The organism is Streptomyces synnematoformans (assembly GCF_039531005.1).
GTDB lineage: Bacteria > Actinomycetota > Actinomycetes > Streptomycetales > Streptomycetaceae > Streptomyces > Streptomyces synnematoformans.
This window is the reverse complement of the sequence record NZ_BAAAPF010000020.1, coordinates 1-47,028: the sequence shown is the minus strand read 5'-3', so window position 1 is coordinate 47,028 and position 47,028 is coordinate 1. Positions and strand designations below refer to the sequence as shown.

Genomic DNA, 47,028 nt, shown 5'->3' with positions numbered 1-47,028 from the left:
GCACCGCCGGTGTGCGCCATGGTCCCGCCGTCGCCGCCGCGGCCGCCGTCGGACGGACCCGGGCCCGCGGAGCCGCCGCCGTTCCCGTTCCCGTCCCCGGCTCCGCCGGAGCCGGAGCCACCGCCCGGCCCGCCGGTGCCGGCCCCGTCGCCGCCGTCACCGCCGGGCGTGACCGTGTCCGGGTCGACGTCCCCGACGGCGAAGGTGTACGTGCGGGTGTCCGAGGTCGTCCGGCCGTTCGGCTTCTCACCGCTCAGCCGGACGGTGACCTTGTAGACGCCCTCCTTGCTGAAGCCCCAGTTGGCGTGGGCGTGCACCCCGAGGGCGACCTTGCGGGAGTCGGGCAGCCCGTCGCGCGAGTTGTACAGCACCTCCGCGCCGCCCAGTCCCGCCGCCGACCAGATCGCCAGCTCGCCGGGGCCGCTGACCTTGGTCAGCGCCAGGTCCACGGGGCCGTTGAGGTCGCCGCCGGCCAGCGACTCGGTGTTCCATCCCGCCCAGATCACACCCTTCTTCTGCGCCTGCGGGACGAGCCAGAAGTCGCTGCCCGCCGCGCCCAGGAAGTCGTAGGCACCGCCGGCCGGCACCTTCTCCTTCGCCTCCGGCACCACGTGCATGACGACCGAGGACGGCTCGCGCCAGACGATGTCCCCGGGGTTGCGGCTGTCCTTGAACAGGGTGCGCAGCCTGCCGTTCACCATGCGGCCGGCGATCGCGTCGACGTGGCCGTCGTCGATCACCACCTTCCCCGTCGCGATGTCCGCGCCGCGCGCCGCGGGAGAGCCGGCGGTACGGGAGCTGCCGGAGTTGGGGGCGGCCCCCGTCCCGCCGGTGGCCGCGCCCGGGCGTGCTCCGTCATCCGCGGGCGGGGCCGGATCGGGGGAGGCGGGCGGAGGGGCGGAGGAGCCGGCGTCCCGCGGTGCGACCCGTACGGTCCACTCCGTGCTCGCCGTCGCGGTCGTTCCCGAGGCGAGGTCGGCGCCGGCCTCCGAGGTGATGCGGTACTCCCCCGGCTTGTCGAACGCCCAGGCCAGCTCCCCGGAGCCGGCGGCGGGCAGCGCCTGGCCGTCCGGCAGCCCGTCACTGCTGTCGAACAGCACCCGCGGGCGCTCGACGGTACCGGCCGGGCCGTCCGCCTCGGTGCCGTCGCCGGCCCGGCCGCCGGCGGGCGGCTCGAACACGGCCACGTCCCCCGGCCCCTCCACCCCGGTCAACGCCCACTCCACGGCGCCGTCGGCACCGTCCGCGAGCGCGTCCGCCGGTATGCCGGAGGTGTCCCACCGCGGCGCGGCGTCCCCGGCCGCGGCGCCGCCCAGGACCCACACCGGGGTGCCGGGCCCGCCCAGGAAGCCGTAGCCGCCGCCCTCGGGCACGCGGGTACGGGTCTCGGGCCCGACGCCGAGGTCCGCCGTCCCGCCGTCGTCGGCGTCCGGCGCCCCCGGGCCGAGGTCCAGGGCCAGCGTGCCGTCGTCGAGGGACAGCACGACATCGGCGGCGCCGGAGCCGTCACCGCCGGGCGCGGAGGGGCCCGCGACCGCCGCGGGAGTACCCGCCGCGGCCAGGGCCACGGAACCGACGATCCCGGCGGCGGTCCAGCAGGCGTTCCTTCTTGCTCCCATGAGGGTGACTACTCCTTCGAGTTCAGGGGCCCGGGTCAGGCGCCGGCCGTGTCCGTGTCCGCGTGACCGCCGAGTGCCTGTGCCCTTCTGCGGCCGGCGTAGACGAGACCTCCGGCTCCCACGGCGACCAGCGCGGCGCTGCCCACCGCCAGCGGAAGCACTCCGGCCGATCCGGTGCTGGCAAGCCCGCCGCCCTTGGCGGCCCCGTCCGCACCGCCGCCGACCACCCCGGCGCCGCCCGTGTCGCCTCCGGAGGAGCCGCCGCCGGCCGTACCGCCGCCGGTGGCGCCGCCGTCCGCGGTGTCACCGCCCGAACTCCCGCTCGCGCCACCGTCGTCGGAAGAGCCGCCGGCGCCGCTCCCGGCATCCGTCGTACCGCCCGAGCCGCCGTCCGCGGTGCCGCCGTCGCCGCCGGACCCGCCGTCGGAGGTGCCGCCGTCCGCGGTGCCGCCGTCCGCGGTGCCGCCGTCGGCCGTGCCGCCGTCCGACGTGCCGCCATCCGAAGCGCCCCCGTCCGACGTGCCGCCGTCCGACGTGCCGCCGTCGGAAGACCCGCCGTCGTCGCCCGGCAGGGGCACGTCGTCCGGGTCGATGTCACCGACCGCCATGGTGAAGACCCCGCTGTCGGAGACCTCCTCGCCCGAGGCGAGCGTGGCCGAGAAGGTGAACGTCATCCGGTACACGCCCTCTTCGGTGAAGGCCCAGTTCGCGTGCTCGTGCGTACCGGCGCCCACCTCGTAGCCGTCCGGCAGGCCGTCCCGGGTGTCGAACCTGGGCAGCGGCTGGCCGAACGGCGACCACGCCCATACGGCCAGTGCCCCCGGCCCCTCCACCTCGTCCAGGGACAGCCGCAGCCGGCCGTCCAGGTCGGCGGCGGCGAACGCCTCGGTGTTCCAGCCCGCCCACACCACCTCCGGGTTCTGCACCTGCGGGATCAGGTGGAAGACGTCGCCCGGCTCGCCGACGTACGCAAGTCCCCCGGCCGGATCGGGGATCGTCTGCCTGCCCGCCGGAGTGAGGTGCATGACCACCGAGGACGGCTCCCGCCAGACGACGTCGGCCGGATCCCGGCTGTCCCGCAGCAGGGTGCGGAACCCGCCCTCCACCAGGCGCGGCGCAATCGCGTCCACGTGCCCCTTGTCGATGACGGTGCGCTCGTCCACCACGTCACCGGACGCCGGTGCGGCGACGGACACCGCCGGCGGTGTGCCGGCGGCGGCGTCCCCGCCACCGCCGCCCGCGGCGCCGGCCGATGCCAGCCCGGCCGCCGTCAGACCCAGCGCCGCCAGCACCCGGGCCGTCCGATTGGTTGCTCCCATCGCCCCTCATCTGCGGTTGCGGCCACCCGCGCGTTCGGGCAGCAGACGTCAAACCCCCTGGCGTCGCACACAGTTGCGAGCACCACCCGGCACACCCTAACCGTGATGGTAATCATTTTCAATAACTTCCCACGTCCACCTCACGCACGAGGGGGACGGCGAGGCGGTCTCGTACGGCCCTGGCAACGCGACATCGAGGTCACCTCCCGCCCGTACGAGGGGGTGCTCAGGGGCGGCGCCTCAGCGGCGTCTCCTGACCCGGGGGCCCTCTTCAGCCGCCGGCCGCGGAACGCGGGTGGGGCGGTGCCGTCGACGCGCGCACCACCAGCTCCGTGGCGAGTTCGATGTGGTGGGACTCCACCTTCTCGCCGTTGGCCAGACGGAGCGCGGTGCGCAGGGCGACACCGCCCATCTCCCGCAGCGGCTGGCGAACGGTGGTCAGCGGCGGCGAGGCCATCTGCGCGAGGAACGTGTCGTCGAAGCCGACCACGCTCAGGTCCTCGGGGATGCGCAGGCCGCGGACGCGGGCCGCCTCGATGGCGCCGAGGGCGATCTCGTCGTTGCCCGCGAACACCGCCGTCGGCGGCTCCGGGAGTGCCAGCAGCGCCGCCGCGCCGGCCAGGCCCGCCTGGTACGTGAACTCTCCGGCCCGGACGTATGCCGAGGGCACCGCCGCTCCCGCCGCCTCCATGGCGGCGCGGTAGCCGTGCGCCCGTGCCTGGTGGCTCGCGGCCAGGGTCGGTCCGCCCAGATACGCGATGCCGCGGTGGCCGAGCGAGAGCAGGTGCTGGGTCGCGGCCAGGCCGCCGGCGAAGTTGGTCGCGCCGACGCTGTTCACCCCGCTGTGCGGCAGGTGCAGCGGGTCGAGCACGACCAGCGGAAGTCCGGCCCGCGCCAGCGCGTTGACGTACGCGGTGGTGTAGACGCTGGTGACCCCGATGAGGGCGCGGCGCCCGGCCGCGACCAGGTCCCGGGCCCAGTGCGGGGCGGGGGACGACTTGCTGATCACGACGGCGGCCCCCAGCTCGGCGGCGGCGTCGGCGACGCCTTCCAGCGCCTCGGCCACGTACGACCTGAGGCCCTCCGCGAACTGCACCTCGATGGTCGGGCTCTCCGGAGCCTCGCTGTGGCGGAAGACGGGTGCGAGGTAGTCGTGCTGGTACAGCAGTTCCAGTACCCGGGCGCGGGTCCGGGGCGCCACGTCGCTGCGGCCGTTGACCACCTTGGACACCGTCGCCACCGAGACCCCCGCCGCCCGGGCGATGGTCGCCAGCGTGGTGCGCCTAGCGTCTGCCGGCATCGGCTGCCCCCTGCCTCGCGTCCCTTTCAGCACTCAACTCCGCCGCCTCGAAACTTTTTCGAACCCTGCCGGGCCGTCCGGAGAGCCGTCCCTGCCCGAGAGTACGCAGACGATCGTTGAGCGACAACGGTGTTGCACATGCCTTGACAGCCATCAGCCCGAAATCTAACTTGCCTCCACAAGGGTAGTTTACGGCATAGTTTCGAAAAGTTTTCGTAGCGGCTCGCTGGAAGTCGACGGCTCTCGAGTGCGGAGAACACCCATGGACATCCCCCTTTCTCGTCGTACCCTCCTCAGCTTTGCGGCCAGCGTGCCCGCCTCTGCGGCGCTCGCGGCCTGCGGCTCGTCCGGTCCCGGCAACGGCGGCGGCGACGGCGCCACGGCCACGTACTGGCACCTAAGCGGCCAGCCCCAGGAAGGCGTCAGGACCGGTGCGGTCGAGCGCTTCAACGAGGCCAGCAACAAGGGCCGGATCGACGTCACCACCTTCGAGAACGACGCCTACAAGACGAAGATCAAGACCGCCATCGGCGCCGGGCAGGCGCCCACCATCATCTGGGGGTGGGGCGGCGGCGGCCTGCGCAGCTTCGTGGAGGCCGGGCAGGTCGACGACCTCACCCCGTGGTTCGACGAGAACCCCGAGGTCAAGGACCGGCTCTTCCCGTCCTCGTTCGGCGCGGCGACCGTCGACGGCAGGATCTACGCGATGCCGTTCGAAAGCGTGGAGCCGATCGTCCTGTTCTACAACAAGAGGGTCTTCGACGACGTCGGCGTGCAGCCGCCGGAGTCCTGGGACGACATGATGGCCCTGGTGCCCGAGTTCAACGCGGAGGGCATAGCGCCGTTCGCCCTCGGCGGCCAGTCCCGGTGGACGAACATGATGTGGCTGGAGTTCCTCTTCGACCGCATCGGCGGCCCCGAAGTGTTCCAGGCCGTCTTCGACGGCGAGAAGAACGCCTGGTCCCACCCGGCGGCCATCGAGGCGCTGACCCTGGTGCAGGACCTGATCAAGGCGGACGGGTTCGTCAAGGGCTTCTCCTCGATCACCGCGGACTCCAACGCCGACCAGGCGCTGCTGTACACCGACAAGGCCGCGATGATGCTGCACGGCTCCTGGTCGTACGGCATCCAGCAGGCCGAGGGCGGGGACTTCGTCTCCAGCGGCGGCCTCGGTTTCATGAACTTCCCGCCCGTCGAGGGCGGCAAGGGCGATCCGGGCAACTCCGTCGGCAACCCCGCCCAGTACCTGTCCATCTCCTCGAAGGCCAGCGCCGAGCAGAAGAAGATCGCGAAGGACTTCTTCGCCAAGGGCGTCCTCACGGACAAGGAGGTGAAGGAGTGGATCGACACCGGGGCGGTGCCGATCCGGAAGGGTTCGGAGAAGCTGCTGGCCGAGTCCGAGAGCGCTGAGTTCCTGCAGTTCGTCTACGGGATCGCCAGCAACGCGAAGACGTTCGGCCAGTCCTGGGACCAGGCGCTCAGCCCGACGGCCGCCGAGGTGCTGCTGGACAACATCGCCAGGCTGTTCCAGCTGTCCGTCTCGCCGAAGCAGTTCACCGACAACCTCAACGAGGTCATCGGCAAGTGAGCGCCCTCACCGGCTCCGCGCGGCGCACGGGCGGGCGCAACATCCTGCCCTGGCTGGCCGTGCCGGCCCTGCTGTTCTTCGTCGGCTTCGCCGTCGTCCCGCTCGTCGGCGTCTTCCTGCTGAGCTTCACGACGTGGGACGGGATCGGCGACATCGACCCGTCCGGGCTGACCAGTTGGCGTGCGGTGCTCACCGACCCCGGGCTGCCGCACGCCCTCTGGGTGACGTTCCTGGTGATGGCCGTGTCCTGGGCGGTGCAGACACCGGCGAGCATTCTGCTCGGCACGTTCCTGGCCGGCCGCCAGCGCTACCGCGCGGTGCTGAGCGTGGTCTACTTCATCCCGCTCCTGCTCAGCTCCGCGGCGATCGCGGTCGCGTACAAGGCGCTGCTGGATCCCAACTTCGGGCTGGGCGCCGGGCTGGGGGTCGAATGGCTCAGCAAGGACTGGCTCGGGCGCCCCTGGCTCGCCTTCGGCGTCGTCGTGTTCGTCGTCTCCTGGCAGTTCGTCCCGTTCCACGCGCTGATCTACCAGGGAGGCGTCCAGCAGATCCCCCACACCCTCTACGAGGCCGCTCAGCTGGACGGCGCCGGGCGGGTCCGCCAGTTCTTCAGCATCACGCTGCCCCAGCTCAAGTACACCGTCATCACCTCGTCGACGCTGATGGTGATCGGGTCGCTCACCTTCTTCGACCTCATCTTCGTCCTGACCGAGGGCGGGCCGGGAGACGCCACCCGGGTCCTCGCGCTGGACATGTACAAACGGGGCTTCCAGGCCAACCTGATGGGGCCGGCCAGCGCCATCGCGGTCATCCTCGTCCTGATCGGCCTCGCCCTCGCCCTGCTGCTGCGCCGGCTCGGCGGGCGGGACGCCGGCGAGAGCCAGCTCGAAGGGGTCTGACATGACGACCACGCTGACCAAGCCGCAACCGCGGAAGACCGTTCCGCACGAGCGGCGGCAGGGCCCCGGTCCGAACGCCCGCCGGCGCAACTGGCTCGGCGGGCTGGCCGGATGGCTCTGGCTCGCCGTCGTCGTCGTGCCCCTCTACTGGATTCTCATCACCAGCCTCAAGGCCCAGAGCAACTACTACGCGAGCAACCCGCTGGCGCCGCCGAGCGAACCCACGCTGGCCAACTACGAACTGGTCATCGAGTCCGACTTCCTCCGCTACCTGCTGAACAGCGTCGTGGTCACCGCCGGCGCCGTGGTGCCGGCGGTGACGGTCTCGTTCATGGCCGCCTACGCCATCGTGCGCGGCTGGCGCCTGCGGTTCCTGCGCGTGGTGAACGGCATGTTCCTCATGGGCCTCGCCATCCCGCTCCAGGCGACGGCCATCCCCGTCTATCTGATCATCATCAAGCTGCAGCTGTACGACAGCCTGCTGGCACTGATCCTCCCGTCGATCGCCTTCGCCATCCCGCTGTCCGTACTGATCCTCGCCAACTTCATCCGGGACGTACCCAAGGAGCTGTTCGACTCGATGCGGGTCGACGGGGCCACCGAGTGGGGGACGCTGTGGCGCCTGGCGGCGCCGCTCACCCGGCCGGCCATCCTCACCGTGACCATCTTCAACGCGCTGACCATCTGGAACGGATTCCTGCTGCCGCTGATCCTCACCCAGAGCCCGTCCCAGCGGACGCTGCCGCTCGCGCTGTGGACCTTCCAGGGCGAGTACGGGATCAACATCCCCGCCCTCCTGGCCGCCGTCGTCCTCACCACGCTGCCCCTGCTGGTGCTGTACGCCTTCGGCCGCCGCCAGCTGCTCAGCGGTCTGACCGCCGGCTTCAGCCGGTGACCGGGGGAACCCCGGCCGGGGTACGGCCGGGGTTCCCCGTCGCGGCAGGGTGCCGGGTGGCGGTCAGCGTTGCAGGGTGAGGACGCCGGGCCGCCAGGGCAGCTGGTCGTACGGGCCGCCCGCGCCGGGATCCTTGCCCTGGTAGAGGAACTGCAGGTTGCACGGGTCGATGGTCATGGTCTGGTCGGGGTTGCTGCGGACCAGGTCACCGTGGCTGATGTCGTTGGTCCAGTTGGCGCCGCTGTTGGCCCTGCCCGCGAAGGGGTTGCTCTCGCTGGTGGCCTGCGGGGTCCACGAACCGTTCAGGCTGGAGGACGTGAACGAGCGGTAGTAGCGCCCGTTCGCGCCGATCGCCTCCACGATCATGAGGTACTGGTTCTGGCCCTGCACCTTGTAGACCTGCACCCCCTCGAACAGGTTGTTCCGCGAGTCACTCATGATCGTCGTGTACGACGAGCCGAAGTTGCCCGGGAAGTTCCCGAGCGGCATGCTCGCCCGGTAGATCCTGCCGTTGTCACCGGCGAAGAACAGGTACATGTTCTGCCCGTCGGCGATCAGGGTCTGGTCGATCGGGCCGGTGTCGGAGCCGGAGATGCTACCGGTGAACAGCGGCTGCGGCGCGGACCAGCCGTTGGGGTTGGTGGGGTCGCTGGACGTGCGGTAGATGAAGGGCCACTGACCCCACTGGTACGCCAGCACCCAGATGTTCTTGGGCGCGAAGTAGAACAGCGTGGGTGCCACGGTGCCCTGGTTCATCCGGTTCTGGCCGGCCGACGCCATGTCCGACCAGTCGTTGAAGGGGCTGAACGCCATCGATCCGTAGGAGTCACCCGCGGTCGTGGCGTAGACCAGGTGCTGGCCGTTGTGCTTGACGGTGGTGAAGTCCTTGAGCGCGGCCCACCCCTGCGACGGCTGCGCCAGGACGCCCGTCGACGACCACCGGTACGTCGACGGCAGGGCGCACTCGCCGCCCGTCGGCGGGGTCAGGCCGGTCCACTTCTGGCTGCTGCCGCCGTTGCACGTCCCGAGCTGCACCGCCGTGCCGTTGGCCGTACCGCCGTCCCGGAGGTCCAGACACAGGCCGGACTCCACGCCGACGACCGTGTCGTCGGAGTTCACCCGCCACCGCTGGTTCGCGTCGCCGTGACAGTCCCAGATCTGCACCCGGGTACCGGGCTCCGTGGCGTGGCCCGGAACGTCCAGGCACTTGTCGCCGTACACGGTCAGCCGGCCGTCGTCCGTCAGCGTCCACTGCTGGTTGTCCCCGCCCCAGCAGTCCCAGATCTGCAGATACGTACCGTTGGTCTGGCTTGCGTTCGGCACGTCGAGACACCGGTCGTTGGCGACGCTGCGCAGGGAGCCGCTGGTGGCCGCCTGCGCCGGATTGGCGACGAGCGCCGGCGACACCGACCCGACCAGCATCGCGAGCACGGCGCCGAGCACCACGGACCGGCGTCTGCGGCGGAGGCTTCCGCCGAGTAAGCGCCGCACCGGGGTTCGGCGGGGGCCGAAGCGTTCGAGCAGTTTCATGCCGCTCCTCCTTGTTCGAAATAACGAACATAGGTCGAAGTATCGGTCAGCTGCATGCTAGAGCTTGACTGAACGGCGTCAACTCTTCTCGCATGAATCGGCCATAGATCCGAAACTTTCGGCACGGAGTGTCACCGGCCCACCGGCTGCGGTGGCAGCGGCACGCTCTCGACGTCGCCCTCACCTGATCAGGTGAGAAGGGCGGGGCTTGGGCCGATCGGCGGGCCGGGGTGTGCTGGGGTGTCGTGCATACCGACAGCGACGTGGCACGCCGCGCGGCCTGGGCCAAGGGGGCGGCGGTGCAGGTCGCGGACACCAACGGGCAGGTCGATGAGCACCATGAGGATGCAACCGGGCGACTTCATGCTGGTCACCCGGGGGCGGGGCTACGCGCCGCACCAGGTCGACCGGGTCGTCGGCGAGCTGGTGGCGGTACAGCAGGCCGCCGCCCGGCGAACCGTCGAGCTGGAACAGGAACTGGAGGGCCGGCAGCGGCAGCTGGCGGCCCTGCGTGAGCAGGCCCACGTGCTGCCGGCACCGGCTTACGACGTGCTCGGCGAGGGCGCGCGGAACCTCTATCGGGACGCCGAGCGGGAGGTGCGGCGCCTGCGGGACCAGGCGGCCGGAGACGGCCGGCTGGAGACGGAGGCCGCCCGCGTCACCGGAGAGGAGCGGCTGGCTGCGGCGCGTCAGGCCGCGGAGGAGCTGCGCGACGCGGCCGAGGAGGACGCCCGGCAGCGTGTCCGGCAGGCACGGCAGACGGCCTTGCGGCTCGTCGAGGAGGCGCGGCGGCAGGCGGCGGCCCTGCGGGAGGAAGGACGGCGGCGGGCCCAGAACACCACGTGGGAGACCGCGGCGTTCATCGCCGCCCGGCAGCTCGCGCTGGGCGAGCGGGAGAAGCAGGAGGACAGGCGGGCCCGGGAGCGGCTGCGGGAGGTGACGGAGTCACTGGCCGCCGCCGAGGCCCGTGCCGAGGCCGCGCGCTCCACGGCGCTGCGGCGGCGGAACGAGGCGGCCGCCCAGGCGGCCGTGCTCCTGGAGCAGGCCGGACAGGAAGCGGCCGACCTGCGTGACCGGGCCTGGCAGGCGGCGCAGCGCATCGAACAGGAGGCCGCACGGGAGCAGGAGCGTGACGCGGCCCGTATCGCCACGGCCCGCGCCCGCCTCACCGCGGCCCAGAACGCCGTCGCCTCGATCGCCGCCGGCCACGAGAAGCCGGCACGCAGGACCCCGGCGACCACCCGGTGACGCCGGGTCGTCGCGGGTCGCCCGCGCCCGCCGGACACCGGTGCTACCGGGGCAGCACCGCTCTTTGACCAGGTCAGACCCCGCAAGTATGTTCATCGGACTCTATCGCCGCCCGAACGACGCCGATGACAGCGGAGAGACCTCCCATGCCCGCACCCGCCGCACACCCGCCCGGCAGCACACACCACCTGGCCCTCGAAGCGCCGGACTGGCTCCGGGACAACGCCGAAGCGATCATCGGCTCGTCCGCCAGCATCCTCCTGGTCCTCGTGGGTGCGATCCTCGTGCGCGTCCTCGCCAAGCGGGCCATCGCCCGCGTCGTGCAGCGCATCCTGCACCCCGACACGGCGGACGAGAGGGGTGCCGCGCGTCCCACCGGCCGTCGCCCCGCCGTCCTGCAGCGCGACGGCAGCCGCGCCCGGGAACGGCGTGAGCAGCGGGCCAGGACCATCGGGGCCGTGCTGAGCAGCATCGTCAGCGTGGTCATCGGGATCACGGCGCTGGCGATGGTCCTCGGCGAGATAGGCATCTCCCTCGGCCCGCTGCTGGCCAGCGCGGGCGTGGTGGGCCTGGCCATCGGTTTCGGCGCCCAGAGCCTGGTCGCCGACTACCTGGCCGGCCTGCTGATCATGGTCGAGGACCAGTACGGCGTCGGGGACTACGTCGACCTCGGCGAGGCGGTCGGCGAGGTCGAGCACGTCGGCCTGCGCCTGACGCAGGTCCGCGACCTGACCGGCGGCCTCTGGTACATCCGCAACGGGGAGATCCTGCGGGTGCGCAACGACAGCCAGGACTGGGCCCGCGCCGTTCTCGACGTGGGTGTCGCCTACGACTCCCCTCTGGACACCGTCTACGCGGTCATGGAGCGCACCGGCCGGGAACTGCACCGGGACCCGGAGCAGGGCCCGCTGCTGCTCGAAGAGCCCTCGATCTGGGGGGTGCAGTCACTCGACGCGGACGCGGTCGTGGTGCGCATGGTCGTCAAGACACAGCCGCTGCAGCAGTGGGGCGTCACCCGGGAGCTGCGCCGCCGGATAAAGGAGAACCTGGACGCGGCGGGCATCGAGATCCCGTTCCAGCAGCGCACCGTGTGGATGCGGAACGAGGAGAGCTGACCGCCGGCCCCGCCGGGCCGCCGCCGGCCGCGGGCCGGCCCGTCAGGCGGGCAGGGCGTGCAGCTTCCTGCCGTGCAGGGCGAAGACGTGCGTGCCGTCGGTGGTCACGAGCCAGGCGTGGTAGTCGCCGGTCCCGTCGTTGAACGTCCAGCGCAAGGCGCCGGTCCCGGCGTCGAAGGCGTGCACACCGCCCTGCTCGTCCAGGTCCGTGGCCCCGTAGAGGGTGTCGCCCGCGATGACGAACTGCCGGGGCGGCTTGGCCTTCGCGTCCGCGAGGTCCTCGGACCGCCAGACCTTCCTGCCGGTCTGCGGCTCTATGTGCCGCAGCGTCCTGGCGCTGTCGGCGACGAAGAGGCTGTCCCCCACGACGGCGGGCTCCTTGAAGGTGGCGAAGTCGTCGTCGGTCCGCACGGACCACTTCCGGGACCCGTCGGAGAGGGCGAAGGCCTGGAGCCTGCTGCCCTGCGGGACGATCACCAGATCCCGGTGGACGGCGAAGGCACCGTAGTTCGTCTTCGTGGTCTTCTGCGTCCACACCTGGCCGCCGGTGGCGGTGTCGCGGACGGTGAGGTTCTTCTTGACGTCGGTGTAAACGAGATAGCGGCCCGAGACGGCGGCGTGGATGCCGTTCTGCTCGGTGCCCAGGTCGCGCTGTCTCTTCCACGCCGGCCTGCCCGAGCCGCCGTCCAGCGCGGCGATCACATTGGTGTGGGACGAGCCGTCCGCCTCAAGGATCTCGGCGATGACGTACACCTGGCCGTCGTCCACCGCGATCGGCCGGGGCTGCCGGTAGCCCGTGCCCAGGCGGCTGCGCCAGGTCTCCTTGCCCGACACCGGTTCGTATCCGTGGACCGTGCCGTCGTACGTGCCGCTGGCCAGGTACAGGGTGCCGTTGCCGAGCAGCAGCGGCGCTCCGGGCACGGCGCCGCCGGGCGGAGACCACGTCGGCTTGCCGGTCTGCGCGTCGCGGGCGGTGACCGGGTCTCCGGTGGCGATCACCACGCCGTCCACGGCCACCAGTTCGTCGTTGTCCCCGTAGGTCCGCGCCGAGGTCGTCTTCGTCCACAGCGGCTCGGGAGCCTGCCCGCCCCCGCCGGGCGCGCCCTCGGCCGGCCCGTCCGTGGCCGCCGGCGAGTCGGAGCCGCCCCCGGCATCCCCGCCTCCGCCGCCGGCCGTGTCCTCGCGGCAACCGCTCGCCCCGGCCCCCAGCGCGGACAGCGCAAGGCCGCCGCCGGCCAGCCGGAGCATCCGCCGCCGGGAGGGTGTCCCACCCGGCGCACCCTGGTTCTTGCCCATGTCGATGTCCCCCGTGGAGTCGCGTGATCTGCAGGTTGAGCGGGCCGCACACCCGTACGGGTGCATGATCCCGGTGGGACACTAGCCACCGCCGGGCCGTGCGGGTCACGCCGGAACCGGGCTGGGACGACGCCGTGAAGCAATCGATACGTTGATCGCCGCAAAGCACCGCGGATCAGCGCAGCGCGTGCAGCCGCCGGGCCGCCCACACCGCCGCCGCCGCGGGCAGCGCTCCGGCCAGGAGCAGGGCGAACGGGATCCGGGTCCCGGCCAGCGACAGCAACCGGGCCGCGTCCGCGGCGTCCTGGACGCGCTCGTCCACAGGTGACGAGCCTCGCCGGAGTGAAGTGCCGGTACCGGCCGACAACGGCGTGAGCCGGGGCGGCGGTGTGCTGGCGGGGGCCGCCCGCACCGGGGCCTGTCAGAAGTATTGACGAACCCTGCGGGCACTCCTACGGTCGCGTCGTACTCCATACCTCATATATGAGACGCGATACGCGAGATTCGAGGCCGGTAGATGACGTTCGCATCGACTCCGATCCCTTCCCGGACGGAGTACGTCCTGGAGTCGATCAAGCACGCGATCCTCACCGGCGGGCTCACGCCGGGTCAGGCCCTGGTGGAGACGGAGTTGGCCGGTCAGCTCGGGGTGTCCAAGACCCCCGTGCGTGAGGCGCTGAAGACGCTGGCCGGCTCCGGCCTGGTGGTGATGAGCCGGTACAAGGGCGCCACCGTGCGCATGGTGGACGCCACCATGGCGCACGAGGTGTGCGACGTGCGCCTGCTGCTTGAGCCGGAGGCCCTGCGCCGGAGCGTCGCAGGCGGGGTCTCGTTCGAGGCCGCGCAGGACGCCCTCGACCGCGCCGACGAGGCCGCCGACGCCGCCGAACGCAGCCTGGAGAACCGGGCGTTCCACCGGGCGCTCTACCTGCCGTGCGGCAATCCGCTGCTCTCCCGGATGCTCGACGAGCTCCGCGACCAGGCCGCGCTGGTCTCCACCGCCGCCTGGGCCACCCACCCCTCGTGGGAGCGGGAGGCGGGCGAGCACCGGGAGATCCTGCAGCTGGCGGTCGCGGGGAAGGCGGACGCGGCGGCGAAGGCGCTGCACTCCCACATCGCGTCGTTCGTCAGCCGGGCGTTCCCGGAGAGCACGTCGGACACCCCGTGAGCGAAGAGGCCGCCGAGACGCCGCAGACCGTCGAGAAGGGGACGCACCGCATGGATCACACACCGCTGCGAGCGGCGCTCGCCGACGTCGTGGCCGTCCTGGTGACGCCCTTCGACGCCGACGGGGAAGTCGCGCAGGACGCCTTCCGGGCCCTGCTGCGCAGGCTGCTCGACGCCGGCCTGCGCACGCTGACCCCGAACGGCAACACCGGGGAGTTCTACACCCTCGCGCCCGAGGAGCGGCGCCTGATCACCACGCTGACCGCGGCGGAGGCGGCGGGCCGGGCCGAGGTCGTGGCGGGTGTGGGGTACGACGTGGCGACCGCCGTGGCGGACGCGCGGCACGCCGCGGCCGTCGGCGCCCGCATGGTCATGGTGCATCAGCCGCCGCACCCCTACGCCTCGGCCGACGGCTGGGTCGCCTACCACCGGGCCGTCGCGGACGCCGTTCCGGAACTCGGCGTCGTCCCGTACGTGCGCGATCCCCGGCTGGACGGCGCGTACCTCGCCCAACTCGGGGACCTCTGCCCCAACGTCGTCGGCGTCAAGTACGCGGTGCGCGACATCGGCCGCTTCGCGGCGGTGGCGCGTGACGCCGGTCTCGACCGGTTCGTGTGGGTCGCCGGCCTGGCCGAGCTGTACGCGCCCGCCTACTGGGCCATGGGCGCCACCGGCTTCACCTCCGGCCTGGTCAACGTGGCCCCCGAGGTCTCGCTCGGCATGCTCCGGGCGCTGCGGTCGGGGGACTATCCGGCCGCGATGAAGGCCTGGGAGCAGATACGCCCCTTCGAGGACATGCGCGCGGCGGACCAGTCGGCCGACAACGTCGCCGTCGTCAAGGAGGCGCTGGCGGCTCTGGGCCTGGGCCGTCGCGACGTGCGGCCGCCGAGCCGGCTGCTGCCCGGGCCGCTGCGCCAGGAGATCGCCGGCATCGTCGGCGGGTGGTCGTCGTGACCGACGCGACCGACGTGACCGCCACCGGCCGCGACTCCACCCTCCGGTCCCGCGCCGGGAGGGTGCCGGAGCCCGAAGCGGGCTGAGCCGTCACCGGCGGCACACACCTCAACAGCAGATGACGCGGGAGCCCCGCAACCTCGCGCCGCAAGCGCTTGCACGAGTGTGGGAGCGCTCCCTCGACCAGTCAGCAAAGGAGCAGCGATGGCCCAAGTAACGGCGCCGGCGGAGCGGACGAGCCCGCCCGCGCCCGTCCTCCCCGCCGGGGGCCGGGTGTTCGGCCACCGGTGTCTGCTCCGCATGCGCGAGCCCGGCGCGGAGCGGGTACGCCGCCACGGCGGGGTGAGGTCCGCATGACCGCGCCCACGGCCCCCGAGGAGACCCTCGCCCTGCGCTGCTCGGGGCGGGTCGTCGGCCGCTACGTCCACCGCCCCGCGCTGGCGCCGCGCCTCTCGCCGCGCCCCTACCTGCACCCGGTCCGCACGCTCGGCGGCGTGGCGGTGACCGAGCTGATGCCCGCCGACCACCTCCACCACCTCGGTGCGGGACTGGCCGTCCCGGACGTGGACGGCCGCAACTTCTGGGGCGGCCGGACCTTCGTGGCCGGCCGCGGACCCACCGAGCTGGACAACCACGGCGAGCAGCGGCACACACGCTTCGTCGAGCGTGACGACGACGGCTTCGTGGCGGAACTCGCCTGGTCGGCGGGCGGGCGCGAACTCCTCCGGGAGCGCCGCACCGTCACCGCCGCGCCGCTCGGCCCCGCCGCCTGGGCGCTGAGCTTCGCGTTCACGCTCACCAACACCTCCGGTGCGGACCTGTCCCTGGGCAGCCCGGCCACCAACGGCCGCGCGGGCGCCGGCTACGGCGGCTTCTTCTGGCGTGCGCCCAAGGAGGCCGAGCCGCCCGCGGTCCGCACCGGAGACGGCGAGGGCACCGAGGCCGTGCACGGGCGCCGGGCGGACTGGCTCGCGCTTGCCGGCCGCGACTTCACGCTCGTCTTCGCCGGGGCCACGGACGCCACCCGCGGCGACCCCTGGTTCGTACGCACCCGGGAGTACCCCGGCGTCGGCTCCGCCCTGGCCTGGTCGGGGCGGCTGCCGCTGCCGCCCGGTGCGGACCTGACCCGCCAGGTCGTCACCGCCGTCGTGGACGGCAGCGCCGCCATGCGGTCCGCCGCGGAACTGGCACAGCTCGCGCACGCGGCGGTGGCCGCCGCCCCCGCCGGGGGCCACCGCTCCGCAGACCCATCGGGAGACCCTCATGACTGACACCCAGGTGCGCGCACCACGGGACGTGCCGCACCCGGCGCCGGGGCAGCTGCCCGAGGCCGTCGCGCACAAGAAGGCGCGCAGAAGGCGGCGGCGCAAGGAGGCACTCACCGGCTACCTCTTCCTGGCCCCCTGGTTCGTCGGCCTGATAGCCGTCACCGCGGGCCCCCTGCTGGCGTCCCTGTACCTGTCGTTCACGGACTACAGCCTCCTCGGGGACTACGAGTGGGTCGGCTTCGCGAACTACGCCGAGATGTTCACGGACGACCCGCGGTTCATCAAGGCGCTGACGAACACCGCGATCTACGTCTTCGTGTCGGTGCCCCTGCAGCTGGCGTTCGCGCTCGCGCTGGCACTGGTCCTGGACCGGGGAATCCAAGGGCTGCCCATCTACCGCTCGGTCTACTACCTGCCCTCCCTCCTCGGCAGCAGCGTGGCCATCGCCGTGCTCTGGCGGAAGGTGTTCGGCGCCGACGGCCTGTTCAACTCGTTCCTCGACCTGTTCGGCATCGAAGGGCGGAGCTGGATCGGGGACCCGTCCACGGCGCTCGGCACGCTCATCGTGCTCAACGTGTGGACCTTCGGCTCCCCCATGGTGATCTTCCTGGCCGGGCTGCGGCAGATCCCGGCCAGCTACTACGAGGCCGCGAGCATCGACGGGGCGGGCTGGGTGCGGCGGTTCCGGTCCATCACGCTGCCGCTGCTCACCCCGATCATCTTCTTCAACCTGGTCCTGCAGCTGATCAACGCCTTCCAGTCCTTCACCCAGGCGTTCGTGGTCAGCGGCGGGAACGGCCAGCCGGCGGACTCGACGCTCTTCTACACGATGTACGTCTACATCAAGGGATTCAATTCCTTCGAGATGGGCTATGCGTCGGCAATGGCCTGGTTCCTCGTCGTCATCGTCGGGAGCCTCACCGCTTTGAACTTCATCATGTCGAGGTATTGGGTCTTCTACGGTGACAAGTGACTTGAAAACGCGGCCGCAACCGAATCCCACGCTCTTCGCCAAGGCGCTGTTCGCGCTGCGCGGCAGAAAGCTGCTCACGCATGTCTTCCTGATTCTCTTCGGTCTTGTCATGCTGTACCCGCTGCTGTGGATGGTCTCCAGCGCGGTCAAGCCGGAAGGGCTCATCTTCCGCGAGCAGGGCCTGATCCCCAGCAGCGTCACCTGGGACAACTTCGCCGACGGCTGGAACGCTCTGCGGCACCCGTTCAGCCACTACTACATCAACTCCGCCGTCATCACGGCCGGCGCGGTGGTGGGCAACCTGGTGGCCTGCTCGCTCGCCGCCTACGCCTTCGCCAGGATCGAGTTCCCGCTGAAGCGGCTCTGGTTCGCCCTCATGCTGGGCTCGATCATGCTCCCCCTCCACGTCGTGATCGTGCCGCAGTACATCCTGTTCTCGGAGCTGAACTGGATCAACACGTACCTGCCGCTCATCGTCCCGAAGTTCCTCGCCACCGACGCCTTCTTCATCTTCCTGATGGTGCAGTTCATCAGGACGCTGCCCCGGGACCTGGACGAGGCGGCACGCATCGACGGCGCCGGGCACTGGCGCATCTACAGCAGGATCATCATGCCGCTGTCGATGCCCGCGCTCGCCACCACCGCCATCTTCACCTTCATCTGGACGTGGAACGACTTCCTCAGCCAGCTGATCTTCCTGACGGACCCCGACATGCACACCGTCCCGGTGGCACTGCGCACCTTCCTCGACTCCAGTGGCGAATCCTCCTGGGGACCGATGTTCGCCATGTCGGCACTGTCCCTCGCCCCCATTTTCGGATTCTTCCTCGCGGGCCAGAAGTACCTGGTACGCGGCATCGCCACCACGGGTCTGAAGTAACCACAGAAGAAACTGGAGAGCCGACGTGTCGTACCGAAAGAGTAAAGTCTGGCCGGCGCTTTTCGTCACCGGCGCCCTCTCCTTCACCGCCGCCTGCGGAGGCGACGACGGAGGCTCGGGGGACGGGAAGGTCACCCTCCGGGTGAGCTGGTGGGGAGAGACGGAACGCCATGAGATGACGGAAGAAGCCATCAAGGTCTTCGAGAAGCAGAACAAGGACATCACCATCGAGTCGGAGTACTCCGACTGGGACGCGTACTACGACCAGCTCACCACCAAGACCGCCGCCGGCGACGCCCCCGACGTCTTCGCTATCGAGATCCGGGCCCTCGGCGAGTACGCCCGCAACGGCCAGCTCGCGGACCTGGCCGGCCTGGTGCCCACCGACGACCTCGACGAGAAGCTGCTCACCTCGGGCGAAGTCGACGGCACGCAGTACGCCATCCCCACCGGGGCCAACGCCTTCACCGTGATGGCCAACACCGCCGTCTTCGAGGACGCCGGGGTCGGGCTTCCCGACGACAGCTCCTGGACGTGGGAGGACTACCAGTCGCTGAGCGCCGAGGTCACCGGGTCGGGGGGCGACATCTACGGCACCCAGCTCAACTTCAACGACGCCTACCTGAGAATGTTCGCCGCCCAGCGCGGCGAGTCCTTCTACGAGGGCGACGGGCTGGGCGTCTCGGCCGAGACCGTCGCCGCCTGGTTCCAGACGCACCTGGACATGATCGACGCCAAGGGCTCCCCGAGCGCGGACCGGAGCAACGAGCTGGGCGCGACCGACATCGAGCAGTCCCTGATCGCCACCAACAAGGGCGCCATGGGCATGTGGTGGAGCAACCAGCTCAGCGCGGCGAGCGTCGGCTCCGGCGAGGAGATCAAGCTGCTGCAGATACCCAGGGACCCGTCGGCGGACAGCAGCGAGATGTTCCTGCAGCCGGCGATGTTCTGGGCCGCCAGCAGCAAGGGCGGGAACCAGGAGGCCGCGGGCAAGCTGATCGACTTCCTGGTGAACGACCCGCGGGCCGGCGAGATCCTGGGCAGCGACCGCGGCCTGCCGATGAACGACACGGTGCTCAAGGAGATCGAGGGCGGCCTGCCCGCGGCGGACAAGGCCTCCCTCGACTTCATCAACGGGATCCGCGACGAGCTGGCCGATCCGCCGTCGGCCTACCCCGACGGCGCCGTGGAGATCCCCGACATGCTCGAACGCTACGGCCAGGAGGTCATCTCCGGCCAGCAGAGCCCCGAGGAGGCCGCGCAGGCATTCCTGGACGAAGCCGACGGCGCCCTCGGCTGACGGGACGCCGCCGCCCCACGGCCCGGCCGGTCACGGGCCGGGGGCGGCACCCCGGGCCCGGCCCGCCCGGTCAGCCCACCGGAAACGAGAACCCAGGATCCGCCGAACACGGAGGAATCGCGCATGACACGCCGCTACGCCGTCGTCGGACTCGGCCACCGGGCGCAGATGTACGTCGACGCCCTGCTCGGCGACTTCAGCGACACCGGAGAGATCGTCGCGCTGTGCGACCCCAACCGGACGCGGATGGACTACTACAACGAGCGCATCACGGCGTCCGGACGCCCGCCCGCCGCGTGTTTCGCGCCCCACGAGTTCGCCACGGTGCTGGAGCGGGTCGACGCCGTCGTGGTCACCTCCGTGGACGCCACGCACGCCCGCTACGTCTGCGCGGCCCTCGACGCGTCCCGCGACGTCGTGGTGGAGAAGCCGCTGACCACCGACGCCGCCGGGTGCGCGGCGATCGCCGCGGCGGCCGAGCGCAGCACCGCGGACCTCGTCGTGACCTTCAACTACCGCTACGCGCCGCGCAACTCCGCGGTGCGCCGGCTGCTCGCCGACGGCCGCATCGGCACCCCGACCTCGGTGCACTTCGAGTGGGTCCTCGACACCATCCACGGCGCCGACTACTTCCGCCGCTGGCACCGGGACCGCGCCAGCTCCGGCGGACTGCTCGTCCACAAGGCCACCCACCACTTCGACCTCGTCAACTGGTGGCTGGACGCGCACCCCGAGCTGGTCTTCGCCCAGACCTCGCTGGCCTTCTACGGCAGCGACAACGCGCGCGGGCGCGGCGCAGGGCCGCGGCCGACGCGCAGCCGGGGCGCGCCCGGCCTGGGCTCCGACCCCTTCCTGCTCGACATCGCGGCCGACGAGCGGCTCAAGCGGCTCTACCTGGACGCCGAGCACGAGGACGGCTACCTCCGCGACCAGGACGTCTTCGGCGACGGCGTGACCATCGACGACAACATGTCGGTGCTCGTCCGCTACGACGACCGCACCCTGCTGACCTACTCGCTCAACGCCCACGCCCCCTACGAGGGCTACCGGGTGGCCGTCAACGGCACCGAGGGCCGGCTCGAACTGGACGTCTGCGAACGCGCCTGGACCCCGCCGGCCGCCGCCGTCGACCCCTCCGCCGGACACAAGGAGCACGCCGAGGGCGCCTGGCAGCGGCTGACCGTGCAGCGCCACTGGTCCCGAGCGGAGGAGGTGGCCGTCGACGAGGACGGCGGCGCCCACGGCGGCGGCGACGCGCTGCTGCTCCACGACGTCTTCCGCGGATCCGGCCACGACCCGCTGCACCGCCGGGCGGGCTACGCCGACGGGATCCGCAGCGTGCTGATCGGCAGCGCCGCCAACGAGTCGGCCCGCACCGGCCGGCCCGTCGCCCTCACGGACGTGCGCGTCCCGGCCGCGGAGAGGGGGGACTCCCCCTGACCGGCCGGCAGCCAGGGATACCCGCTCAGCATCCCTGGCTGCCGGCCACGGTCCCAAAATTGTCATGATCACCTCAAAAACCCGAGGAGAACGCGATGAAACGACATCTGAAGCTCTCGGCCGCGCCCGTCCTGGCGACGGTGCTCGCCGCCGCCGGTGCGGTGTTCGCGCTGGACACGGCGCACGGCGCGACGGTCAGGCACGAGGCGGAGAACGCGGTCGTCTGCGACGGGCAGGTCGAGTCCGAGCACGCCGGGTTCTCCGGCAGCGGCTACTGCAACACCGACAACAGCTCGGGCACGGCGGTGCAGTTCACGCTGCAGGCCGCCGAGGCCGGCACGGCGACGGTCGAGGTCCGGTACGCCAACGGCACGTCCGCGGCGCGGCCCGCCGACGTGGCGGTGAACGGGTCGACGGCGCAGTCCACCTCGTTCGAGGCGACGGGGGCGTGGACGAACTGGGCCACGAAGACCCTCACCGTGCCGGTGAACGCGGGGAGCAACTCCCTCCGGCTCACCGCCACCGCCTCCGCCGGCCTGCCGAACGTCGACTACGCCGACATCACCACGGAGGGCGACGACACCCCGCCGCCGTCGGACGACGCGCTGTTCGTGGCCCCGCACGGCAGCGACGGCGCCTCCGGCACCGAGTCGGATCCCACGACGCTCACCTCCGCGATCGACCGCATCACGCCCGGCGGGACGATCCACATGCGCGGCGGGACCTACGACTTCTCGCAGACCGTCCGCATCGCGCCGGGCAACGACGGCCTCTCAGGCGACCGCACCGAGCTGTTCGCGTACGCCGGCGAGACGCCGGTGCTGAACTTCTCGGCGCAGAGCGAGGACTCGGCCAACCGCGGACTGGCCATCGGCGGCGACTGGTGGCACGTCCGGGGCATCGTCGTCGAGCGCGCCGGCGACAACGGGATTCTCCTCGGCGGGAACAACAACGTCATCGAGCGAGTGGTGACGCGCCACAACCGTGACACCGGTCTGCAGCTGTCGCGGTACACCGCCGGGGCGCCGCGGGACCAGTGGCCGTCGAACAACCTCATCGTGAGCGCGGAGTCGCACGACAACGTCGACTCCGACGGCGAGGACGCCGACGGCTTCGCCCCCAAGCTGACCGTCGGCCCCGGGAACGTCTTCCGCCACACCGTGTCCCACCACAACATCGACGACGGCTACGACCTCTACACCAAGGACGACACGGGCCCCATCGGCGCGGTGACCATCGAGAACTCCCTCGCCTACGGCAACGGCACCCTCTCCAACGGCGGTCAGGCCGGCAACGGCGACCGCAACGGCTACAAGCTCGGCGGCGAGGACATCGCGGTCAACCACGTCGTCCGCGGCAACATCGCATACGAGAACGGCAAGCACGGGTTCACGTACAACCGGAACCTCGGCTCGATGACGGTGTCGGACAACGTCAGCATCGGCAACGAGGAGCGCAACTTCAACTTCGACGGCGGCTCCTCGGTGTTCCGGAACAACACCTCGTGCGACAGCGGGTCGAACGACCGGATCATCGGCAACGCCGACGGCTCGAACCAGTTCTGGTCCGGCCAGAACGGGTCCCGGTGCTCCTCGTACAGCGGCTCCCTGAACTGGTCCTTCGCCCAGGACGGCCGCCTCGTCGTGACCTTCGGCGGCAGCCGGGTCATGGGCTGACGGGAACCGCCCGCCGGCCCACCACCGCACGCAGCAGCACCATCCCACCTTCGAAGAAGCAGGAGGAGACGAAATGAAACGAACACCCGCATGGCGCATCCCCGCGGTCGTGGCCGCGCTGGCCGTCGTGAGTACGACCGGAGTCGTCCTGACGACGTCCCAGGCGTCGGCGGCCGGCACCGCGACCGGCTACGCGACCCAGAACGGCGGGACCACCGGCGGCGCGGGCGGCCGGACGGTGCACGCCAGCACGGGCACCCAGATCCACCAGGCCCTGTGCGCCCGGCCGAACACCAGCACCCCGATCACCATCGAGGTCGAGGGGACCGTCAACCACGGAAACACCAGCAAGGTGTCGGGCGACGGCTGCGACACCTCCGACGACGTGATCGAGCTGAAGCGCGTCAGCAACATCACGATCATCGGGGTCGGCCGCGGAGCCGTCTTCGACCAGCTGGGCATCCACATCCGCGAGTCGAGCAACATCATCATCCAGAACGTGACGGTCCGGAACGTCAAGAAGTCCGGCTCGCCCACCTCCAACGGCGGTGACGCCATCGGCATGGAGAAGGACGTCCGCAACGTCTGGGTCGACCACGCCACCCTGGAGGCCTCGGGCGGGGAGGACGAGGGGCACGACGGGCTCTTCGACATGAAGAACAACACCCGGTACGTGACCCTGTCCTACAGCATCCTGCGCAACTCCGGCCGAGGCGGACTCATCGGGTCCAGCGAGAGCGACACCTCGAACGGCTACGTCACGTTCCACCACAACCTGTACCAGAACATCGACTCCCGCACGCCCCTGCTGCGCGGCGGCGACGCCCACATGTACAACAACCACTACGTGGGCCTCGTCAAGTCCGGCATCAACTCGCGGGCCGGGGCCCACGCCAAGGTGGACAACAACTACTTCCGGGACTCCAAGGACGTCCTGGGCACCTTCTACACGAACGAACTCGGCTACTGGCAGGTCGGCGGCAACGTCTACGACAACGTGACGTGGAGCAGCGAGGGCAGCGAGAACCACCCCGCCGGTCCCGACCCCCGGTCCAACACCACGGTCAACATCCCCTACAACTACGACCTCGACAGGGCCGACTGCGTGCCGGGCATCGTGAGCCGCACGGCAGGCGACGACACGGGCCTGGCGGAGTCGGACGGCAGCTGCTAGCCGGCCGCGTCCGGATCCGCGAGACCGTCCCCCGATGAGGGGTCGTACGTATCCGCCGGCCGGGGCGCACCTCCACAGTGCCCCGGCCGGTGCGCCGAGAAGCAACGGCGTGATCCCCACCTTCCCCCCGGACACCACCGTGAAGCTGCTCCGGTGCCGGTGCCGGGCGTGGCTGCCGGGCCGCCGGGGCCGTACAGGGCCGCGAGCATGCGTACGTCGCCTCCGCCGTGCCCTGCGGGGTCGTGGTCCGGCAGGGGCACCTCGCACGGCTCCCGCCACAAGGGCGCAGCAGGAGGCGCGGGCCGGCGGGCGCGGCCGTGCCGTCGCGGACGGCGCCCTCGCCGGGCGATGCGCGGCGGGTGCCGCTCACGGGCGGGCGCCCTCCGCTGTCTCGCGGCGGGTGCCCGGCGCGGTCTCGGAGAGCACCTCGCCCACGGCGGCGGCGAGTTCGGCGGCCGCCTCGGCGCCGGCCGGGGCCACGCCGACGCCGTAGCGGAACCGGGCGGTCTCGCCGTCCGGGACCAGGAGTTCCTCGCTGAAGAACGGGGCGGGGTTCAGGCAGGCGAACTCCTCGCTGCGGGCGAACCACTGCGGCGGGTGGTGCGGGTTTCCGGCGTCGTCGACCATGAGGATGAGGGACGCGGCGTCGTCTTCGTCGTGGCGCCCGGCGAAGGCCATCCACGCATGGTGCTGTCCGCGTATCTCCTCGCCGCTGCCCATCCCCTCGGGGGTGACGAGCCGTCCGCCGGTGAAGGAGCGGGGCCCGCGCCAGAAGAGGCCGCCGTAGCCCGCGTTCTCCCTGCCCCGGGTGGTCGGCGAGCCGATGACGACGTCGTGTCCGGACACGTTGGTCAGGCGGGTGTCGAAGGTGAGCGCCCAGGCGCCCGCGGAGAGGGTCCGGGCCGTGAGGGCGCGGCGCTCGGTGAAGATCTGTGCGCCGGCCTGGGTGATCCAGTCCAGTTCGTGGCCGAACGCGGCCGCCCCGTCGGAGGCGTCGACGTCCGTGAGGCGGCGGTGGAGCTGGCTGCCGTTGTTGTCGAGCTGCACGTAGAACCGGCCGTGGACGTAGGTGGGGCCACCCCAGAAGTTCTCCTCGCCGACGACCGGCAGCGACCAGGCGATGCCCTTGTGCCACACGTGGTCCCAGGGGCGGAACAGGCTGACGGTGCGGCCGGAGCGGGTGCGGAGGGGGTGCAGGTACGGCTTGGGTGATTCGAGTACGGGCGTGTCGGGACGGTAGACGTACCGGAACAGCTCGGTCCGTCCGTCGTGTACCGCGAACGAGGAGTCGATGTGGTGGCGGATGTCGAGGCCGGTCATGCGGTCGCCTTCTTCATGGGAGCCCACGGGACGGCTCCCCCGTGCATGCTGGAGGTGAAGGGGTCGTCGCCGGTCAGCTCGCCCGCGGTGACGGGGCGGCCCCGGAACGCGGAGGCGTAGGTGGCCGCGGCGAACTCCATCGTGCGGCGGGCGTCGTCCAGCGACACCCCGGGTTCCGCGCCGCTCCCGAACGCGTCGAGGACGGCCTGGATCTGCAGCAGGTGCCCGCTCTCGACGTCGGCGCCGCCGTCGGCCTTCCAGAGGTCGGCCAGCGGCTCGTGCCCGGGCGCCGGGGTGAACCGCCAGTGCTTCTCGCGGTAGCCGTAGAGGTGCTCGACCTCGACGGTCGCGTGCTCGAAGTCGAAGCGCAGCCGCGACGTCTCGCGCGGGGAGACCACGGAGTTGACGACGGTGGCCATCGCCCCGTTGTCGAACCGGGCGACGGCCATCGACACGTCCTCGGTGTCGGTGGGCCGGGCGAGCCGTCCGGCGATGGCGCTGACCTGGGACCAGGGGCCGAGGACGGAGAGGAGCAGGTCGAACTGGTGGATGCCGTGGCCCATGGTGGGCCCGCCGCCTTCGAACTCCCAGCGGCCCCGCCACGGCGTGTCGAAGTAGTCGTCGGAGCGGTACCAGAGGGTCTCGCAGACGGCCGCGAGCGGGCGGCCGAGTGCGCCCGAGCGGGCGAGACGCCGCAGTCTGACGGCCGCGGGCCCGTAGCGGTGCTGGAACACCGTCAGCACCGCCGTGCCGGTCTCGGCGTGCACCGCGGCGAGCTGGTCCATTTCGGCCAGGCTGAGCGCCGTGGGCTTCTCCACCAGGGCCGGAACGCCCGCGCGCATGGCCATGACGGCCAGCGGTACATGGGTCTGCGGCGGGGTGCAGACATGCACCAGGTCCAGTTCCTCGCCGGCGAACAGGGACGCGGCGTCGGTGTACGTCCGCGGTACCGCGAAGCGCTGCGAGAACGCGGCGGCCCGTGCCGGGTCGGTCTCGGCGACGGCCACGAGGCGGGCCCGCTCGGCCAGTTCGGCGAGCGCCCGGGCGTGCGCGTGAGCGATGCCGCCGGCGCCGATGAGGGCGACGCGGAGGACGGGTGCCGGATTCGGCATGGCGTTCGTTGCTCCTTGTATCCGGTGGCGGCACGGTTCGGAGAGGCGCCGGAGGGCGCTGTGCGGCGTCCTCCGGCGTACCTCGGGGGTCACTTCGCGGAGTCGATCTCACTCTGCAGCTCGTCGACGAAGGCCTGGGCCGCCTTCTCCGGCGGGGTCTGCTCGGCGTAGACCTCCTGGGTGTAGCGCTGGAGCATCGGTTCGACGCCGCTGCCGCCCTTGGGGGTCACGACCGGTGAGGGGCCCGGCGTGACCGACTCCATGTACTCGACGGCGATCTTGTCGTTCTCGGTCAGGTCGGCGGTGACGGCCTTGCGGACCTCGCCGTTGGCGGGGATGCCGCGTTCGGTTCCCAGGATGTCCCCGGCGGCCTTGTGGTTGACCAGGAAGTCGGTGAGGAGGGCGGCTTCGGCGGGGTGGTCGCTCTGGGACGAGACGGCCCAGTACATGGACGGTTTGAAGTATGCCGCGTCGGCGCCGCCGCTGCCCGGCAGCCGCAGCAGCCGCAGGTCGGCGCCGCTGGCTTCGCGCAGTGCGGTGATCTGGGTGTTGTAGGAGAAGCCCATGGCGACCTTCCCGGTGGCCAAGCTGCCCGCCTCCAGGCCGGCGTTGTAGCTCTCGACCGCCTGGGCGGCGCTCTCGACGCCGCCGGACCCCATCAGATCGAGGTTGTACTGCCACATCGAGGCGAGGGTCTGGGGATCGAGGGTGACATCGCCGTTCTTGTCGAAGAGTTCGTCGTCGTGCAACCGCGCCCAGTACCGGACGCTGCCGGTGTCCATGCCGCCGGTGATCGAGGAGCCGTTGAGCTTTCCTTCGCTCTTCTCGGCGAGTTCGTCGGCCAGATCGGCGTAGTCGTCCCAGGTCCAGGTGGCGTCGTCGGGCACGTCGACGCCGTACTTCTCGAACAGATCGACGTTGACGATGTTCGCGAGGACGCCGACCCCGATGGGCATGGCGTACTGGGTGCCGTCGACTTCACCGGTCTTCAGCGACTCCTCGTCGAACTGCGAGGTGTCGAGGAATTCCCCGGCCTCGCCCAGGTCGAGCAGGGAACCGCGCTCGGCGTACGAGGCGAGGTACAGCTCGTCCATCTGGACCACGTCGGGCGAGTCGTTGGCGGCGGTGGTGGTGGCCAGGGCGTCCCAGTAGCCGTCCCAGTCCTTGAACTCGCCCTTGACGGTGATGTCGGGGTACTCCTTCTCGAACGCCGCGATGGCCTCCTGGGTGAGGCCGGCGCGGGTCTCCTCCCCCCACCAGGTCACCCGGAGGGTCACCTGGTCGTCGCTGCGCTCGACGGCACCGCCGGACGAGCCGCAGGCGGTCAGCACGAGGGCGCCGGACAACGCGACGGCGCCCAAGAGGCGTGCTTTGGCGCTTCCACTCATGGTGCTTGTCTCCTGACTGTGTGGGCGACCCGGACGGGCCCGCTCTGGCTGCTGGTCGTACGCCTGCGAGGGGTTGGCCGGCACGGCATGTCACTTGCCTCCCGTGGTGGCGATGCCGCGCAGGAGGAAGCGCTGGCCGAAGAGGAAGACCAGGAAGACCGGCAGGAGTGAGACCACGCTCATGGCGAGTGCGGCGCCCCAGTTCGTGCCGGACTGCGCGTCGACGAAGCCGCGCAGGGCCACCGGCACGGTGTACATCTCCGGATCGGTCAGATAGATGAGCTGGGAGAAGAAGTCGTTCCAGACCCAGATGAAGGTGAAGATCGCCGTGGTCGCCAGCGCCGGGACCATGAGCGGCAGGATCACCTGCAGGAAGATGCGGGGGTGGCCGGCGCCGTCGATACGCGCCGCCTCGTCGAGTTCGGTGGGGATGCCGCGGATGAACTGGACCATCAAGAACACGAAGAAGGCGTCCGTGGCCAGGAACTTCGGGACGATGAGCGGCAGGTACGTGTTGATCCAGCCGAACTCGGAGAACAGCACGTACTGCGGAACGATGATCACGTGGATCGGCAGCATGATGGTGACGAGCATGATCGCGAACCACCACCTGCGGCCCTTGAACTCCAGGCGCGCGAAGGCGTAGGCGGCCATCGAGCAGGCGACCAGGTTTCCCACGATCGCCCCCAGCACCACGATCCCCGAGTTGATCATGAAGTGGCTGAACGGCTTCGAGAACGCGTTCCAGCCCTTCCCGTAGTTGCCGGCCTCCAGGTTGGTCAGGAACAGGTCCGGCGCCTGGAAGATCTCGTCGTTCGGCCGCAGCGAACTGACGACCATCCACAGCACCGGATAGAGCATCACCAGTGCGCACAGGATCAGCACCGTGTGCTTGAGGATCGACCGGACGACCGGGCGGAGCCGCCGGCGGGGCTGCCGGAGGGGCGGGCCGCCGGGGCGGGCGGCGCCGGGCGGGGTGGCTGCGGCCTTGGCCAGAGTGTCAGTCATCGTAGAAAACCCAGTACTTCGCGGCCCAGAAGTTGACCGCCGTGAACGTCCCGACCAGGAGCAGCAGGAGCCACGCGAGGGCGGAGGCGTAGCCCATGTCGAAGTTCCCGAAGCCGCGCTGGTACAGGTAGAGGGAATAGAAGAGCGTGGAGTCGGCCGGGCCGCCCTTGCCGCCGGAGACGACGAACGCCTGCGTGAACGCCTGGAACGCATGGATGATCTGCAGCACCAGGTTGAAGAAGATGATCGGCGTCAGCAGCGGCATCGTCACGCTCCAGAAGCGGCGCCACCGTCCCGCCCCGTCGACCGCGGCGGCCTCCTCGTAGGAGGCCGGAATCTGCCGCAGACCGGCCAGGAAGATCACCATCGGAGCACCGAAGGTCCATACGTTGAGGACGATCAGGGTGGACAGCGCCGTCTCGGGCTCGGAGATCCAGCCGCGCCCTCCGATGCCGACGAGGCCGAGAACCTCGTTGAACAGGCCCTCGGTGCCGAAGACGGTGCGCCAGAGGACCGCGATGGCAACGCTGGAGCCGAGCAGCGAGGGCAGGTAGAAGACGGAGCGGTAGACCGCCAGGCCCCGTATGCCGCGATCGAGGAGGACGGCGAGTGCGAGCGCCAGGGCGAGTTGGAGCGGCACCGAGACCAGCACGTAGACGAACGTCACCTGCAGCGACTGGTGTAGACGCGCGTCGTCGAGTATCCGGCTGTAGTTGTCCAGGCCGGCGAATTCCGGCGGCTGCAGCAGGTTGTAGTCGGTGAAGCTCAGGTACAGCGATGCGATCATCGGCCCGAGCGTGATGACGAACAGGCCGAGGAACCACGGCAGCAGGAAGAAGAACGCCGCCTTGTTCTGCTGCTTCGCCGCGGGACGGCGGCCGGAGCGCAGGGAGCGCAGCTCCGTGGTGGCGCTCACCGGACGCTCTCACCGCGGACCGGGGCGGACGCGCAGCGCAGGGCGCTGAGGGTCGGCATCGACACTCCCTTCTGGCAAAATAGTGATCGTTCACTTTTTGCTCGGTCCGCTGTAAGGTAGTGAACGGTCACCACGATGGCAATACCCGGGAACGGGCCCATGAGAAGAGGCCGATGCATGACCCAGAGCTCGCCGCCGGCCCGGCGCCCCACCATCAAACAAGTGGCACACCTGGCCGGGGTCTCCCACCAGACCGTCTCCCGGTACCTGCGTTCGAGGGAGGGGCTGAAGCCGGCGACGCTCGCCCGTATCGACGCGGCGGTCCGCGAGCTGGACTACCGTCCCAACCTGATCGCCAGGTCCATGCGCACCCGCCGCACCGGCCGCCTTGCGCTCGTCATGCCGGCCATGGCCTACAACCCCGCGCGCATGCTCGCCGGAGCGGCCGCGGCCGCGCACGAGGCGGGGTTCGCCGTGGAGGTCGTCAGCGTGGAGGGCGGAGCCGACGTCAGAACCGAGCGCGTGCTGGAGCTGGCCGACTCCGGGCAGCTTGAGGGCATCCTGGCGCTGGCCCCGATCAAGTCGGCCATCGAGGGCCGGCTCCCGGAGCGCGCGGCCATCGTCGTCTCGGCCGACTTCGACGACGCCATGCGCGGCATCGGCGAGCTGACCGACGCCGCACCGGTGGACGAGATCGTCGAGCACCTGGCGGCGCTCGGGCACCGCCGCTTTCTCCACGTGGCCGGAGACCTGCAGTTCGCCTCGGCGAGGGCACGCAAGGCCACCTACCTGGAGGCCGTGGACAGGCTCGGTCTTGAGTCGCTCGGCGTGTTCGACGGCGACTGGTCCGGCGACTCGGGCGCCGCCGCCATCCGGATGCGGGCGGCCGGGCGCATGCCGACGGCCGTCGTCGCCGCCAACGACCTCGTCGCCGCCGGGGTCATCCGCGGCGCGAAGGACCGGGGGCTCGAAGTACCGCGCGACCTCAGCGTCACCGGCTGGGACAACCTGGAGGTCTGCCGGTACCTCCCGCCCGCGCTGACCACGGTGCACGTCGACCTCGAAGGGCTGGGGCGCAACGCCATGCTGCGGCTGATCAAGGCGATCAACGGGTCCGAGCCGGAGCCGTCCCGGCAGCCGCTCAACACGGTGATCTGGCGCGAGTCGGTGGCCCCGCCGCCCGCCTAGAGCGCGGTTGCGCCGCCCGCGGCGGGCCGGCTCCGCGGCCCTCGCGTCCGGCAGGTGTTCGACGCCGCGGACCGGACATCGGGCCGCGTCGATGCAGCCGGCGTTCAGGTGCTGGCGCGGGCGACGAGGTGGGTGGGGAGGATCAGGGAGCTGGGCTCCTCGCCGGCGATGCGCCCGGTGAGCATGCGTGCCGTCTCGTTGCCCAGAGCCTGGATGGGCTGGTGGACCGTGGTCAGCGACGGTTCGGCGATCTGCGCGATGTCGAGGTCGTCGAAGCCCACGACCGCGACGTCACCGGGGACCGCGCGGCCCGCGCCGCGCAGGGTGCGCAGGGCGCCGGCGGCCATGTTGTCGTTGGCGGCGAACACCCCGTCCATGTCCGGCTGCCGCTCCAGCAGCGCCGCCATGGCGGTGGCGCCGCTGGGTTCGGTGAAGTCTCCGTACTCCGGCGGGAGGGGCTGCAGTCCGGCCAGGATCAGGGCCTCCCGGTAGCCGCGGTGGCGCGCCCGGCTCGCGTGGGTGTCCGGCAGTCCGCAGATCATGCCCACGCGCCTGCGCCCGCGGGCGAGCAGGTGCTCGGTCGCCTGGCGGGCGCCGCCGGCGTTGTCGACGTCCACGTACCACGGCGCTTCGAAACCCGCCGGGCGCCCGCCGAAGACGACGGGGACCTCCGCTTCCCGGGCGATGCGGAGCACGGGGTCGTTCTCCCGGACGGCCATGAGCACGGCGCCGTCGACGCCCCGGGCGCGCAGGAGTTCCGCCAGGCGCCGCCGGCTGCGGTCGCTTGCCGCGAGGCACAGCATCAGGTGCAGGTCGGCCTCCTCCAGGGCGGCGGAGGCGCCGACGATCACCCTGGCGAAGAACGGGTCCGCGAAGATCGACGGAGCCTCGCCCGAGATGACGAGGGCGACCGCGCCTCGCTGCCGGGTGGCCAGCGCCCGCGCCGTCGTGTTCGGCACGTAGTCGAGTTCCCTGATGGCCCGGAGGACCGCCGCGCGCTTCTCGGCGCTGACGTGGGGCGCGTTGTTGAGCACCCGGGAGGCCGCCGAGCGGGAGACGCCGGCACGCTCGGCCACCTCGTCGAGCGTGGGCCGCAGGCGCGGCACATCTGTCATGGACCCCGGACCTCTCCGCGCCGGCGGCTGTGAGGATGCCCTCCGCTGGGCCGGGAGCGCTTCCAGTTCTGGGACCATAGCGACTCCTCGCGCTCCAGTGAAGGGCGGCCGCGTACCGACTCTTGACAGGTCCCCATCAGCGCACCCACGATGACCGGAGGCACCCGCGGTCCCCCGCCGCAAACTGGGAGCGCTCCCAAGATTGACCACGGCTCTCCCGTGCGCCACCCGTGCGTCGCACCTTCATGCCGCGGGCTCAGGACGAGAGCCGCGCGGCGTTCCCCTTCACGAATGAGGTTCACCCATGCGCACACTCATACGCGGGGCGGTGGCAGCGCTCCTCGCTCTGCCGCTGTTCCTGGCCTCGTCGCCCTCCGCTCAGGCGGCGCCCACCCCGCTCGCCATGACCAGCGGCTTCTACGTCGACCCGAACTCCAGCCCCGCGGCCTGGTCGGCCGCCAACCCCGGAGACGGCCGGGCCGCCGCGATCCGCAGCTCCATCGCCGGCACCCCCATGGCCCGTTGGTTCGGTTCCTGGAGCGGCGACATCGGCTCCGCCGTCGGCTCCTACACCGGCGCGGCCCAGGCGGCCGACAAGCTGCCGCTCCTCGTCGCCTACCACATGTACGGCCGTGACGCCTGCGGCGGGCACTCGGGCGGCGGAGCCTCGTCCCCGTCCGCGTACGCCGGGTGGATCGACGCCTTCGCCCGCGCCATCGGCAACCGCCCCGCCGTGGTCGTACTGGAACCCGACGCCCTCGGCGACTACAACTGCATGTCCCAGGCGCAGATCATCGAGCGGCAGAACATGCTCACCAACGCCCTCTCACGGTTCCGGTCCGCCGCGCCGAACGCCTGGGTCTACCTCGACGCGGGCAACCCCGGCTGGGTCGACGCCTCGACCATGGCGGAACGTCTGAACGCCTCAGGGCTCAGCCTCGCCCGGGGCTTCTCCCTCAACGTCTCGAACTACTTCACCACGGGGGAGAACGTGTCCTACGCCGGCAGCGTCAACCAGGCGCTGGGCCAGCGTTACGGCTACAGCAAGCCGTTCGTCGTGGACACCAGCCGCAACGGCAACGGCTCGAACGGCGAGTGGTGCAACCCCGGCGGCCGCAAGATCGGCACGCCCACCCAGCAGGGAGGCGGCGCCGAGATGCTCCTGTGGATCAAGACCCCGGGAGAGTCCGACGGCAACTGCGGTGTCGGATCGGGCTCCACGGCCGGACAGTTCCTGCCGGAGGTCGCCTACAAGATGATCTACGGCTACTGACACCGGCACCGGGCGGGCCCCGGTCCGCACCCGGCCCGCCCACCCGGACCGACTCCACCTGTTGAACACCGGACTGCCGCAAGGAACCGCCCGTCCCGCGACGAGCGAGGCACCGCGGGACGGGCGCGGCGGAAGGAGCGACAATGCTCACTCGATCACGGAGGCGACTGGCCCGGCTCGCGGTGACGGCCGCGGCGCTGACGCTGGCCGCCACGGTGCCCCACCAGCCGGTGGCCCAGGCCGCGCCCGGCAGCCCGGCCGTCACCCCGCCGCTGGGCTGGAACAGCTGGAACAGCTTCGGCTGCGGCGTCACCGAGGAAACGGTGCGCCAGGCGGCGGACGCCATGGTCAGTTCGGGCATGCGGGACGCGGGCTACGAGTACGTGGTGGTCGACGACTGCTGGTTCGACCCGCAACGTGACGCCCAGGGCAACCTCCGCGCGCACCCGACGAAGTTCCCCAGCGGGATGAAGGCGCTGGGCGACTACATCCACAGCCGCGGCCTGAAGTTCGGCCTCTACCAGGTGCCCACGGAACGCACCTGCGCACAGCGCGTCGGCACGTTCCCCGGCTCGACGGGCAGCATGGGGCACGAGGTGCAGGACGCCCGCACCTTCGCCTCCTGGGGCGTGGACTACCTCAAGTACGACTGGTGCTCGCCCGAGGGCACGCGCGACGAGCAGGTGGCCCGGTTCTCCCTGATGCGCGACGCGCTGCGGGACACCGGCCGGCCCATCGTCTACAGCATCAACCCCAACAGCTTCCACGCGATCACCGGCTCCACGTACGACTGGGGCCAGGTCGCCGACCTGTGGCGCACCACCGAGGACCTGCTGGACATCTGGCAGAACGGCAACGTCAACAGCTACCCGATGGGCGTGGGCAACGTCGTCGACGTCAACGCCCCGCTCGCCGCACAGGCCGGCCCCGGGCACTGGAACGACCCGGACATGCTGGTCGTGGGCCGGCCCGGGCTGTCGCTCACCGAGTCGCGCGCGCACTTCACCCTGTGGTCCCTGATGGCCGCGCCGCTGATGGCGGGCAACGACATCCGCACCATGTCCGCCGACGTCAGCGCGATCCTGCGCAACCAGCGGCTGCTGGCGGTGAACCAGGACCCCCTAGGCGCCGGCGGACGACGGGTACGCGACGACGGCGCCACCGAGGTGTTCGCCAAGCCCCTGTCCGACGGCTCGGTCGCCGTCGGGCTGTTCAACCGCGGCGACAGCACCGCCACCGTCAGTGCCTCGGCCGCGCAGATCGGCCTGTCCGGCGGGTCGTTCACGCTCACCGACCTGTGGACCGGCGCCACGTCGGACACGGGCGGCCAGATCACCGCGAGCGTACCGGCGCACGGCGTGACGGCGTTCCGGGTCACCGGGGGCGCGCCGCTCGCCGCCGAGACCTCCCGGATCCGCGGTACCGGTTCCGGCCGCTGCCTGGACGTGGAGAACTCCGCCACCGCCGCCGGGGCCGCCGTCGTGATCTGGGACTGCCACACCGCCGCCAACCAGCTCTGGACGACGTGGGCAGGCGGCGAGATCCGCGTCTTCGGCGACAAGTGCCTGGACGCCGAGAACCTGGGGACCGCCAACGGCACCCCGGTGATCACCTGGTCCTGCAACGGCCAGGACAACCAGAAGTGGACCCTCGCCGCCGACGGGTCGATCCGCAACGTGCACGCCGGACTGTGCCTGCAGCCGAGCGACGCGGCCACCGCGAACGGCTCGCGGCTGGTCCTGTGGAGCTGCGGCGGCCAGGCCCACCAGCGGTGGACCCGCAGCTGACCCCGACACGACCGACCGTGGAGGCCGACCCCCCATGTCCGACCCACTGCACGCCTGGAGCCGCCGGAGGATGCTCACAGCCGCCTCCGGCCTGACCGCCGCTGCCGCCCTGCCCCTCGCGCACTCCGCACACGCCCGGCCGGCCGCGGCTTCCCCCGCCGTGGGCTCCCACGCCGCGGGGGACGCCGCGCTGGCGACGTACACCAACCCCGTTCTGTGGCAGGACTTCGCGGACATCGACATCATCCGCGTCGGCGACACCTACTACTACTCCGCGTCCACCATGCACTACTCGCCCGGCGCGCCCATCCTGCGCTCCTACGACCTGGTCAACTGGGAGTTCGCCGGCCACTCGGTGCCGGTGCTGGACTTCGGGAGCAAGTACGACCTCGACGGCGGCCGCGGCTACGTCCGCGGCATCTGGGCCTCCTCCCTGGGCTACCGTCCCAGCAACCGCACCTTCTACTGGGTGGGCCAGATCGACTTCGCGCGCACCTACCTCTACACCGCCCCGTCCGTCGAGGGGCCGTGGGCCAGACACGCCTCGCTCGGCAGCGTCTACTTCGACGCGGGGCTGCTGTTCGACGACGACGACACCCCGTACGTGGCCTACGGCAACACCGCGATCCACGTCGCCCAGCTCTCGCCGGACGCGCGCACCCAGGTCCGCTCCCGACAGGTGTTCAGCACCCCGCCGAGCGTCGGCACCCTGGAGGGAGCCCGCTTCTACAAGATCAACGGGAACTACTACATCTTCCTGACCCGGCCCGCCAACGGCCAGTACATCCTGAAGTCCACCTCCGGCCCGTTCGGCCCGTACGAGATGCGGCAGGTGCTCCTCGACCTGCCGGGACCGATCGCCGGCGGCGGAGTGCCGCACCAGGGCGGCCTGGTGAGCACCCCGGACGGCGGGTGGCACTACATGGCCTTCACCGACGCCTACCCCGGCGGCCGGGTCCCGGCGCTCGCCCCGATCACGTGGACCTGGGACGGCTGGCCCGTGCTGCAACTCGTCAACGGTGCCTGGGGGCAGTCGTACACCGCACCGCTTCCCCTGCGCCCCGTCGCGCCGATGACCGGCACGGACACCTTCCCGGGCACCCGGCTCAGCCCGCGGTGGGAGTGGAACCACAACCCCGACACCGGCAGATTCTCCGTCGGCGACGGGCTGACGCTGCGCACCGCGACGGTGACCGCCGACCTGTACTCCGCCCGCAACACCCTCACGCACCGCATCCAGGGACCCGCCTCCACCGCCACCATCGAACTCGACTGCTCCCAGATGGCCGACGGCGACCGGGCGGGGCTCGCCATGCTGCGTGACTCCTCCGCCTGGATCGGCCTCAAGCGCGACGGCGGCACGACGCGCGTGGTGATGGTCGACGGGCTGACCATGGACGGCGACTGGAACACCACCGGCACCGGCACCGAGCGCGCGAGCACGGGCTTCGCGGGTAGCCGGATCTGGCTGCGGGTCCAGGCCGACATCCGGCCCGGGGCCGGGCGGCAGGCCCGGTTCTCCTACAGCACCGACGGCAGCGGCTACAGCCCGCTCGGCCCCGCCTTCACCCTCAACAACGCCTGGCAGTTCTTCATGGGCTACCGCTACGCGATCTTCAACCACGCCACCCGGCAGCTCGGCGGCAGCGTCCGGGTGGCCCGGTTCGACCTGACGGCGCCCTAGCCGGGCGCCGCACGTGCGAAGCCCGGCCGCGGTGCCGCGGTGGTCCGCGCCCGCGGCCGGGCGAGCGGTCGTTCCCGCGCCTCAGCTACGCCGCTCTTCCAGCGCGTTCGCACGATACGTGTGCCCCTGCCGGGCGGCGAACCCGATCAGATCCGGCTCGGTCTGCTCGGGCTGGACCGGGTCGCCGGCGGTCAGGTCGAGGACCTCGTAGCCGCCGCGGAACATCCGGCTGCGGACCTTCACCGCCCCGTCGCGGTCGGGCGTGAGCGAGAGCCGCGTGGCCCGGCCGGCCGTCCATGCGGCGCCGACCGTGTAGCCGCCGCGTCCGCGCAGGCCCTCGACGCTCCCGTCCGGCCAGGCCGGCGGCAGCGCGGGCAGCAGATGGAGTTCGCCGTGGTGGCTGTGCAGCAGCATCTCGGCGATGCCGGACGTCGCGCCGAAGTTGCCGTCGATCTGGAACGGCGGGTGCAGGTCGAACATGTTGGGCGCGAGCCTGTCGGGCGTCACGAGGTCGCGGATCAGGTCGTGTGCCCGGCCGCCCTCCTCCATCCGCGCCCAGTAATTGATCTTCCACGCCAGTGACCAGCCGGTTCCGTCGTCGCCACGCAACTCCAGAGTCCGCCGGGCGGCGTCGAACAGCTCGGGTGTGCCGCGCCTGGTGATCTGGTTGCTCGGGTGCAGGCCGTAGAGGTGCGAGATGTGCCGGTGGAACTGCTCGGTCTCCGTCCAGTCGTGGAGCCACTCCTGGACGTTGCCGCGGGAGCCGATCCGCGTCGGGGCCAGCCGCTCCCGTGCGGCGAGGACCTGTGCGCGGAAGCCGGCGTCCACGCCGAGGACCTCGCCGGCCCGGGCGCAGCCGTCGAACAGGTCGCGCAGGATCTGCATGTCCATGGTGGGGCCGGCGCAGACGGACGCGTTCGGGTGGTGGGCCAGCTCCGGCGAGTTCGACGGGTTGGTGACCAGCCAGCCCCGGTCCGGTTCCTCCACCAGCGTGTCGAGGAAGAACTGCGCGGCGCCCTTCACCGCGGGGTAGTGGGCACGCAGGAAGTCGACGTCGCCGGTGTACCGGTAGTGGTCCCAGACCAGGGTGGCGAGCCATGCCCCGCCGGTCTGCCACATGCCCCAGAACGCCCCGTCCACGACCGAGGTCCCCCGCCACCCGTCGGTGTTGTGGTGGGTGACCCAGCCGCGGGCGCCGTACTGCACCTGTGCCGTGCGGGCGCCGGCGACCGCCAGGTCGTCGATCATGTCGAACACCGGCTCGTAGCACTCGGAGAGGTTCGTCGAGTCGGCCGGCCAGTAGTTCATCGGCAGGTTGGCGTTGAGGGTGTACTTGGAGTCCCACGGCGGGCTCATCAGGTCGTTCCAGATGCCCTGGAGATTGGCCGGCTGGGTGCCGGGCCGCGAGGAGGAGATCAGCAGGTAGCGGCCGTACTGGAAGAGCAGGGAGGAGAACTGCGGGTCGTCGGTGCCGCTGTGCTGCGCGATGCGCACGTCGGTCGGCTGGTCGGCCGCGCCCGTGCGGCCGAGGTCGAGGGTGGTCCGCCGGAACAGCTCCTGGTAGTCGGCCACGTGCCGGCCGCGCAGGTCCTCGTACGTGCGGGCCTGGGCGGCGTCGAGGTGCCTGTGGGCGATGCTCCGGTGGTCGCCGCTCACGTTCCGGTAGTCGACGTAGCTGGTGCCGATGGAGACCAGCAGCGTGACGCTGTCCGCGTCCGACACCCGGAGCGTGCCGCCGGAGCCGGACACCGTGCCTCCCTCGGCGACGGCCCTGGCCAGCGCGAGGAACCGGACCGAGCCGGCGATGCCCTCCATGCTGCCCGAGATGCCTTCCAGCGCGATCGTCGTTCCGTCGGGGCTGGCGGTCGAGGCGCTCTGCGGGCTGGTGAACGCGGCCGTGAACGAGATCGAGCCGGGCGTATCGGCGGTCAGGCGCATGACAATCACCTGGTCCGGTGCGCTGGCGATCACCTCGCGGTGGAACCGCACGCCGTCCGCCGCGTAGGTCACCGCGGTGGTGGCGGTGGTGAGGTCGAGCCACCGTCGGTACCCGGACGCTCCAGCGGCGCCGGGAAGGGTGAGGGTGAGGTCGCCGACAGGCTGGTAGGCCAGCTCTCCGGCCGGCCGGCCGAGCATCGTCCGGTCGATCAGCGCCTGCGCCTGCTCCCACTGGCCGTCGAAGACCAGTTGCCGGATCTGCGGCAGGGCCTCGGCACCCCGCGGGTTGGCGGGATCGTAGGGACCGCCCGCCCAGAGCGTGTCCTCGTTGAGCTGGAGCCGCTCGGTGCCGACGTTCCCGAAGACCATGGCGCCGAGGTGGCCGGCCCCGACCGGCAGCGCACGCAGCCAGTCCGAGCCGGCCGGCTCGTCGTACCACAGCGCCAGGTCGTCGACCGCCCGTACCTCCGGGGGCGCGGCCGAGTCGGCACGGGCGGCGGCCGTCCACGGGACGGGCAGCACGGCGGCTCCCGTGCCCACCGCGCCGAGCCTCATCATCTGCCTGCGCGTCAGTCTCCGCATGCTGATCCTCCACTGGGTCCTGGCAGGGTCCCGGCGGTTCCCTCGGCGCTCAGGTGGCCGGGCGGGCGACGGCGCGGCCGACGGCCCCGGCAGGCGCGGCTCAGTACGGGCGAAAGGCACGGTCAACGCAGCCTCAGCGGGCCTGCGGCCACCTCCGGTACGCCGATGACCTCATCGGGCGTGACACTCCGGAGACATTAAATGTCCGATGACACCCACGCAACCCTTCTCACGAAGACTTCGACCGCGCACAATGAAAATGCCTTGGTTTACCCGCCTGATGCACCGGATGTCCGCGGAGGAAACCGCGCCCCATCGACGGTTCGACCACCCGGACATCAGATGTATTGTGCTGCGCACACCCGGAGGCCGACGCTGGAGGCCGAGCGATGTCACTGACCGACAAGGCGATCAGGCGCATTCGGGAGCTGATCGCTTCGGGCGAGCTGCCGCCGGGCGCGAAGCTGCCGCCGGAGCAGCAACTGGCCGCCGAGCTGGGCCTGTCCCGAGGGCTGATGCGCGAGGCGGTCAAGGCGCTCGTCGTCGCGCGGGTACTGGAGATCCGCAGGGGTGACGGCACGTACGTCACGACCCTGGAGCCGAGGGTGCTGCTCGAAGGGCTGGGCTCCGCGGTCGAACTGCTCCAGGGCGACACCCTGCTGGAGCTGACCGAGGCGCGCCGGCTCCTCGAGCCGGCCGCCGCCGGTCTGGCCGCCACCCGCATCTCGGCCGAGGAACTCGCCGGGGTGGCGGGGCATCTGGACGCCATGCGTGCGGCCAGGGACGACGTCGAACTGCTCAACAAGCACGACGCGGCCTTCCACCAGGCCGTCGCCTCCGCCACCGGCAACCAGACGCTGGCGAGCCTGCTGGAGGGCATCTCCGGCCGGACGGTACGGGCCCGGGTCTGGCGCGGGATGGTCGACGGGGACGTCGCCGGCCGGACACTCGCCCAGCACCAGGACATCTACGACGCACTCGCCGCCGGCGACGCCGCGCTCGCCGAGGCCGCCGCGCTCATCCACGTCAGCACCACCGAGGCGTGGCTCCGCAGACACCTCACGCCGGCCGCGGAGCCCGGCCCTCGATGACCGCCTCTCCCGCCGAAGCCGACGGCGTCGACCTTCGAAAATTTCGACTCTGCTTCCGAATCATTTCAGCGAAGGGGGTTGACGCACCGCCACCCACCCCCTCAGCATCCATGTCTGAGAGTTCGACCATAGTTCGGCATATCGAACACTCGGGGCCTCTTCGGCCTGCGGGACCCCGCAGGCCGTCGCGCACGGCAGCACTCGCACAGCCAGTTCTTTCGTTCCGGTGAGGCTCTCCCGCGCATGTCCGGGATCTCGGACAGTTCGAGGGCACGCGACCGCGTGGTGGGCCCCCGGCTGACCTCCGATGGAGAACCCCCATGCCTCTGTCGAAACACCGCCGACGCACGCGGCCGATACGGACGGCCGCCGCCGTCCTCCTCGGTCTCTCGCTGGCCTGGTTCGCCGTCCCCGCCGAGTCCGCTCCCCTGCGTACGCCCGCATCGGCGACGGACGGACACGCCGCGGCCCAGCAGGAGTTGCCCGACAGCTTCGAGTGGTCGTCCACCGGCCCGCTGATCTCACCTCAGCCGGGCCTCGACTCCGTCGCGGCGAAGGACCCGTCCGTCGTCCAGGACGAGGACGGGACCTGGCACGTCTTCTTCACGAGGGTCGACACCACCGGCGACTGGGGCCTGGCGCACACCGCCTTCGACGACTGGTCCCAGGCCGCCGACGCGAAGCAGACCGACCTGGAGACCGCCTCCGGCGTCGGCTCCGGCTACCGGGCCGCGCCGCACGCCTTCTACTTCGCCCCGAAGGACGAGTGGTACCTGGTCTACCAGACGGGTCTGCCCTCGTTCTCCACCAGCACCGACCCCGACGACCCCACCAGCTGGTCGGCGCCGCGGAACTTCATGGACAGCATGCCCGACATCGTCAGGGAGAACATCGGCGACGGCTACTGGCTGGACTTCTACGTCATCTGCGACGACACCCGCTGCTACCTGTTCTCCGCCGACGACAACGGCCACGTCTACCGGTCGGAGACCACCGTCGCCGAATTCCCCAACGGCTTCGGCAACACCCGGATCGTGCTGTCGGACACCAAGAACAACCTCTTCGAAGGCGGCGCCGTCTACCGCGTCGAAGGCACCGGCACCTACCTGCTGCTCTGGGAGGCCATCGGCAGCGACGGCCGCCGCTGGTACCGCTCCTTCACCTCGCAGAGCCTGAGCGGCCAGTGGCAACCGCTCGCCGACAGCGAGGCCAACCCGTTCGCCCGCAGCAACAACGTCACCTTCGAAGGCGGCAACGCCTGGACACGGGACATCAGCCACGGCGAGCTGATCCGCACGACCCACGACCAGACCATGACCCTGGACCCCTGCGACATCCGGCTCCTCTACCAGGGCATGGACCCGAACGCCGGCGGCGAGTACTCCCAGCTGCCCTGGCGCCTGGCTCTCGCCACCCACACCAACTCCGCCTGCTGAACCCCCCGGGCGGACACCGCAAGGATCCCCCTCCCCCCACACAGGAGTGTCTTCGTATGTCCATGAACAGGCGCACCGCCCTGGGCGCCGCGCTGGGTCTGGGTATCGCCGGAACGACGGGTGCCGCCACCCTGCTCGGCGCCGCACCCGCCGTCGGCAGCCCGACCCGCCGGGCGGTACTCCCCCGGCAGGCACCGACCCAGGACTTCGCCATCGGAGTGCGGCAGTTCAACTGGAGCCGCGGCAACCGCTCGCTCTTCACCAAGATCTTCTACCCGGCCGCCGGGAACCCCGGCGGCAACCCCGTGCCCGACGCCCCGCTCGCCGACGGCGTGTTCCCCGTCGCCCACTGGAACCACGGCGCGTACGGCAACTCCGACTCCTACGCCTCGCAGACGCACGCGATAGCGTCCGCCGGCTTCATCTGCCCCGCCCCCTCGATCAGCGACAACACCAACATCGGCTCCGTGTACGGGGGCGAGTGGTCCAGGGACGTCTCCGAGGTCATCACCCGGACCCTGGCGCTGAACGACTCCGGCAGCCCCTTCGCCGGACACATCGACACCGCGGCCGGCGTCGGCGTCTCCGGCCACTCGATGGGCGGCATGACCGTCCACGGACTGCTGACCAACTGGCCGGACGACCGGATCAGAGCCGCCGTCCCGGTCGCCTGCGTGGACATGGGCAACCCCGCGGGGCTGGACGCCAACGTGCTGTTCATCCACGGCGACCAGGACCCCACCTGCCAGTACAGCCTGGCCCGCCAGGCGTACGCGGAGCTGCCCGCCCCCAAGGCGTTCCTCACCCACGTCGGCGCGGACCACGCCGCGTACCTCAACCCGGGCTTCCCGACCTTCGACCAGACCCAGAACACCCTCGTGGACTGGTTCCGCTGGAGCCTGTACGGCGACACCGCCGCCCGCGACCGCCTCCCCGGAGGCGCCACCGCACCCGGCACCGCCTGGGAAGCCGTCCTCGACTGAACCACCGGGCCCTCAGCACCGCTTCCGGGCAGCGGCCCGACGGCACCTGTCACCCTCCACCGGAAAGCAAGGAGCAGCCATGTCCAGCACCTCACACAAGCGGCCCGCACGCGGCCGGATCTGGTCCGCGGTCGTCGCGGCCGCGACGTCCGCCGGTCTGGCGGCGGCCGGCCTGCTGACGTTCTCCGGCACCGCCCACGCGGCCGACACGCTCCGCGCCGCGGCGGCCGAGAGCGGCCGCTACTACGGCGCCGCCGTGGCCCCCCACCTGCTCGGCGAGAGCGACTACGCGGCCACGCTGAACCGCGAGTTCAACAGCATCGTCGCCGAGAACGTCATGAAGTGGGACGCCACCGAACCCAACCAGGGCCAGTTCACCTTCCAGGGCGGCGACCAGCTCGTCGCCCACGCCCAGAACAACGGCATGTCCGTACGCGGCCACACCCTCGTCTGGCACGCCCAGCAACCCGGCTGGGTGCAGGGACTGACCGGCGACAACCTGCGCCGGGCGATGCTCAACCACATCGACGGAGTCGCCGGCCACTACGCCGGGGACATCGACTCCTGGGACGTGGTCAACGAGGCGTTCGAATGGGACGGCAGCCGCCGCCAGTCCAACCTCCAGCAGCAGATCGGCAACGGCTGGATCGAGGACGCCTTCCGCGCCGCCGACGCCGCCGACCCCGCGGCGAAGCTCTGCTACAACGACTACGGCATCGACGGCGTCAACCCCAAGAGCGACGCCGTCTACCGCATGGTCCAGGACTTCCTCGCCCGCGGCGTGCCCATCGACTGCGTCGGCGTCCAGTCCCACCTCGACTCGAACTCCGACCTCGGCACCTACCGGCAGAACCTGCAGCGCTTCGCCGACCTCGGCGTGGATGTCCAGATCACCGAGCTGGACATCGGCGGCTCCGGCGCCGCCCAGGCCAACGCCTACCGCACGGTCACCGAGGCGTGCATGGCCGTCTCCCGCTGCACCGGCATCACCACCTGGGGCATCACCGACAAGTACTCCTGGCGCGGCCAGGACACACCGCTGCTGTTCGACAGCAACTACCAGAAGAAGCAGGCCTACGGCGCCGTACTGGAGGCGCTGAACAACGCCCCCTGACGCCCGGCGCAGGCCGTCTCTCCAGCCGGGGGCGGGGCACCCGGAGGGCCCTGCCGAGCGCGCGTCGACCGCGCCCCGCCCCGGCACGACCGGAGGCCGAACCGCCCGCCCCCGGACAATCCCCACCAGCCGGCGCCAGGCCGGGCACGTCACCGACCGGAGCGCCGTCGAGACCACCACGGAAGGGAACATTCACATGTCCGAACTTCCGACCCGCCGAGCGCTCATCGGCGGAGCCCTGGGCGTCGCGGCGCTGCCGATCGTGACGGCTCCGGGTGCCTCGGCACTGCCGGTCCCGGGCCCGTCCGCGGCCTCCCGCGAGCCGTACGAGGTCCTCGTCTTCTCCAGGACGGCGGGCTTCCGCCACGACGCGATCGACGAGGGCATCGCGGCGCTGAAGGAACTGGGGGCGGAGAACGACTTCCAGGTGACCGCCACCGAGGACGCCGCCGCGTTCACCGGCGACGGCCTCGCCCGATTCCAAGCGGTCGTCTTCCTGAACACCACCGGCGACGTGCTCGACGCCACCCAGCAGGCGGCGTTCGAACAGTACATCGGGGGCGGCGGCGGGTACGTCGGCGTCCACTCGGCCGCGGACACCGAATACGGCTGGCCCTGGTACGGCGAGCTGGTCGGGGCCTACTTCCAGTCCCACCCGCACATCCAGAACGCCACGGTCGCCGTCGAGGACCGGACCCACGACGCGACCGCCCACCTCGGCGCGACCTGGCGCCGAACGGACGAGTGGTACAACTTCCGGACCAACCCCCGCGCCGGGGCCCGCGTGCTGGCCTCGCTCGACGAGAGCAGCTACAGCGGCGGGACGATGAACGGCGACCACCCCATCGCGTGGTGCAAGGAGTACGCGGGGGGTCGCTCGTTCTACACCGGCGGCGGGCACACGGCCGAGTCGTACGCCCAGGCGGACTTCCGGCGCCACCTGCTGGGCGGCATCCGCTGGGCCGCCGGCACCGCCGGACCCGGCATGTGACGTCCGGCGGGCTCCGGGACACGCGGGGGGCGCCCGGGCCGGGGTGCGTGCGGTATCCGGGCGCTCCGGGGGTGGTGGGAAGGCTGCGGCGCGGGGAGTGGTGGGCCCCCGCGCCGCGGCTGCCTCCGCTTCCGCGGTACGGGAGCATCACCCCGGTCAGGCGGTGAAGCGGTACGTGCCCGCCGCGGCGCGGCGGCCGGCGGCTGAGGAGGCTACGCGGGTCCGCGGTCATCAAAAGCCCCTTTGATACGTTTCAATGAGGGCTGTTCAGTCCCTTGAAAGAAATTCACTCTCTTGACGACAGGCGGCGTCTGGGGGACGTTGTTCGGCGAATCGCGTGCCAGTGCGCCGACCCCGAGGGAGCACCTCCATGCCCCGACGCCTCCGCTTGCGTTCGTCACTCACGTACACCTTCGCCGGTCTCGTCCTGGCGGCCGCGGCCTTCGGCTGCGGAGCACCGGACGACGGCGACTCCTCGTCCGAGAGCGGCACACCGGAGCAGATACCCGACAAGCCCGCGAAGCCCGTGGCGCTCGACATCCTGGACGTCGCCGGGAACCTCCAGCTGACCCAGGGCATGATCGACGAGTTCGTGGACGAGCACCCGGACATCGTCAGCAAGGTGACGTACGACCAGGCCCCGGCCCCCGACCTCGCCGGGAAGGTCAAGGCCCAGCAGGACGCCGGCCGGGTCCAGATCGAACTGGTGCTGACCGGCACCGACGGGCTCGCGGCCGGGCTCGACCAGGACCTGTGGGCCGGCATGGCGGAGCACGAGGACAGGATCGGCAACCCGGACTACCTGGAACCGGCCGCCGACATGGCCGAGTTGGCGCAGGGCAAGGGCGTCGCGCTCGTCTACTACCCGTCCGGGCCACTGCTCCAGTACAACCCCGACGCGGTCGACGACCCGCCGACCACCCCCCAGGAGCTCCTGGACTGGGCGAAGGCCAACCCGAAGCGGTTCCAGTACGCCCAGCCGCCCAACTCCGGGCCCGGCCGCACCTGGCTGATGGGCCTGCCGTACCTGCTCGGCGACAAGGACCCCACCGACCCGGAGAACGGCTGGGCCAAGACCTGGGCGTACCTCAAGGAGCTTGACCGGTACGTCGGCAACTACGCCTCGGGCACCACCGAGACCATGCACAACCTGGCCAAGGGTCAGGTTGACATGATCATGACGACGACCGGCTGGTACATCAACCCGCGCGCGCTCGGCACCGTCCCCAAGGAGATCAAGGCGGGCCACTTCGACGACATGACCTGGGTGACGGACGCCCAGTATGCAGTCGTACCCAAGGGCGTCAGCGCCGACACCATGTCCGCCGTCCTGCAGCTGATCAAGTGGATGCTCACCCCCGAGCAGCAGGCCAAGGCCTACGACGAGGGCTACTTCTACCCGGGCCCCGCCGTGCGGGACGTGCCGCTGTCCATGGCCCCGGAGGAGTCGCAGCAGGTGATCGAGGAGTACGGGGAGCCGGAGTTCGACCGGTGGATCGAGGAGTTCCCCAAGGAGCCCTCGCTCCCCGCCGAGCAGCAGGTCACGGCGTTCGACCTGTGGAACCGCGAAGTCGCGGGCCAGTGAGCGAGGGCTGTCGATGACCCACTTCGGCTCCCTCCGCATGGAGAAGGTGTCCCGGAGCTTCGGCCGCTTCCGGGCGCTCAGGGAACTCGACCTGGAGATCGAGGGGGGCGAGTTCATCGCCCTCCTCGGCCCGTCGGGATGCGGCAAGTCCACCGCCCTCAACTGCCTCGCCGGGCTGCTGCCGCTGACCGGCGGCGCCATCACGGTCGACGGCGAGCGCATCGACAACGTGCCGCCGGAGCGCCGCGGCTTCGGCATGGTCTTCCAGAACTACGCCCTCTTCCCGCACCTGTCCGTGCACGACAACGTCGCCTTCGGACTGAAGATGGCCCGGGTGCCCAAGGCGGAGCGCAACCTCCGGGTGGCGCAGGCGCTGGCCCTCGTGCAGCTCGCCGAGCACGCCCGCAAGCGCCCCGGCCAGCTCTCCGGCGGCCAGCAGCAGCGCGTCGCCATCGCCCGCGCGGTCGTCCTCGAACCCCGGCTGGTGCTCATGGACGAGCCGCTGTCCAACCTCGACGCCGCGCTCCGGCTGGAGATGCGCACCGAGATCCGGCGGCTGCACCAGCGCCTCGGCCTGACCACCGTGTACGTCACGCACGACCAGGAGGAGGCGCTGTCGCTCGCCGACCGCCTGGTGGTGCTGCGCGACGGCACGACCCAGCAGATCGGCACGCCGGAGGAGGTGTACGGCTCCCCCGCCAACCGCTACGTCGCGGGGTTCATGGGCTACCGCAACATGCTCGACGTGACCGTGACGGACGGTGCGGGCGCGGGCGGCGACGGCGGGCGCACGCGGGTGGACCTCGCGGACGGCCGCCTCGCCGGCACCCGCCGCGACGGCGCCCCGGACGCCGCCGACGCCGTCGCCGCGGAGGC

The 47,028-nt window shown here is 71.3% G+C and carries 37 protein-coding genes and 2 pseudogenes; 26 read left to right on the top strand and 13 right to left on the bottom strand.

Annotated elements, in window-relative coordinates; translation table 11 throughout:
* The 3 genes from ABD317_RS06500 to ABD317_RS06490 form a co-directional block, all read right to left on the bottom strand.
* On the bottom strand, window positions 1-1,619 hold a 1,619-nt coding region (locus ABD317_RS06500), incomplete at its 3' end, for a TIGR03773 family transporter-associated surface protein (RefSeq protein ID WP_344288720.1).
* Between the two features lie 35 nt (window positions 1,620-1,654).
* Window positions 1,655-2,938, bottom strand: coding sequence for a choice-of-anchor M domain-containing protein (locus ABD317_RS06495; RefSeq protein ID WP_344288717.1), 1,284 nt, complete (start codon window positions 2,936-2,938; stop codon window positions 1,655-1,657).
* 271 nt (window positions 2,939-3,209) lie between these two features.
* Window positions 3,210-4,238 carry a LacI family DNA-binding transcriptional regulator gene (locus tag ABD317_RS06490; protein WP_344288715.1) on the bottom strand — a complete coding sequence of 343 codons (1,029 nt, stop codon included), beginning with the start codon at window positions 4,236-4,238 and terminating at the stop codon, window positions 3,210-3,212.
* 268 nt (window positions 4,239-4,506) lie between these two features.
* Here ABD317_RS06490 and ABD317_RS06485 point away from each other — a divergent pair, with 268 nt between their 5' ends.
* Genes ABD317_RS06485 through ABD317_RS06475 form a run of 3 tightly spaced genes read left to right on the top strand, consistent with a single transcriptional unit; the run spans window position 4,507 to window position 7,620 of the window.
* Window positions 4,507-5,826 carry an extracellular solute-binding protein gene (locus ABD317_RS06485; RefSeq protein ID WP_425582291.1) on the top strand — a complete coding sequence of 440 codons (1,320 nt, stop codon included), beginning with the start codon at window positions 4,507-4,509 and terminating at the stop codon, window positions 5,824-5,826.
* On the top strand, window positions 5,823-6,725 hold the full coding sequence (locus tag ABD317_RS06480) for an ABC transporter permease subunit (protein WP_027752192.1): 903 nt from the start codon (window positions 5,823-5,825) through the stop codon (window positions 6,723-6,725). The genes ABD317_RS06485 and ABD317_RS06480 overlap by 4 nt, the downstream gene beginning before the upstream one ends.
* A 1-nt stretch (window position 6,726) precedes the next feature.
* A complete protein-coding gene (locus tag ABD317_RS06475) occupies window positions 6,727-7,620 on the top strand; it encodes an ABC transporter permease subunit (RefSeq protein ID WP_027752193.1) in 894 nt (297 codons plus the stop codon).
* Window positions 7,621-7,683: 63 nt separating this feature from the next.
* Here ABD317_RS06475 and ABD317_RS06470 read toward each other — a convergent pair whose 3' ends face one another.
* The gene (locus ABD317_RS06470; RefSeq protein WP_425582290.1) at window positions 7,684-9,042 is read right to left on the bottom strand and encodes a non-reducing end alpha-L-arabinofuranosidase family hydrolase; all 1,359 of its coding nucleotides are present in this window, start codon (window positions 9,040-9,042) and stop codon (window positions 7,684-7,686) included.
* A gap of 447 nt (window positions 9,043-9,489) precedes the next feature.
* On the opposite strand from ABD317_RS06470, the gene ABD317_RS06465 reads away from it, so the two are divergent.
* Both ABD317_RS06465 and ABD317_RS06460 read left to right on the top strand, forming a co-directional pair.
* Entirely contained in the window at window positions 9,490-10,398 is a 909-nt protein-coding gene (locus ABD317_RS06465) for a coiled-coil domain-containing protein (RefSeq protein WP_344288709.1), read from the top strand.
* Window positions 10,399-10,544: 146 nt separating this feature from the next.
* Window positions 10,545-11,513, top strand: coding sequence for a mechanosensitive ion channel family protein (locus tag ABD317_RS06460; RefSeq protein ID WP_344288707.1), 969 nt, complete (start codon window positions 10,545-10,547; stop codon window positions 11,511-11,513).
* 42 nt (window positions 11,514-11,555) lie between these two features.
* Here ABD317_RS06460 and ABD317_RS06455 read toward each other — a convergent pair whose 3' ends face one another.
* Both ABD317_RS06455 and ABD317_RS06450 read right to left on the bottom strand, forming a co-directional pair.
* Window positions 11,556-12,809 carry a PQQ-binding-like beta-propeller repeat protein gene (locus tag ABD317_RS06455; RefSeq protein ID WP_344288705.1) on the bottom strand — a complete coding sequence of 418 codons (1,254 nt, stop codon included), beginning with the start codon at window positions 12,807-12,809 and terminating at the stop codon, window positions 11,556-11,558.
* 175 nt (window positions 12,810-12,984) lie between these two features.
* Entirely contained in the window at window positions 12,985-13,131 is a 147-nt protein-coding gene (locus tag ABD317_RS06450) for a hypothetical protein (protein WP_344288703.1), read from the bottom strand.
* A gap of 195 nt (window positions 13,132-13,326) precedes the next feature.
* On the opposite strand from ABD317_RS06450, the gene ABD317_RS06445 reads away from it, so the two are divergent.
* The 10 genes and pseudogenes from ABD317_RS06445 to ABD317_RS06400 all read left to right on the top strand — a co-directional run.
* The gene (locus tag ABD317_RS06445; RefSeq protein WP_027752198.1) at window positions 13,327-13,977 is read left to right on the top strand and encodes an FCD domain-containing protein; all 651 of its coding nucleotides are present in this window, start codon (window positions 13,327-13,329) and stop codon (window positions 13,975-13,977) included.
* Between the two features lie 50 nt (window positions 13,978-14,027).
* A complete protein-coding gene (locus tag ABD317_RS06440) occupies window positions 14,028-14,930 on the top strand; it encodes a dihydrodipicolinate synthase family protein (RefSeq protein ID WP_344288722.1) in 903 nt (300 codons plus the stop codon).
* 204 nt (window positions 14,931-15,134) lie between these two features.
* Window positions 15,135-15,287, top strand: coding sequence for a hypothetical protein (locus ABD317_RS06435; RefSeq protein WP_344288699.1), 153 nt, complete (start codon window positions 15,135-15,137; stop codon window positions 15,285-15,287).
* Window positions 15,284-16,201 (top strand): DUF6807 domain-containing protein, encoded by a 918-nt coding sequence (locus ABD317_RS06430; RefSeq protein WP_344288698.1) that lies wholly within the window; start codon window positions 15,284-15,286, stop codon window positions 16,199-16,201. The genes ABD317_RS06435 and ABD317_RS06430 overlap by 4 nt, the downstream gene beginning before the upstream one ends.
* Window positions 16,194-17,171, top strand: coding sequence for a carbohydrate ABC transporter permease (locus ABD317_RS06425; protein WP_344288697.1), 978 nt, complete (start codon window positions 16,194-16,196; stop codon window positions 17,169-17,171). Before ABD317_RS06430 ends, ABD317_RS06425 begins: the two co-directional genes overlap by 8 nt.
* Before the next feature lies 1 nt (window position 17,172).
* On the top strand, window positions 17,173-18,051 hold the full coding sequence (locus ABD317_RS06420; RefSeq protein WP_344288696.1) for a carbohydrate ABC transporter permease: 879 nt from the start codon (window positions 17,173-17,175) through the stop codon (window positions 18,049-18,051).
* Window positions 18,052-18,076: 25 nt separating this feature from the next.
* Window positions 18,077-19,351, top strand: coding sequence for an ABC transporter substrate-binding protein (locus ABD317_RS06415; RefSeq protein WP_344288694.1), 1,275 nt, complete (start codon window positions 18,077-18,079; stop codon window positions 19,349-19,351).
* Window positions 19,352-19,474: 123 nt separating this feature from the next.
* Window positions 19,475-20,791: a Gfo/Idh/MocA family protein gene (locus ABD317_RS06410; RefSeq protein ID WP_344288692.1), complete on the top strand. Its 1,317-nt coding sequence runs from the start codon at window positions 19,475-19,477 to the stop codon at window positions 20,789-20,791.
* A 95-nt stretch (window positions 20,792-20,886) separates the two neighbouring features.
* Window positions 20,887-22,467: a carbohydrate-binding protein gene (locus tag ABD317_RS06405; protein ID WP_344288689.1), complete on the top strand. Its 1,581-nt coding sequence runs from the start codon at window positions 20,887-20,889 to the stop codon at window positions 22,465-22,467.
* A 73-nt stretch (window positions 22,468-22,540) separates the two neighbouring features.
* Window positions 22,541-23,747, top strand: a pseudogene (locus ABD317_RS06400) (pectate lyase family protein); the annotation flags it as partial.
* Between the two features lie 260 nt (window positions 23,748-24,007).
* Here ABD317_RS06400 and ABD317_RS06395 read toward each other — a convergent pair.
* The 5 genes from ABD317_RS06395 to ABD317_RS06375 all read right to left on the bottom strand — a co-directional run bounded on the left by ABD317_RS06395 (window position 24,008) and on the right by ABD317_RS06375 (window position 29,385).
* Window positions 24,008-24,961 carry a DUF6807 domain-containing protein gene (locus ABD317_RS06395; RefSeq protein ID WP_344288687.1) on the bottom strand — a complete coding sequence of 318 codons (954 nt, stop codon included), beginning with the start codon at window positions 24,959-24,961 and terminating at the stop codon, window positions 24,008-24,010.
* On the bottom strand, window positions 24,958-26,073 hold the full coding sequence (locus ABD317_RS06390) for a Gfo/Idh/MocA family protein (RefSeq protein WP_344288685.1): 1,116 nt from the start codon (window positions 26,071-26,073) through the stop codon (window positions 24,958-24,960). The genes ABD317_RS06395 and ABD317_RS06390 overlap by 4 nt, the downstream gene beginning before the upstream one ends.
* A gap of 89 nt (window positions 26,074-26,162) precedes the next feature.
* Complete coding sequence (locus ABD317_RS06385) at window positions 26,163-27,461, bottom strand: ABC transporter substrate-binding protein (protein ID WP_344288683.1); 1,299 nt, start codon at window positions 27,459-27,461, stop codon at window positions 26,163-26,165.
* Window positions 27,462-27,551: 90 nt separating this feature from the next.
* Window positions 27,552-28,469 carry a carbohydrate ABC transporter permease gene (locus ABD317_RS06380; RefSeq protein WP_344288681.1) on the bottom strand — a complete coding sequence of 306 codons (918 nt, stop codon included), beginning with the start codon at window positions 28,467-28,469 and terminating at the stop codon, window positions 27,552-27,554.
* Window positions 28,462-29,385 carry a carbohydrate ABC transporter permease gene (locus tag ABD317_RS06375; protein WP_344288679.1) on the bottom strand — a complete coding sequence of 308 codons (924 nt, stop codon included), beginning with the start codon at window positions 29,383-29,385 and terminating at the stop codon, window positions 28,462-28,464. Before ABD317_RS06375 ends, ABD317_RS06380 begins: the two co-directional genes overlap by 8 nt.
* 177 nt (window positions 29,386-29,562) lie before the next feature.
* Between ABD317_RS06375 and ABD317_RS06370 the strand changes: the two genes are divergently transcribed.
* Entirely contained in the window at window positions 29,563-30,573 is a 1,011-nt protein-coding gene (locus tag ABD317_RS06370) for a LacI family DNA-binding transcriptional regulator (protein ID WP_344288677.1), read from the top strand.
* Between the two features lie 104 nt (window positions 30,574-30,677).
* On the opposite strand, the gene ABD317_RS06365 is transcribed toward ABD317_RS06370, so the two are convergent.
* Window positions 30,678-31,688 carry a LacI family DNA-binding transcriptional regulator gene (locus ABD317_RS06365; RefSeq protein ID WP_344288675.1) on the bottom strand — a complete coding sequence of 337 codons (1,011 nt, stop codon included), beginning with the start codon at window positions 31,686-31,688 and terminating at the stop codon, window positions 30,678-30,680.
* Between the two features lie 304 nt (window positions 31,689-31,992).
* Between ABD317_RS06365 and ABD317_RS06360 the strand changes: the two genes are divergently transcribed.
* From ABD317_RS06360 to ABD317_RS06350, 3 genes are all read left to right on the top strand, one after another.
* Window positions 31,993-32,961, top strand: coding sequence for a glycoside hydrolase family 6 protein (locus ABD317_RS06360; RefSeq protein ID WP_344288673.1), 969 nt, complete (start codon window positions 31,993-31,995; stop codon window positions 32,959-32,961).
* A gap of 143 nt (window positions 32,962-33,104) precedes the next feature.
* Window positions 33,105-34,748, top strand: coding sequence for a glycoside hydrolase family 27 protein (locus ABD317_RS06355; protein WP_344288671.1), 1,644 nt, complete (start codon window positions 33,105-33,107; stop codon window positions 34,746-34,748).
* 34 nt (window positions 34,749-34,782) lie between these two features.
* Window positions 34,783-36,432 (top strand): glycoside hydrolase family 43 protein, encoded by a 1,650-nt coding sequence (locus ABD317_RS06350; RefSeq protein ID WP_344288669.1) that lies wholly within the window; start codon window positions 34,783-34,785, stop codon window positions 36,430-36,432.
* A gap of 81 nt (window positions 36,433-36,513) precedes the next feature.
* On the opposite strand, the gene ABD317_RS06345 is transcribed toward ABD317_RS06350, so the two are convergent.
* On the bottom strand, window positions 36,514-38,952 hold the full coding sequence (locus tag ABD317_RS06345) for a glycoside hydrolase family 95 protein (RefSeq protein ID WP_344288667.1): 2,439 nt from the start codon (window positions 38,950-38,952) through the stop codon (window positions 36,514-36,516).
* 389 nt (window positions 38,953-39,341) lie between these two features.
* Here ABD317_RS06345 and ABD317_RS06340 point away from each other — a divergent pair, with 389 nt between their 5' ends.
* From ABD317_RS06340 to ABD317_RS06310, 7 genes and pseudogenes are all read left to right on the top strand, one after another.
* Window positions 39,342-40,043: a FadR/GntR family transcriptional regulator gene (locus ABD317_RS06340; protein ID WP_344288666.1), complete on the top strand. Its 702-nt coding sequence runs from the start codon at window positions 39,342-39,344 to the stop codon at window positions 40,041-40,043.
* A 320-nt stretch (window positions 40,044-40,363) separates the two neighbouring features.
* Window positions 40,364-41,479 carry a glycoside hydrolase family 62 protein gene (locus ABD317_RS06335; RefSeq protein WP_344288664.1) on the top strand — a complete coding sequence of 372 codons (1,116 nt, stop codon included), beginning with the start codon at window positions 40,364-40,366 and terminating at the stop codon, window positions 41,477-41,479.
* A 56-nt stretch (window positions 41,480-41,535) separates the two neighbouring features.
* A complete protein-coding gene (locus tag ABD317_RS06330; protein ID WP_234019794.1) occupies window positions 41,536-42,462 on the top strand; it encodes an alpha/beta hydrolase family protein in 927 nt (308 codons plus the stop codon).
* Between the two features lie 79 nt (window positions 42,463-42,541).
* Complete coding sequence (locus ABD317_RS06325) at window positions 42,542-43,576, top strand: endo-1,4-beta-xylanase (protein WP_344288662.1); 1,035 nt, start codon at window positions 42,542-42,544, stop codon at window positions 43,574-43,576.
* Window positions 43,577-43,772: 196 nt separating this feature from the next.
* Window positions 43,773-44,543, top strand: a pseudogene (locus ABD317_RS06320) (ThuA domain-containing protein); the annotation flags it as partial.
* Window positions 44,544-44,937: 394 nt separating this feature from the next.
* A complete protein-coding gene (locus tag ABD317_RS06315; RefSeq protein ID WP_344288660.1) occupies window positions 44,938-46,152 on the top strand; it encodes an ABC transporter substrate-binding protein in 1,215 nt (404 codons plus the stop codon).
* 13 nt (window positions 46,153-46,165) lie between these two features.
* Window positions 46,166-47,028: ABC transporter ATP-binding protein (locus ABD317_RS06310; protein WP_344288658.1), on the top strand; the 863-nt coding region annotated here is incomplete at its 3' end.

Coding starts and splice junctions, on each gene's coding strand:
- ABD317_RS06460 (WP_344288707.1), top strand. CDS start 10,545: ATGCCCGCACCCGCCGCACACCCGCCCGGCAGCACACACCACCTGGCC.
- ABD317_RS06440 (WP_344288722.1), top strand. CDS start 14,028: ATGGATCACACACCGCTGCGAGCGGCGCTCGCCGACGTCGTGGCCGTC.
- ABD317_RS06360 (WP_344288673.1), top strand. CDS start 31,993: ATGCGCACACTCATACGCGGGGCGGTGGCAGCGCTCCTCGCTCTGCCG.
- ABD317_RS06345 (WP_344288667.1), bottom strand. CDS start 38,952: ATGCGGAGACTGACGCGCAGGCAGATGATGAGGCTCGGCGCGGTGGGC.
- ABD317_RS06470 (WP_425582290.1), bottom strand. CDS start 9,042: ATGCTGGTCGGGTCGGTGTCGCCGGCGCTCGTCGCCAATCCGGCGCAG.
- ABD317_RS06350 (WP_344288669.1), top strand. CDS start 34,783: ATGTCCGACCCACTGCACGCCTGGAGCCGCCGGAGGATGCTCACAGCC.
- ABD317_RS06395 (WP_344288687.1), bottom strand. CDS start 24,961: ATGACCGGCCTCGACATCCGCCACCACATCGACTCCTCGTTCGCGGTA.
- ABD317_RS06425 (WP_344288697.1), top strand. CDS start 16,194: ATGACTGACACCCAGGTGCGCGCACCACGGGACGTGCCGCACCCGGCG.
- ABD317_RS06355 (WP_344288671.1), top strand. CDS start 33,105: ATGCTCACTCGATCACGGAGGCGACTGGCCCGGCTCGCGGTGACGGCC.
- ABD317_RS06410 (WP_344288692.1), top strand. CDS start 19,475: ATGACACGCCGCTACGCCGTCGTCGGACTCGGCCACCGGGCGCAGATG.
- ABD317_RS06495 (WP_344288717.1), bottom strand. CDS start 2,938: ATGGGAGCAACCAATCGGACGGCCCGGGTGCTGGCGGCGCTGGGTCTG.
- ABD317_RS06455 (WP_344288705.1), bottom strand. CDS start 12,809: ATGGGCAAGAACCAGGGTGCGCCGGGTGGGACACCCTCCCGGCGGCGG.
- ABD317_RS06365 (WP_344288675.1), bottom strand. CDS start 31,688: ATGACAGATGTGCCGCGCCTGCGGCCCACGCTCGACGAGGTGGCCGAG.
- ABD317_RS06445 (WP_027752198.1), top strand. CDS start 13,327: ATGACGTTCGCATCGACTCCGATCCCTTCCCGGACGGAGTACGTCCTG.
- ABD317_RS06405 (WP_344288689.1), top strand. CDS start 20,887: ATGAAACGACATCTGAAGCTCTCGGCCGCGCCCGTCCTGGCGACGGTG.
- ABD317_RS06435 (WP_344288699.1), top strand. CDS start 15,135: ATGGCCCAAGTAACGGCGCCGGCGGAGCGGACGAGCCCGCCCGCGCCC.
- ABD317_RS06490 (WP_344288715.1), bottom strand. CDS start 4,238: ATGCCGGCAGACGCTAGGCGCACCACGCTGGCGACCATCGCCCGGGCG.
- ABD317_RS06475 (WP_027752193.1), top strand. CDS start 6,727: ATGACGACCACGCTGACCAAGCCGCAACCGCGGAAGACCGTTCCGCAC.
- ABD317_RS06370 (WP_344288677.1), top strand. CDS start 29,563: ATGACCCAGAGCTCGCCGCCGGCCCGGCGCCCCACCATCAAACAAGTG.
- ABD317_RS06335 (WP_344288664.1), top strand. CDS start 40,364: ATGCCTCTGTCGAAACACCGCCGACGCACGCGGCCGATACGGACGGCC.
- ABD317_RS06315 (WP_344288660.1), top strand. CDS start 44,938: ATGCCCCGACGCCTCCGCTTGCGTTCGTCACTCACGTACACCTTCGCC.
- ABD317_RS06390 (WP_344288685.1), bottom strand. CDS start 26,073: ATGCCGAATCCGGCACCCGTCCTCCGCGTCGCCCTCATCGGCGCCGGC.
- ABD317_RS06330 (WP_234019794.1), top strand. CDS start 41,536: ATGTCCATGAACAGGCGCACCGCCCTGGGCGCCGCGCTGGGTCTGGGT.
- ABD317_RS06430 (WP_344288698.1), top strand. CDS start 15,284: ATGACCGCGCCCACGGCCCCCGAGGAGACCCTCGCCCTGCGCTGCTCG.
- ABD317_RS06385 (WP_344288683.1), bottom strand. CDS start 27,461: ATGAGTGGAAGCGCCAAAGCACGCCTCTTGGGCGCCGTCGCGTTGTCC.
- ABD317_RS06340 (WP_344288666.1), top strand. CDS start 39,342: ATGTCACTGACCGACAAGGCGATCAGGCGCATTCGGGAGCTGATCGCT.
- ABD317_RS06380 (WP_344288681.1), bottom strand. CDS start 28,469: ATGACTGACACTCTGGCCAAGGCCGCAGCCACCCCGCCCGGCGCCGCC.
- ABD317_RS06325 (WP_344288662.1), top strand. CDS start 42,542: ATGTCCAGCACCTCACACAAGCGGCCCGCACGCGGCCGGATCTGGTCC.
- ABD317_RS06465 (WP_344288709.1), top strand. CDS start 9,490: ATGAGGATGCAACCGGGCGACTTCATGCTGGTCACCCGGGGGCGGGGC.